At 55.5% G+C, this 56,692-nt stretch carries 53 protein-coding genes and 1 other annotated feature (2 of these 54 running past the window's edge); of the genes, 28 read left to right on the top strand and 25 right to left on the bottom strand.

Annotated elements, in window-relative coordinates; all coding sequences use genetic code 11:
• The 3 genes from tesA to ACR6JA_RS10405 all read left to right on the top strand — a co-directional run.
• On the top strand, positions 1-339 hold the 3' portion of the coding sequence (tesA, locus tag ACR6JA_RS10415; protein WP_494492702.1) for a multifunctional acyl-CoA thioesterase I/protease I/lysophospholipase L1. It extends 285 nt beyond the left edge of the window; the window shows 339 of its 624 coding nt (coding positions 286-624); its start codon lies off the left edge, out of view; it ends in the stop codon at positions 337-339.
• 77 nt (positions 340-416) lie between these two features.
• Positions 417-1,187, top strand: coding sequence for an SDR family oxidoreductase (locus tag ACR6JA_RS10410; protein WP_494492701.1), 771 nt, complete (start codon positions 417-419; stop codon positions 1,185-1,187).
• Between the two features lie 59 nt (positions 1,188-1,246).
• Positions 1,247-2,101, top strand: a complete 855-nt coding sequence (locus tag ACR6JA_RS10405) for a co-chaperone YbbN (protein ID WP_166990630.1) — start codon at positions 1,247-1,249, stop codon at positions 2,099-2,101.
• Positions 2,102-2,142: 41 nt separating this feature from the next.
• Here the strand turns inward: ACR6JA_RS10405 and cfa are convergent, their stop codons facing one another.
• Positions 2,143-3,294 (bottom strand): cyclopropane fatty acyl phospholipid synthase, encoded by a 1,152-nt coding sequence (cfa, locus tag ACR6JA_RS10400; RefSeq protein WP_494492700.1) that lies wholly within the window; start codon positions 3,292-3,294, stop codon positions 2,143-2,145.
• 242 nt (positions 3,295-3,536) lie between these two features.
• Here cfa and ACR6JA_RS10395 point away from each other — a divergent pair, with 242 nt between their 5' ends.
• Positions 3,537-4,451 carry an SPFH domain-containing protein gene (locus tag ACR6JA_RS10395; protein WP_213715624.1) on the top strand — a complete coding sequence of 305 codons (915 nt, stop codon included), beginning with the start codon at positions 3,537-3,539 and terminating at the stop codon, positions 4,449-4,451.
• Entirely contained in the window at positions 4,448-4,894 is a 447-nt protein-coding gene (locus tag ACR6JA_RS10390) for an NfeD family protein (RefSeq protein WP_494492699.1), read from the top strand. Before ACR6JA_RS10395 ends, ACR6JA_RS10390 begins: the two co-directional genes overlap by 4 nt.
• Here ACR6JA_RS10390 and cueR read toward each other — a convergent pair.
• A complete protein-coding gene (cueR, locus tag ACR6JA_RS10385; protein ID WP_038480251.1) occupies positions 4,891-5,301 on the bottom strand; it encodes a Cu(I)-responsive transcriptional regulator in 411 nt (136 codons plus the stop codon). The genes ACR6JA_RS10390 and cueR overlap by 4 nt on opposite strands.
• A 107-nt stretch (positions 5,302-5,408) precedes the next feature.
• Between cueR and copA the strand changes: the two genes are divergently transcribed.
• The 3 genes from copA (at position 5,409) to ybaK (ending at position 9,506) form a co-directional block, all read left to right on the top strand.
• The gene (gene copA / locus ACR6JA_RS10380) at positions 5,409-7,913 is read left to right on the top strand and encodes a copper-exporting P-type ATPase CopA (protein WP_494492698.1); all 2,505 of its coding nucleotides are present in this window, start codon (positions 5,409-5,411) and stop codon (positions 7,911-7,913) included.
• A gap of 104 nt (positions 7,914-8,017) precedes the next feature.
• Complete coding sequence (locus tag ACR6JA_RS10375; protein WP_213715621.1) at positions 8,018-8,818, top strand: TraB/GumN family protein; 801 nt, start codon at positions 8,018-8,020, stop codon at positions 8,816-8,818.
• A 208-nt stretch (positions 8,819-9,026) separates the two neighbouring features.
• On the top strand, positions 9,027-9,506 hold the full coding sequence (ybaK, locus tag ACR6JA_RS10370) for a Cys-tRNA(Pro)/Cys-tRNA(Cys) deacylase YbaK (RefSeq protein WP_494492697.1): 480 nt from the start codon (positions 9,027-9,029) through the stop codon (positions 9,504-9,506).
• A 3-nt stretch (positions 9,507-9,509) separates the two neighbouring features.
• Here ybaK and ushA read toward each other — a convergent pair whose 3' ends face one another.
• Positions 9,510-11,162 (bottom strand): bifunctional UDP-sugar hydrolase/5'-nucleotidase UshA, encoded by a 1,653-nt coding sequence (gene ushA, locus ACR6JA_RS10365; protein ID WP_213715620.1) that lies wholly within the window; start codon positions 11,160-11,162, stop codon positions 9,510-9,512.
• Positions 11,163-11,350: 188 nt separating this feature from the next.
• Here ushA and ACR6JA_RS10360 point away from each other — a divergent pair, with 188 nt between their 5' ends.
• Positions 11,351-12,568, top strand: a complete 1,218-nt coding sequence (locus ACR6JA_RS10360; protein ID WP_494492696.1) for an MFS transporter — start codon at positions 11,351-11,353, stop codon at positions 12,566-12,568.
• A 217-nt stretch (positions 12,569-12,785) separates the two neighbouring features.
• Positions 12,786-14,444, top strand: coding sequence for a YbaL family putative K(+) efflux transporter (gene ybaL, locus ACR6JA_RS10355; RefSeq protein WP_494492695.1), 1,659 nt, complete (start codon positions 12,786-12,788; stop codon positions 14,442-14,444).
• An 89-nt stretch (positions 14,445-14,533) separates the two neighbouring features.
• Here the strand turns inward: ybaL and ACR6JA_RS10350 are convergent, their stop codons facing one another.
• From ACR6JA_RS10350 to adk, 3 genes are all read right to left on the bottom strand, one after another.
• On the bottom strand, positions 14,534-15,838 hold the full coding sequence (locus ACR6JA_RS10350) for an inosine/guanosine kinase (RefSeq protein ID WP_008460248.1): 1,305 nt from the start codon (positions 15,836-15,838) through the stop codon (positions 14,534-14,536).
• Positions 15,839-15,898: 60 nt separating this feature from the next.
• The gene (gene hemH / locus ACR6JA_RS10345; protein WP_494492694.1) at positions 15,899-16,864 is read right to left on the bottom strand and encodes a ferrochelatase; all 966 of its coding nucleotides are present in this window, start codon (positions 16,862-16,864) and stop codon (positions 15,899-15,901) included.
• A 134-nt stretch (positions 16,865-16,998) separates the two neighbouring features.
• The gene (gene adk, locus ACR6JA_RS10340; RefSeq protein ID WP_008460251.1) at positions 16,999-17,643 is read right to left on the bottom strand and encodes an adenylate kinase; all 645 of its coding nucleotides are present in this window, start codon (positions 17,641-17,643) and stop codon (positions 16,999-17,001) included.
• Positions 17,644-18,044: 401 nt separating this feature from the next.
• On the opposite strand from adk, the gene ACR6JA_RS10335 reads away from it, so the two are divergent.
• Positions 18,045-18,395, top strand: coding sequence for a hypothetical protein (locus tag ACR6JA_RS10335; protein ID WP_008460252.1), 351 nt, complete (start codon positions 18,045-18,047; stop codon positions 18,393-18,395).
• 154 nt (positions 18,396-18,549) lie between these two features.
• On the opposite strand, the gene htpG is transcribed toward ACR6JA_RS10335, so the two are convergent.
• The 3 genes from htpG to ACR6JA_RS10320 all read right to left on the bottom strand — a co-directional run bounded on the left by htpG (position 18,550) and on the right by ACR6JA_RS10320 (position 22,112).
• The gene (htpG, locus tag ACR6JA_RS10330) at positions 18,550-20,424 is read right to left on the bottom strand and encodes a molecular chaperone HtpG (RefSeq protein WP_494492693.1); all 1,875 of its coding nucleotides are present in this window, start codon (positions 20,422-20,424) and stop codon (positions 18,550-18,552) included.
• A gap of 110 nt (positions 20,425-20,534) precedes the next feature.
• Positions 20,535-21,140, bottom strand: a complete 606-nt coding sequence (recR, locus tag ACR6JA_RS10325) for a recombination mediator RecR (RefSeq protein ID WP_008460255.1) — start codon at positions 21,138-21,140, stop codon at positions 20,535-20,537.
• Between the two features lie 102 nt (positions 21,141-21,242).
• Positions 21,243-22,112: a pirin family protein gene (locus tag ACR6JA_RS10320; protein ID WP_494492692.1), complete on the bottom strand. Its 870-nt coding sequence runs from the start codon at positions 22,110-22,112 to the stop codon at positions 21,243-21,245.
• Between the two features lie 108 nt (positions 22,113-22,220).
• Between ACR6JA_RS10320 and ACR6JA_RS10315 the strand changes: the two genes are divergently transcribed.
• Complete coding sequence (locus tag ACR6JA_RS10315) at positions 22,221-23,126, top strand: LysR family transcriptional regulator (protein WP_494492691.1); 906 nt, start codon at positions 22,221-22,223, stop codon at positions 23,124-23,126.
• A 40-nt stretch (positions 23,127-23,166) separates the two neighbouring features.
• Here the strand turns inward: ACR6JA_RS10315 and ACR6JA_RS10310 are convergent, their stop codons facing one another.
• The 4 genes from ACR6JA_RS10310 to ACR6JA_RS10295 form a co-directional block, all read right to left on the bottom strand.
• Positions 23,167-23,496 (bottom strand): YbaB/EbfC family nucleoid-associated protein, encoded by a 330-nt coding sequence (locus tag ACR6JA_RS10310; protein WP_008460260.1) that lies wholly within the window; start codon positions 23,494-23,496, stop codon positions 23,167-23,169.
• 87 nt (positions 23,497-23,583) lie between these two features.
• On the bottom strand, positions 23,584-25,512 hold the full coding sequence (gene dnaX / locus ACR6JA_RS10305; RefSeq protein ID WP_213715613.1) for a DNA polymerase III subunit gamma/tau: 1,929 nt from the start codon (positions 25,510-25,512) through the stop codon (positions 23,584-23,586).
• Positions 24,184-24,248, bottom strand: a sequence feature (DnaX frameshifting element). It overlaps the preceding gene by 65 nt.
• A 246-nt stretch (positions 25,513-25,758) precedes the next feature.
• Positions 25,759-26,310, bottom strand: coding sequence for an adenine phosphoribosyltransferase (gene apt, locus ACR6JA_RS10300; protein ID WP_008460281.1), 552 nt, complete (start codon positions 26,308-26,310; stop codon positions 25,759-25,761).
• A 151-nt stretch (positions 26,311-26,461) separates the two neighbouring features.
• Positions 26,462-26,839 carry a DUF454 family protein gene (locus ACR6JA_RS10295; protein ID WP_336819174.1) on the bottom strand — a complete coding sequence of 126 codons (378 nt, stop codon included), beginning with the start codon at positions 26,837-26,839 and terminating at the stop codon, positions 26,462-26,464.
• Between the two features lie 35 nt (positions 26,840-26,874).
• Between ACR6JA_RS10295 and priC the strand changes: the two genes are divergently transcribed.
• Together priC and rsmS are read left to right on the top strand one after the other, a co-directional pair.
• The gene (gene priC, locus ACR6JA_RS10290; protein ID WP_494492690.1) at positions 26,875-27,411 is read left to right on the top strand and encodes a primosomal replication protein PriC; all 537 of its coding nucleotides are present in this window, start codon (positions 26,875-26,877) and stop codon (positions 27,409-27,411) included.
• Positions 27,412-27,431: 20 nt separating this feature from the next.
• Complete coding sequence (gene rsmS / locus ACR6JA_RS10285; protein ID WP_008460289.1) at positions 27,432-27,599, top strand: pleiotropic regulatory protein RsmS; 168 nt, start codon at positions 27,432-27,434, stop codon at positions 27,597-27,599.
• Here the strand turns inward: rsmS and mscK are convergent.
• Both mscK and acrR read right to left on the bottom strand, forming a co-directional pair.
• Positions 27,596-30,976: a mechanosensitive channel MscK gene (gene mscK / locus ACR6JA_RS10280; RefSeq protein ID WP_494492689.1), complete on the bottom strand. Its 3,381-nt coding sequence runs from the start codon at positions 30,974-30,976 to the stop codon at positions 27,596-27,598. The two genes, rsmS and mscK, sit on opposite strands and share 4 nt — an antisense overlap.
• 150 nt (positions 30,977-31,126) lie before the next feature.
• Positions 31,127-31,765, bottom strand: a complete 639-nt coding sequence (gene acrR, locus ACR6JA_RS10275; protein WP_039295995.1) for a multidrug efflux transporter transcriptional repressor AcrR — start codon at positions 31,763-31,765, stop codon at positions 31,127-31,129.
• A 143-nt stretch (positions 31,766-31,908) separates the two neighbouring features.
• Between acrR and ACR6JA_RS10270 the strand changes: the two genes are divergently transcribed.
• From ACR6JA_RS10270 to ACR6JA_RS10245, 6 genes are all read left to right on the top strand, one after another.
• Positions 31,909-33,108: an efflux RND transporter periplasmic adaptor subunit gene (locus ACR6JA_RS10270; RefSeq protein ID WP_039295998.1), complete on the top strand. Its 1,200-nt coding sequence runs from the start codon at positions 31,909-31,911 to the stop codon at positions 33,106-33,108.
• Positions 33,109-33,130: 22 nt separating this feature from the next.
• Positions 33,131-36,280: a multidrug efflux RND transporter permease subunit AcrB gene (acrB, locus tag ACR6JA_RS10265; RefSeq protein WP_494492688.1), complete on the top strand. Its 3,150-nt coding sequence runs from the start codon at positions 33,131-33,133 to the stop codon at positions 36,278-36,280.
• A 564-nt stretch (positions 36,281-36,844) separates the two neighbouring features.
• Positions 36,845-37,219, top strand: coding sequence for an Hha toxicity modulator TomB (gene tomB, locus ACR6JA_RS10260; protein WP_008460297.1), 375 nt, complete (start codon positions 36,845-36,847; stop codon positions 37,217-37,219).
• Between the two features lie 27 nt (positions 37,220-37,246).
• A complete protein-coding gene (gene hha, locus ACR6JA_RS10255) occupies positions 37,247-37,462 on the top strand; it encodes a hemolysin expression-modulating protein Hha (RefSeq protein ID WP_008460299.1) in 216 nt (71 codons plus the stop codon).
• A gap of 250 nt (positions 37,463-37,712) precedes the next feature.
• Positions 37,713-38,264, top strand: a complete 552-nt coding sequence (maa, locus tag ACR6JA_RS10250; protein WP_008460300.1) for a maltose O-acetyltransferase — start codon at positions 37,713-37,715, stop codon at positions 38,262-38,264.
• 125 nt (positions 38,265-38,389) lie between these two features.
• Entirely contained in the window at positions 38,390-38,866 is a 477-nt protein-coding gene (locus tag ACR6JA_RS10245; protein ID WP_494492687.1) for a YlaC family protein, read from the top strand.
• Positions 38,867-38,869: 3 nt separating this feature from the next.
• On the opposite strand, the gene ykgO is transcribed toward ACR6JA_RS10245, so the two are convergent.
• The 3 genes from ykgO to ACR6JA_RS10230 all read right to left on the bottom strand — a co-directional run bounded on the left by ykgO (position 38,870) and on the right by ACR6JA_RS10230 (position 41,303).
• On the bottom strand, positions 38,870-39,010 hold the full coding sequence (gene ykgO, locus ACR6JA_RS10240; RefSeq protein WP_003859006.1) for a type B 50S ribosomal protein L36: 141 nt from the start codon (positions 39,008-39,010) through the stop codon (positions 38,870-38,872).
• 3 nt (positions 39,011-39,013) lie between these two features.
• On the bottom strand, positions 39,014-39,274 hold the full coding sequence (locus ACR6JA_RS10235; RefSeq protein WP_008460319.1) for a type B 50S ribosomal protein L31: 261 nt from the start codon (positions 39,272-39,274) through the stop codon (positions 39,014-39,016).
• A 124-nt stretch (positions 39,275-39,398) separates the two neighbouring features.
• Positions 39,399-41,303: a methyl-accepting chemotaxis protein gene (locus tag ACR6JA_RS10230; RefSeq protein WP_494492686.1), complete on the bottom strand. Its 1,905-nt coding sequence runs from the start codon at positions 41,301-41,303 to the stop codon at positions 39,399-39,401.
• Between the two features lie 379 nt (positions 41,304-41,682).
• On the opposite strand from ACR6JA_RS10230, the gene ACR6JA_RS10225 reads away from it, so the two are divergent.
• The 6 genes from ACR6JA_RS10225 (at position 41,683) to ACR6JA_RS10200 (ending at position 47,900) form a co-directional block, all read left to right on the top strand.
• Entirely contained in the window at positions 41,683-42,720 is a 1,038-nt protein-coding gene (locus ACR6JA_RS10225; protein WP_213715607.1) for an isopenicillin N synthase family dioxygenase, read from the top strand.
• 29 nt (positions 42,721-42,749) lie between these two features.
• Positions 42,750-43,556 carry a MetQ/NlpA family ABC transporter substrate-binding protein gene (locus ACR6JA_RS10220; protein ID WP_213715606.1) on the top strand — a complete coding sequence of 269 codons (807 nt, stop codon included), beginning with the start codon at positions 42,750-42,752 and terminating at the stop codon, positions 43,554-43,556.
• A complete protein-coding gene (locus ACR6JA_RS10215; RefSeq protein WP_494492685.1) occupies positions 43,553-44,344 on the top strand; it encodes a methionine ABC transporter ATP-binding protein in 792 nt (263 codons plus the stop codon). The genes ACR6JA_RS10220 and ACR6JA_RS10215 overlap by 4 nt, the downstream gene beginning before the upstream one ends.
• Positions 44,341-45,000: a methionine ABC transporter permease gene (locus ACR6JA_RS10210; RefSeq protein ID WP_166864839.1), complete on the top strand. Its 660-nt coding sequence runs from the start codon at positions 44,341-44,343 to the stop codon at positions 44,998-45,000. Before ACR6JA_RS10215 ends, ACR6JA_RS10210 begins: the two co-directional genes overlap by 4 nt.
• Before the next feature lie 202 nt (positions 45,001-45,202).
• Positions 45,203-46,453 (top strand): oligosaccharide MFS transporter, encoded by a 1,251-nt coding sequence (locus tag ACR6JA_RS10205; RefSeq protein WP_166990588.1) that lies wholly within the window; start codon positions 45,203-45,205, stop codon positions 46,451-46,453.
• Positions 46,454-46,457: 4 nt separating this feature from the next.
• Positions 46,458-47,900 (top strand): glycoside hydrolase family 32 protein, encoded by a 1,443-nt coding sequence (locus ACR6JA_RS10200; protein WP_494492684.1) that lies wholly within the window; start codon positions 46,458-46,460, stop codon positions 47,898-47,900.
• Here the strand turns inward: ACR6JA_RS10200 and ACR6JA_RS10195 are convergent.
• Positions 47,895-48,890 carry a LacI family DNA-binding transcriptional regulator gene (locus tag ACR6JA_RS10195; protein WP_494492683.1) on the bottom strand — a complete coding sequence of 332 codons (996 nt, stop codon included), beginning with the start codon at positions 48,888-48,890 and terminating at the stop codon, positions 47,895-47,897. The genes ACR6JA_RS10200 and ACR6JA_RS10195 overlap by 6 nt on opposite strands.
• A 43-nt stretch (positions 48,891-48,933) precedes the next feature.
• A complete protein-coding gene (locus tag ACR6JA_RS10190; RefSeq protein ID WP_213715601.1) occupies positions 48,934-50,334 on the bottom strand; it encodes a PTS transporter subunit EIIC in 1,401 nt (466 codons plus the stop codon).
• 279 nt (positions 50,335-50,613) lie between these two features.
• Here ACR6JA_RS10190 and ACR6JA_RS10185 point away from each other — a divergent pair, with 279 nt between their 5' ends.
• Complete coding sequence (locus tag ACR6JA_RS10185) at positions 50,614-51,813, top strand: enolase C-terminal domain-like protein (protein ID WP_494492682.1); 1,200 nt, start codon at positions 50,614-50,616, stop codon at positions 51,811-51,813.
• On the opposite strand, the gene ACR6JA_RS10180 is transcribed toward ACR6JA_RS10185, so the two are convergent.
• The gene (locus ACR6JA_RS10180) at positions 51,810-52,523 is read right to left on the bottom strand and encodes a GntR family transcriptional regulator (RefSeq protein WP_494492681.1); all 714 of its coding nucleotides are present in this window, start codon (positions 52,521-52,523) and stop codon (positions 51,810-51,812) included. The genes ACR6JA_RS10185 and ACR6JA_RS10180 overlap by 4 nt on opposite strands.
• A gap of 107 nt (positions 52,524-52,630) precedes the next feature.
• On the opposite strand from ACR6JA_RS10180, the gene ACR6JA_RS10175 reads away from it, so the two are divergent.
• Complete coding sequence (locus tag ACR6JA_RS10175) at positions 52,631-54,190, top strand: EAL domain-containing protein (RefSeq protein ID WP_494492680.1); 1,560 nt, start codon at positions 52,631-52,633, stop codon at positions 54,188-54,190.
• Here the strand turns inward: ACR6JA_RS10175 and ACR6JA_RS10170 are convergent, their stop codons facing one another.
• The 4 genes from ACR6JA_RS10170 to norR all read right to left on the bottom strand — a co-directional run.
• Positions 54,191-54,661: a 2TM domain-containing protein gene (locus ACR6JA_RS10170; RefSeq protein WP_213715597.1), complete on the bottom strand. Its 471-nt coding sequence runs from the start codon at positions 54,659-54,661 to the stop codon at positions 54,191-54,193.
• Between the two features lie 104 nt (positions 54,662-54,765).
• Positions 54,766-55,524, bottom strand: coding sequence for a molybdate ABC transporter permease subunit (locus ACR6JA_RS10165; protein ID WP_494492679.1), 759 nt, complete (start codon positions 55,522-55,524; stop codon positions 54,766-54,768).
• Entirely contained in the window at positions 55,521-56,453 is a 933-nt protein-coding gene (locus ACR6JA_RS10160) for an extracellular solute-binding protein (RefSeq protein WP_494492678.1), read from the bottom strand. Before ACR6JA_RS10160 ends, ACR6JA_RS10165 begins: the two co-directional genes overlap by 4 nt.
• Before the next feature lie 95 nt (positions 56,454-56,548).
• A protein-coding gene (norR, locus tag ACR6JA_RS10155) for a nitric oxide reductase transcriptional regulator NorR (RefSeq protein ID WP_494492677.1) crosses the window boundary here: on the bottom strand, positions 56,549-56,692 show its 3' end. The gene runs 1,398 nt beyond the window's last position; the window shows 144 of its 1,542 coding nt (coding positions 1,399-1,542); its start codon lies off the right edge, out of view; its stop codon occupies positions 56,549-56,551.

The raw sequence follows: 56,692 nt of genomic DNA, 5'->3' as shown, positions 1-56,692 counted from the left end.
GAACTTGGCGGCAACGACGGCCTGCGTGGGTTCCAGCCTCAGGAGGTAGAAAAAAACCTCAACCAGGTTATCACCGACGTGAAGGCTGCCGGTGCGCAGCCGATGCTGATGCAAATTCGCCTGCCCGCCAACTACGGACGCCGCTATAATGAGGCGTTTAGCGCTATTTATCCGCAGCTTGCCAAAGCGTTTGATATTCCCCTGCTCCCGTTCTTTATGGAGGAGGTGTATCTGAAACCGCAATGGATGCAGGATGACGGCATTCACCCTAATCGGGATGCTCAGCCGTTTATCGCCGACTGGATGGCGACGCGGCTGACTCCGTTACTCTCTAAATAACCGGCGCAGCCGCGTCGGATACAACGAGATAGTTAAACACGACTGATAAATAATCGGGGCGCCCTTCGGGTAAAGTTATGCAAAAATCCGTTTTAATTACAGGCTGCTCCAGCGGGATTGGCTTAGCCAGCGCGCAGGAGTTACAGAAGCTTGGCTATAACATTCTCGCCGCCTGCCGCAAACCGGCCGATGTAGAGCGCATGAATCAGCTTGGGTTTACCGGCATTGAGCTCGATCTTGATGATGCGGAAAGCGTCCAACGCGCCGCCGCCGAGGTGATTACCATCACCGGCAACCGCCTGTACGGGCTGTTTAATAACGGTGGCTACGGCGTGTATGGCCCGCTGAACGCCATTTCCCGTGAACAGCTTGAGCAACAATTTTCCACCAACTTCTTCGGCACGCACCAGCTCACCATGCTGCTGCTGCCGGCCATGCAGCCTCATCAGGAAGGCCGCATCGTGATGACCAGCTCGGTGATGGGGCTGATTTCCACGCCGGGTCGTGGGGCCTACGCCGCCAGTAAATATGCGCTGGAAGCGTGGTCCGACGCGCTGCGCATGGAGCTTCGCCACAGCGGGATTAAAGTCAGCCTGATTGAGCCGGGGCCGATACGCACCCGCTTTACCGATAACGTCAATCAAACCCAAAGCGACAAACCGGTAGAGAATCCGGGGATTGCCGCGCGGTTTACGCTCGGCCCGGAAGCGGTGGTAGCGAAAGTACGCCATGCTTTTGAAAGCCCAAGGCCGAAGCTGCGCTACCCGGTGACCGTGGTAACTCACGTGATTACCGTGCTCCGCCGCCTGCTGCCAGCGTGCGCAATGGACAAAATTTTACGGCGCTGAGTTGAAGTCCCGGCCTCAGTCCCCATGTAAAAAAACAAATGCTTAACAGAGAATCGCCCATGTCCGCAGAAAACATTATCAACATTACCGAAGCGAACCTGCATCAGACGCTGGAACAGTCTATGGCTAAGCCGGTGCTGTTTTATTTCTGGTCTGCCCGCAGCCAGCATTGCGAGCAGTTAACGCCGATCCTGGACAAGCTCGCGGCCCAATACAGCGGCCAGTTTATTCTCGCCAAAGTGGACTGCGACGCCGAACAGATGGTGGCTTCGCAGTTTGGCCTGCGCTCCATTCCTACCGTCTATCTGTTCCAGAATGGTCAGCCGGTGGACGGTTTCCAGGGGCCGCAACCGGAAGAGGCGATTCGCGCCCTGCTCGACAAAGTGCTGCCGCGTGAAGAAGAGCTGAAAGCCCAGCAGGCCGTAGAACTGATGCAGGAAGGCAAACACGCCGAAGCCCTGCCGCTGCTGAAAGATGCGTGGCAGCTGTCTGGCCAGAACAGCGAAATTGGCCTGCTGCTGGCGGAAGTGCAGATTGCCCTGAACCGCAGCGAAGACGCCGAAGCGGTCCTGAAAACCGTGCCTTTGCAGGACCAGGACACCCGCTATCAGGCGCTGGTTTCCCAGATTGAACTGCTGAAACAGGCCGCCGACACGCCGGAAATTCAGCAGCTGCAGCAGCAGGTTCAAAACGAGCCGGACAACGCCCAGCTCGCCAGCCAGCTCGCGCTGCAGCTGCATCAGGTTGGCCGGAACGAAGAAGCGCTGGAGCTGCTTTACACCCACCTGAAAAAAGACCTGGGTGCCGCCGACGGCCAGGCACGCAAAATGATGATGGAGATTCTGGCCGCGCTGGGCACCGGCGACGCGCTTGCGTCCAAATACCGCCGTCAGATTTATGCGTTGATGTATTAATCAGCTGAAAACAGAAAAGGCCGGATATTCCGGCCTTCTGTTTATCTATACACGCGGATCCCGCCGTCCACCCCATTCGGACTTAACAGCACCTGCCAAAGCTGAATATTCCTCGCGCGAAATGCGCCCGCGCAGGCATTCAAATAATAAGTAAACATCCGTTTGAAGCGCTCGTCATAATTACGCGAGATATTAGGCCAGCAGCGGAGGAAATTATCGTACCAGGCCATCAGCGTTCTGTCGTAATCCGCCCCGATATTGTGCCAGTCTTCCATAATGAAATGTTTTTCACTGGCGCTGGCAATGTGGCGCACCGAAGGCAAACAGCCATTAGGGAAGATGTATTTGTTGATCCACGGGTCGACGTTTAAATCCGTTTCATTCGAACCAATGGTGTGCAGCAAGAACAGGCCATCAGGTTTTAAATTGCGGGCAGCAACTTCAAAATAGGTATTGTAGTTTTTTGGCCCGACGTGTTCGAACATGCCCACGGAAACAATGCGATCAAATTTGCTATTGAGGTCGCGATAGTCCTGCAACAGGATCTCAACGTCCAGACCCCGGCAGCGATCCTGCGCCATTTTTTGCTGTTCCGCCGAAATAGTCACGCCGACGACGGAGACGCCATATTCCTGCGCCGCATATTGCGCCAGCCCGCCCCAGCCGCAGCCGATATCCAGCAGCTTCATGCCCGCTTTGAGCTGCAGTTTTTCGCAGATCATATGCAACTTGCTACGCTGAGATTCTTCCAGATTGCCCGCGTCTTTCCAGTAGCCGCAGGAATATTGCATATACGGATCGAGCATCGCCGCAAACAGATCGTTGCCAATATCGTAGTGCTCTTTGCCGACTATCCAGGCACGTTTCCGGGACTGCAAATTAAAAACTCTGGCCCCGGCAATACGCAGCAGGTCGGAGAAATGCTTCGGCATTTTGCTGTCCAGGCCGTGGCGCAAAATCCGGGTAAATAAAATGTCCAGCCGGTCGCAGTCCCACCAGCCGTCCATATAGCTTTCCCCCAGGCCGAGAGAACCTTCCTGTAATATCCGCTTGAAGAAATCTGGATTGTTCACCCGAATATCTGCCGGGCCGTTGCCGTCAATATCAATCGCCATGGGTGAAATTAATTCTTCCACAATTTTCTGCCAGCGGTTGTTATTCGCCTGATGCTGCTCAGCTATTATTGTTCCCATTGCTTCCTCACCGGGATAAGTGTTCTTGCCAAATACCGCCCGCCCGATAGCGCGAGCTGCCGAAGCATTCGATACTACGCCTGCGAACACCATGCGTGAAATGAACTTACTCCATGAAAATCATTCCATTTAGGCATAATAAAAAGGAAAGCAGCAATTAATTCTCATCGGGCTCAGGGATGTTGCTGAATGTTTCAAATTAAGCAGTTAGACTGAATGCAAAACAAACAGGAGGTTTTTTAATGCTTATCGTGATCCCCGTATTAATTCTCGTGGCGCTGGTGATTGTGGCGGCCGGGGTAAAAATCGTGCCCCAGGGCTTCCAATGGACCGTCGAACGCTTTGGCCGCTACACCAAAACCCTGATGCCAGGCCTGAATCTTGTGGTGCCGTTTATGGATCGCATAGGCCGCAAAATCAACATGATGGAACAGGTGCTCGACATCCCTTCTCAGGAAGTCATTTCCAAAGACAACGCCAACGTCGCCATTGACGCCGTGTGCTTCATTCAGGTGGTTGACGCCCCGCGCGCCGCCTATGAAGTCAGCAACCTTGAGCTGGCGATCATCAACCTGACGATGACCAACATCCGTACCGTGCTCGGCTCGATGGAGCTGGATGAAATGCTGTCCCAGCGCGACAACATCAACACCCGCCTGCTGCACATCGTCGACGAAGCCACCAACCCGTGGGGCATTAAAATCACCCGTATCGAAATCCGCGACGTGCGCCCGCCGGCTGAGCTGATTGATGCGATGAACGCCCAGATGAAAGCCGAGCGTACCAAGCGTGCCTACATTCTTGAGGCCGAAGGGATCCGCCAGGCGGAGATCGTCAAAGCCGAAGGTGAAAAGCAGTCGAAGATCCTGAAAGCTGAGGGTGAGCGCCAGTCTGCTTTCCTCGAGGCGGAAGCCCGCGAGCGTAGTGCCGAAGCAGAAGCCCGCGCCACGCAAATGGTGTCCGAAGCTATCGCCAAAGGGGATATTCAGGCGGTGAACTACTTCGTGGCCCAAAAATACACCGACGCGCTGCAGCAAATCGGGTCGGCCAATAACAGCAAAGTGGTGCTGATGCCGCTGGATGCCTCCAGCCTGATGGGCTCCATCGCCGGGATCAGCGAACTTATCGCCCAGAGCGGCACCGAGCGTAAAAAATGATCGACAGTATTCTCGCGCACCCACACGTCTTCTGGCTTGCGCTTGGCGGACTGCTGCTGGCGGCGGAGATGCTCGGCGCCAGCGGCTATCTGCTGTGGAGCGGCGTGGCGGCGGTAATCACCGGCCTGCTGGTCTGGCTGCTGCCGCTTGGCTGGGAAACGCAGGGCGTCTGCTTTGCCCTGCTGACACTGATCGCCGCCTTTCTCTGGTGGCGCTGGCTGTCCAGCCGCAAGCAGCAAATTCCAGGTGAAGTGCTGAATCAGCGCGGGCAGCAGCTGGTTGGCCGCCGCTTCCGTCTTGAAGCGGCGCTGGTCAATGGCCGGGGACATGTACGCGTGGCCGACAGCAGTTGGCCAGTCACCGCCGATGAAGATCTCCCGGCGGGCTGTGAAGTTGTGGTGCTGGCCGTGGAAGGCATAACGCTCAAAATTAAGGCGGTTTAGTTTATCTCGTGGCGATGGCAGCAGCCGGAAAGATTGTCGATGATCGGGCAATCGGCGCTTTCATCACCCGGGCAAGCCTCTGCCAGCGTGAGCAAATGCTGGCGCATATTCTGCAGCTCAATAATGTGCCGCTCGATATCCGCGACTTTCTGCAAAGTGCGGGCTTTTACGTCCGCGCTGTGCCGGGCCGGATCGTTAAACAGGCTCACCAGCTCTTTGCACTCTTCCAGATTAAACCCAACCTGACGGGCCTGACGCAGCAGCGTCAGCTCATCGAGATGCTTTTGCGTATAGCTGCGGTAGCCGTTGTCGGCACGAAACGGCGGCGTGACCAGCCCTTTCTCTTCGTAAAAACGAATCGCCTTGCTGGTTAGCCCGGTTTTTTTCGCCACATCGCTAATATTCATTTTTGCTCCTTGACCTTCCCCTTGATGGAAGGTTTAACCTCTTTCATAGTTAACCGAATCATCCTTTCGGTCAATATTTCACCTCACCATCATACAGGAGTCTCGCGATGTCACACATTGTGGATCTGAATCTGGATGGCCTGACCTGCGGCCATTGTGTTAAACGCGTCAAAGAGAGCCTCGAGCAGCGTGCAGACGTTGAGCAGGCTGAAGTCACCCAAACCCACGCCCGCGTTACCGGCAGTGCCACACCGGAAGCGTTAGTGGAAACTGTCCAACAAGCGGGATACGGCGCAGAAGTCGCCAGCCACCCAAAGGCTGAACCGCTGGCAGAGTCATCAACTCCGTCGGAAGCACTGACAGCGGTCGCCCCTTCGCTTCCGGCAGCCTCTACCGACGATGACAGCCAGCAGTTGCTGATCGGCGGTATGAGCTGCGCCAGCTGCGTCTCCCGGGTGCAAAATGCCTTACAAAATGTACCGGGCGTCAGCCAGGCACGGGTTAACCTTGCGGAGCGCAGTGCGCTGGTGATGGGCACCGCCTCCGCAGAATCGCTGGTCAAAGCCGTGGAAAGTGCCGGCTACGGTGCCGAAGCGATTGAAGACGATCAGAAACGCCGCGAGCGCCAGCAAGAAACGGCGAACGCTGCCATGAAGCGCTTCCGCTGGCAGGCGATTGTTGCCCTCGCCGTCGGGATCCCGGTGATGATCTGGGGCATGATCGGCGACAACATGATGGTCACCGAGAGCAACCGCTCCCTGTGGCTGACCATCGGTATTATTACCCTTGGGGTGATGGTCTTTGCCGGCGGTCATTTTTACCGTAGCGCCTGGCGCAGCCTGATGAACCGCGCGGCCACCATGGACACGCTCGTCGCCCTCGGCACCGGCGCGGCCTGGCTCTATTCGATTACCGTGAATATCTGGCCGCAGCACTTCCCGATGGAAGCCCGCCACCTCTACTACGAGGCCAGCGCGATGATCATCGGCCTGATAAATCTCGGCCATATGCTGGAACAGCGCGCACGTCAGCGCTCTTCTAAAGCGCTTGAACGCCTGCTGGACTTAACGCCGCCGACCGCGCGAGTGGTGACGGAAGAAGGCGAGAAAACCTTACCGCTGGCGGAAGTCACCGCCGGAATGACGCTGCGCCTGACCACCGGCGACCGCGTGCCGGTTGACGGGGAAATCACCCAAGGTGAAGCCTGGTTCGACGAAGCGATGCTGACCGGCGAACCGGTGCCGATGCAAAAATCAAACGGCGATGGGATTCACGCCGGGACTGTAGTGCAGGACGGCAGCGTGCTGTTCACCGCCACCGCCACCGGCAGCCACACCACGCTGTCACGTATTATCCGCATGGTTCGCCAGGCGCAGAGCAGCAAGCCGGAAATCGGCCAGCTTGCCGATAAAATTTCTGCCGTGTTTGTGCCGGTCGTCGTTGCTATCGCGCTGATCAGTGCCGCCATCTGGTACTTCGTCGGCCCTGCACCGCAAATTGTTTACACCCTGGTCATTGCCACCACGGTGCTGATTATCGCCTGCCCTTGCGCCCTGGGCCTTGCCACGCCGATGTCGATTATTTCAGGCGTGGGCCGTGCCGCCGAATTTGGCGTTCTGGTTCGTGATGCCGATGCCCTGCAGCGCGCCAGCACGCTGGATACTGTGGTCTTTGACAAAACGGGCACGCTGACCGAAGGCAAACCGCAGGTGGTCGCCGTGGAAACCCGCGCCGGCGTGGACGAGGTGCAAGCGATACGCCTTGCAGCCGCGCTTGAGCAGGGTTCAAGCCACCCGCTTGCTCGCGCCATTATTGAAAAAGCAGGCAGTTCGACGCTGCCGGAAGTGACGTCGTTCCGTACTTTGCGCGGGCTCGGCGTCAGCGGTGAGGTGGACGGGCATAAACTGCTGCTGGGCAACAAAGCATTGCTCGATGAGCAGGGCGTGGACACTCAGCCACTTGCCGACAGCATTGATACTCAGGCTCGCCTGGGCGCAACCCCGGTGCTGCTGGCGGTAGACGGCCAGCTCATGGCGCTGTTAGCCATCCGCGACCCGCTTCGCAGCGACAGTGTCAGTGCGCTCCAGCGCCTGCACCGTAACGGCTACCGCCTGGTCATGCTCACCGGCGATAACCCGGTGACCGCCAACGCTATCGCCAAAGAAGTCGGCATTGATGAAGTGATTGCGGGCGTGCTGCCGGACGGCAAAGCTGACGCTATCAAGCAGTTGCAGCAGCAGGGCCGCCAGGTGGCGATGGTCGGCGACGGCATTAACGATGCCCCGGCGCTGGCTCAGGCCGAGGTAGGGATTGCGATGGGTGGCGGCAGCGATGTCGCCATTGAAACCGCCGCCATTACGCTGATGCGTCACAGCCTGGTGGGCGTTGCCGATGCGCTGGCCATTTCCAAAGCCACGCTGCGGAACATGAAGCAAAACCTGATGGGGGCGTTCGTTTACAACTCGCTTGGCATTCCGATTGCCGCGGGCGTGCTTTACCCGCTGACCGGCACGCTGCTCAACCCGGTGGTTGCCGGTGCCGCGATGGCGCTGTCTTCCATCACCGTGGTCAGCAACGCCAACCGCCTGCTGCGCTTTAAACCGAAAGACTAACTTCTCAGCGGCCTTCCCTTCTCCTTTTGAGCGGAAGGCCGACTTTTTCCTTTCCCCTTCCAGCCCAGGGCGTTAGCATGGCTTTTTAGCCAGGGAATCGCGATATGGGTTTGTTCCAACGTCTTAGCGCACTGCTTTCCAGCCTGACAGCCTCTACTTATCCCTGGCCTGCCCTTGATATCACGCTCCCCGGCAAGCGCCATTTGCACCTCGTGGGCAGCATTCATATGGGTACCCGGGACATGGCTCCGCTTTCCTCACGCCTGGTGGACAAACTTCGCACGGCAGATGCGCTGATCGTCGAGGCAGATATCCGCTCTGGCGATTCGCCGTTCAGCGAAATAGTGGAGGACATCGAATTGGAGGCTCGTCTGGCTCCAGACGATTACCAGCAGGTGCTGAGCCTGTGCAGCGAGTTAGGTATTTCACTGAGCAGCATTGAGCACCAGCCCGCCTGGCAGGTGGCACTGATTTTACAGGCGCATCAGGCACAGCGGCTTGGCCTTCGCCCGGACTACGGCATCGACTATCAGCTTCTGGAAGCTGCACAGCGCTACGGCGTGCCGGTCACCGAGCTTGAAGGCGCGCAAAGCCAGATAGAATTATTGAAGGGGTTACCTGAAGGTGGGCTGCCGCTGCTGAACGACACGCTGGAGCACTGGCACACCAACGCGCGGCTGCTGCAGATCATGATTGGCTGGTGGCTGGAAACGCCGCCGCAGCAAGGCAATATTGCGCTACCGAACACCTTTGGCGATGCACTGTATGACGTGTTGATGCATCAGCGAAACCGCCAGTGGCAGGCGTTTCTGCAACAGCTGCCCGCCGGGCGCTATGTGGTTGCCGTCGGGGCATTGCACCTTTACGGCGAAGGTAACCTGCCAGAAATGCTGAAAAAAGGATAAAAAAATGGCCAATATTTCTATTGGCCCGTCAAAGAGGAATTTCATTTATTATTCTGTTTATCCCGGCTGCCGAAGCAACCGAAGCTGAATTGTCGCTTAATGTGATGGTTTACGCCATCACTATTGTGTAGCGCTATATTACTCGTCAAGTATATCACTATGATTACTATTTTGTGCGTTTTCAAAACAACGAATAAAGAAGGAAACCATGACTCCCGCGGTAAAACTCCTCGAAAAAAACAAAATCAGCTTTCAAATTCATGCCTATGAGCACGATCCGCTGGAAACCAACTTTGGCGACGAAGTGGTCCGCAAACTGGGGCTGAATGCCGATCAGGTATATAAAACGCTGCTGGTGGCGCTGAATGGCGACATGAAACACCTGGCCGTGGCGGTGGCACCGGTTGCCGGGCAGCTTGACCTGAAAAAGGTCGCTAAGGCGCTGGGCGTGAAGAAGGTTGAAATGGCGGACCCGATGGTCGCGCAGCGAATCACCGGTTATCTGGTGGGCGGCATTAGCCCGCTGGGGCAGAAGAAGCGCCTGCCAACGGTGATTGATGCTCCGGCACAGGAATTTGCCAGCATCTACATTTCCGGCGGCAAGCGCGGGCTGGATATCGAACTCGCGGCAAGCGATCTGGCGAAACTGCTGGATGCCAGCTTCGCCGATATCGCCCGCCACGATTAACGCTTAGTTCCAGCTTACCTCGCCCTTAGGTTGGTAAGCATTTACGTCCAGCGGGGAGTTCTGTTCGATGTACTGCTTCAGGACTTCCGCATCGACAAACCCGGTGTTGACGTAGCCCGGCTTTTTATCAATTTCCGGGTAACCATCGCCGCCGGTGCCGTTGAAGCTTAGCGTGGCCATGCGGTAAGTTTTGGCCGGATCAATCGGCTGGTCTTTGATTTTCAGGTTACTCAGCTTGCCGCCGGTTGAGGTGAAGCTGACGTTAGAGAACTGCGGGTAAGCGCCGGAGTCCGGCGTTTTCTGCGCCACCGCCGTAAGGTATTCCGCAACGTCTTTGCCGTTCATGTCGATATAAACCACGGTGTTGCCGAATGGCTGCACCTTGAGCACATCTTTATAGGTAATGTTCCCGGCTTCGATAGAATCGCGCACGCCGCCGCCGCTCATCACCGCAAAGTCTGCGTTGGTTCGCGCCATTTGTGCCGCCAGCAATACGCGCGCCAGGTTGGTCTGCACAAAGCGTACTTTGCTGCGGTCCCCTTCCAGGTGCCCGTTCACGCTGCCCACTTTCACCTTCAGCGCGGCCTGGCCTTTGTTCTGGAACGGCGTCAGCAGGGAAAGCATCTGCTGGTTTTCGGCGATTTCAGGCGTGTAAAGTACGCGCTCACTTTGCCCGTTATCGTAGGTGATTTTCTTTTTCAGGTTGATGGGGATCAGCTGATAATGCACCAGCTTCATCTCGCCGTTGCGGAACTCAAAATCTGCCCGCCCGACGTATTTTCCCCACTCATGCGCCTGCACAATCCAGGTGCCGTTTTGCCTGTCCGGCGCGCACGGCGTACCCGGTACATAATCTTTCTGCTTCTGGTTTTCCTGCGCCATGCAGACCGGATCCTGTGAGTGACCACCCACAATCATCGTCAGCGCACCTTCCGGCAGGTTTCTTGCCATTTCAACATCGCCCGGCGCATTTGAACCGTGGTTGCCGTTATCGTAGTGGCCCATGTGGGTTGCGGCGATAATCACGTCAGGCTTTTCGGTGCCCTGCAGCTCCTGAATCACCAGTTTGGCTTCCTCCGCAGGCTTGCGGAATTCGATATCGGTGAAGTATTCCGGGTTGCCGATTTTAGCCGTATCGTCGGTGGTCAGGCCGATAACCGCCACCTTAATGCCCTGAGGTTTAAAAACCGCGTAGGGCTTAAACAGGCGCTCGCCGGTACTTTTTTGATAAATGTTGGCGGACAGCAGCGGGAACTTCGCCCATTTTTCCTGCTGACGCAGCACGGATAACGGATTGTCGAATTCGTGGTTGCCGACGGCCATGGCGTCATAGCCAATCAGGCTCATACCGCGAAAATCCGGTTCAGCATCCTGCAGGTCTGATTCCGGCACGCCGGTGTTGATATCACCCCCGGACAACAACAGCACGCTGCCGCCTTCTGCCGCGACTTCTTTACGCACGCTGTCTACAAGCGTTTTTTGTGCCGCCAGGCCGTACTCCGAGTACTCATTGCGCCAGAAGTGACCGTGATGATCGTTAGTATGAAGAATGGTAATTTTATAGGTCTTGTCTTTTTCCCAAGCCAGCGCTGAAGCGCTGGTTAAACTCAATGCCACCAGCAGCGCCGTGGTTATTGTTTTCGCAGCAAACCGCATTGCAAATCTCCATGTCAAAATGTAACTGCGCAGAAATAACAGATAGCTACCAGGATAGACAGCTATCTTTTCCGAAATGCGACTTTCTTCAAATCCCCTGCGCGAGTATGTTAGCAGGGTAAGAATTTCTTCCGGACGATTTCCTGCGTCGCCCGCTCTAAAAACAATAACCGTTCGTACAGGTAATTATGGCAAGCTCTCAAACCCTCACGCAGCCGGGCACGCCCCCGGAGCAAAAAAAAGCGCGCACCGCATTTGGGATCCTCGGCGCTATAAGCCTCTCCCACCTGCTTAACGACATGATCCAGTCGCTGATTCTGGCTATCTATCCGCTACTTCAGGCCGAGTTCTCCCTGAGCTTTATGCAAATCGGGATGATCACCCTGACCTTCCAGCTCTCTTCATCGCTGCTACAGCCGCTGGTGGGCTACTACACCGACAAATACCCGATGCCGTGGTCGTTGCCGATCGGTATGTGCTTTACCCTTTGCGGCCTGGTGCTACTGGCGCTGGCGGGCAGCTTCCCGGCCGTTCTGGTGGCTGCTGCTTTGGTGGGTACCGGTTCGTCCGTCTTCCACCCTGAGTCCTCGCGCGTGGCGCGTATGGCGTCCGGTGGCCGCCACGGACTTGCGCAGTCGCTGTTCCAGGTGGGCGGTAACTTCGGCAGCTCTCTGGGGCCATTACTGGCAGCTATTATTATCGCGCCTTACGGTAAAGGTAACGTGGCGTGGTTCGTGCTAGCCGCCCTGCTGGCTATCGTGGTTCTGCTGCAAATTAGCCGCTGGTACGCCGCTCAGCATAAAATCGCCAAAAGCCGCCCTGCCATGCCGGTGATCAACCCGCTGCCGCGCAACAAAGTGATTCTGGCGGTTTCTATTTTGCTGCTGCTGATATTCTCTAAATACTTTTATATGGCGAGCATCAGCAGCTACTTCACTTTCTACCTGATGCAAAAATTCGGATTATCCGTACAAAATGCCCAGATTCACCTGTTCGCTTTCCTGTTTGCCGTCGCGGCAGGCACGGTGATCGGTGGCCCCGTGGGGGATAAGATTGGCAGAAAATACGTGATTTGGGGCTCTATCCTCGGCGTGGCGCCATTTACCCTTGTTTTACCCTACGCATCACTTTACTGGACGGGCGTCCTGACGGTGATCATTGGCTTCATTTTAGCCTCCGCATTCTCCGCCATCCTGGTGTATGCCCAGGAACTGCTTCCTGGCCGTATCGGTATGGTTTCCGGGCTCTTTTTCGGATTTGCCTTTGGCATGGGTGGCCTTGGCGCAGCGGTGCTTGGGTTAATTGCTGACCACACCAGCATCGAGTTGGTCTACAAAATATGTGCCTTCTTGCCATTGCTCGGCATTATTACAATATTCCTGCCCGATAATCGCCACAAGGCGTAGCTTTTAGCGGCCAAAGTATTGCTTTGGCCGCCTCCTGTCGCCATACCCCTCTGGTAGTTTCCCCACATAACTGAGTTAAATGCTACTCAGGGCCTTTTTTTTATCGAAATGCGCTTTTTATTCAAAATTCAACAATTATTCATAAACGCCGATAAAGAAATTGTCATAAACTGTGTAACAGAAAGTTTTGGAACATCGGCCAACCAAAGGAGACGGAATGCATCACGCCACACCGCTTATTACCACCATTGTTGGTGGTCTCGTGCTCGCTTTTTTACTGGGTATGCTGGCTAACAAGCTGCGTATATCTCCGCTGGTGGGCTATTTATTAGCTGGCGTGCTGGCTGGACCTTTTACTCCCGGTTTTGTTGCTGATACTAAACTTGCCCCTGAGCTGGCGGAATTAGGCGTGATTCTGCTGATGTTCGGCGTCGGGCTGCATTTTTCATTGAAGGATTTGATGGCGGTAAAGGCCATCGCCATCCCCGGTGCCATCGCGCAAATAGGCGTCGCGACGCTGCTGGGCATGGTGCTCTCCTGGCTGATGGGCTGGTCATTGATGACCGGCATCGTCTTCGGGCTGTGTTTGTCGACGGCAAGTACCGTGGTGCTGTTGCGTGCGCTTGAAGAGAGGCAGTTGATTGACACCCAGCGAGGGCAGATTGCCATCGGCTGGCTGATTGTTGAAGACCTGGTGATGGTGTTGACGCTGGTGCTGTTACCCGCCGTCGCCGGGATGCTGGAAAAAGGCGACGTTGGCCTGGCTTCCCTGAGCCTGGATATGGCGATCACCATCGGGAAGGTCGCTGCCTTTATTGCCCTGATGATGCTGGTAGGCCGCCGCCTTGTGCCTTGGATTCTGGCTCGCAGCGCAGCGACAGGCTCCCGCGAGCTGTTTACCCTTTCCGTGCTGGCGCTGGCGCTGGGCATCGCATTCGGCGCGGTTGAATTGTTTGATGTCTCCTTTGCGCTGGGTGCCTTCTTTGCCGGTATGGTGCTGAATGAATCCGAGCTAAGCCACCGCGCGGCACACGACACCCTGCCGCTGCGCGATGCGTTTGCGGTGCTGTTCTTTGTTTCCGTCGGCATGCTGTTTGATCCGCTGATTCTGATTCAGGAACCGCTGGCGGTACTGGGCACGCTGGCCATCATCATCTTCGGTAAATCCCTGGCGGCGTTCCTGCTGGTGCGCATGTTTGGTCACTCCCAGCGGACCGCGCTGACCATCGCCACCAGCCTCGCGCAGATCGGTGAGTTCGCCTTTATTCTGGCCGGCCTCGGCATGGCGCTGAACCTGTTGCCACAAACGGGGCAGAATTTGGTGCTGGCTGGCGCAATTCTGTCGATTATGCTGAACCCAATTCTGTTTGCCGTGCTTGAGCGCTACCTCGAGAAAACCGAAACGCTGGACGAGCAAACCCTGGAAGAAGCCATCGAGGAAGAAAAACAAATCCCTGTGGATATCTGCAACCATGCGCTGCTGGTCGGCTATGGCCGCGTCGGTAGCCTGCTTGGCGAGAAGCTTATTGCCGAAGGCGTACCACTGGTGGTGATTGAAACCTCCCGCAGCCGCGTGGATGAGCTGCGCGAGCGTGGCATCCGCGCCGTGCTGGGCAATGCCGCTAACGAAGAGATCATGAACTTGGCGCATCTGGACTGCGCACGCTGGCTGCTGCTGACCATTCCTAACGGCTACGAAGCCGGTGAAATCGTCGCGACGGCCAGAGCAAAATGCCCGGATATCGAAATCATCGCTCGCGCACATTACGACGACGAAGTGGATTACATCACCGAGCGTGGCGCTAATCAGGTTGTGATGGGAGAAAGAGAGATTGCCAATACCATGCTTGGGCTGCTGGTACCGCCGGTCACATAGGAAGCGGTGACGGGTTAATTCTGTTTTAGGGCAGGTCTAACACCTGCCCACGCCCAAAAAAGCTGAGCTTTCAGGCTCAGCTTTTCAGCTTAACGTTCCCAGTAAGACTCTTCGAGGCTGTCTTCCCGCTCAGGCAGGCCGCGCGTCAGGCGCGGAGAATGCTGGTTCAGAACCTGATAGCTCACGCGGTTGGCGTATTTGCATACCTGGGCCAGCGAGGAATAAGTCAGCCAGGTCAGCTTATGTTTGCTGGAATTCGGCACGTTACTGCGGTGGTAATTGTTCGCGGTGATATCGTGCAACAGCGCCGCAAGCGCCCCGTCCCCCGCGCCGTTGGTGTTCATGATCTTCTCCGGGCCGCCCATATATGGCGCGATGTGGGAGTAGATTCGCAGCGGCTCAGCGCAGTCTTTCAGGCGCATCGCGCGGCTAAATTCGAACTGGTTAAATTCGGCAATCGCACCAGGCAGAAGTGGGTGCTGGGTTTTACGCTTCGCGGTCTCTTCGGTATAACCCGCCATATAAAGGCCTACCGGCCCGGCGGTGCAAAGCACCAGGTCAACCCAGTCCAGCGCCTTGTCGGCGGCCAGCAGCGGATCGCTTTCACCGGTTAGCGCTTCACCCTCTTCTTCGTTCATCGCCAGGATCGAAACGTGCTCGCTCAGGAAGGCCTGCCACCAGGTCGGGTTTTCGGCAATCACGTATTTGGTGCCCAGAGTCAGTACCACCGGCACGTTGTGTTTCTTCGCCCAGGCAATCGCCTGCATGGTGGCCTCCGGCATCGGCTCGCCCGGCTTGCAGCGCACCAGATAAGAGGTCAGCACCAGCGCGGATGCCCCGGCAATCACTTCTTCCGGAATGCTATCCGCACGTAGCTGGTTCATGTGGCCCGGGCTGATGGCAAAGGTACGCTCGCCCTGGTCGCCAATCAGCGTAAAGCAGCGGCCAATCGGGCCGTCAACGCCTTGCAAATAGTTAAGGTCGGTCCGGCTGGAGGTATTGCAGAGGTAGCGGTAGGCGTAGCTGCCAATCTCGACATTACGGCACATCACACCGAGCAGCACCGAGCGGTCATCGGCCAGCACCGAGTAATTGTGCATGGTATTGCCGATGGTGCCTCCGGCGAACTGGTGGGTAATCAGGTTGTTGTCGACCAGCTCTTTGTAGAGCGCGTCGGCCACGTCATCCTCAATCACCAGAGAATGGCCAAAACTCAGCCCGTAACGCTGTACAAATTCATCGTCCACTTTGGCTTCAATATCGACCAGCGTTTGGTCGATACCGACCACCCAGGAAGAGCCGCTTTCGGCCTCAGGCTGAGTTTGCTGTAAGAGCGGGTCGCGGGCGCTGACGGGGAAGTAGTGTTTGGATTTGCGTTTACCGGGAAATTTCATGGTGTCGTTACGGGGCTGGATAATAAGGCGGAGAATAGTAGCATTCCCCGCCTCAGGTTTCTATTTGCGATACCGCTCCACCAGATTCATCATCATCGCGATATGGGCCGGATCGTCATTCAGCGCCGGAATGTACTCGTATTTCGTCCCGCCCGCCTCGATAAACACTTCCCGGTTCTGGACCGCCATCTCTTCCAGCGTTTCCAGGCAGTCAGCGGAGAAGCCCGGGCACATCACCTGAATATGCTTCACGCCCTTTTCGGCCAGCATTTTCAACGTTTCGTCGGTGTACGGCATCAGCCAGGGTTCGCGGCCAAAGCGGGACTGGTAGGTCATCATCACTTTTTCCGGCGGCAGCTCAAGGGCGCTCAGCAGTTCGCGGGTGGTGTCGCGGCAGCGCTGCGGGTAATCATCGCCTTCATTCGCGTAGCGCTGCGGAATACCGTGATAGGAAAGCAGCAGCACGTCCGGTTCACCGTGTTCGGCAAAAGAGCGTTTGACCGAGGCCGCCAGCGCGTTGATGTAAGCCGGCTCTGTCGCGTAGTCGCGAATCAGGGAAATAGAAGGCAGGCTGCGGTAATCGGCGAAGATCCGCCCCAGCTCGTCCCATACCGCCGCCACGGTTGAGCAGGAAAACTGCGGATAAAGCGGCAGCACCACAATGTGCGTCACGTTCTGCGCTAGGAGGTCGTCCACGGCGCTTTTGAGCGACGGTTCGCCGTAGCTCATCCCCAGCGCAACCGGCGTGTCCGGCAGCTGCTGCGCCAGCGCTTTTTCCTGCCGACGGCTGTATACCATCAAGGGCGAGCCCTCTTCCATCCAGATGGACTGATAGAGTTTGGCGACACGCGGTGAACGGATCGGCAGAATGATGCCGCGCAGCAGCGGCCACCAAAGCAGGCGGGGCGTATCTACCACGCGCTTATCGCTCAGGAACTGACGAAGATAGCGGTTGACCGCCGCCGGTGTCGGGGCGCTCGGCGTACCAAGGTTAGCCAGTAAGATGCCAATTTTTTCCTGATTCATTCCCACCCCTTATCTGTAAATTGCCGTCAATTGTAACGTAAAAGAGCGAAACGAGAACCGATTACAGTGAAAGGGGAAATTATGGGCAAAAAAATACCAGGGCATGCCCTGGTATTTTTTGCTGCAGCGGGAAATTATCCGAGGATTTTTTCCAGTTCAGCGCGAACGTCAGCCACGGCCTGAGTGCCGTCAACTTTAGCGTATTGCGTGTTGCCCGCCTGCGCTTCTTTAGAGTAGTAGCCGATCAGCGGCGCGGTCATCTGATGGTATTCCACCAGGCGTTTACGCACAGTTTCTTCCTGGTCGTCTTTACGGGTGGTCAGCTCTTCGCCGGTCACGTCGTCTTTACCTTCAACCTTAGGCGGGTTGAATTTAATGTGGTAAACGCGGCCAGAAGCAGCGTGCACGCGGCGACCCACGATGCGGTCAACGATCAGCTCGTCAGGTACGTCGAACTCCAGCACGAAATCGACCTTGATGCCCGCTTCTTTCATGGCGTCTGCCTGCGGGATAGTGCGTGGGAAACCGTCCAGCAGGAAACCGTTACGGCAGTCTTCCTGCGCAATGCGCTCTTTAACCAGGGCGATAACCAGCTCATCGGTCACCAGTTTGCCAGCATCCATGATGTCTTTGGCCTGTTTACCCAGTTCTGAACCAGATTTAACCGCAGCACGCAGCATATCACCGGTGGAGATTTGCGGAATACCGTATTTCTCCATGATGAACTGAGCCTGAGTCCCTTTACCTGCGCCCGGTGCGCCGAGCAGAATGATACGCATTGCGTAATTCCCCATACATTTAATTATTCAATCGAATTTGAGGCGAAAACCATACCACTAAAGGCGGTATCATCACAAGGAAGGGAGGCGCTCAGGCTGAAGCCCCGGGCCTCGGTTTCGCCTGAATCCCGACCACTTAGCGGACCTGAATGAAGCCAGAATCGGTTCAGCCAAACAGCATTTTTATTTTACAGCAGCGGACTTATCCCTTATCTCATCGGGGGAATAATAAGGTCTTCGCCTGGTAATTTATGAACCGTCAGGCTTGCTGAAAAAGACCTGCTATATAGATTAGGTTTATGTACAGCAATTATAATGACGGCCAACACAGCCTGCCGACGCTGTTTGTCGTCAGGCTGTTAACCAGGAGATCTATTTTGCTAAGAGGAAGAGCGCCCGCCATGAATAAGCCCTTAATTGCCATTATCTGTTGTTTGCTGCTAAGCGGGTGCACATCTCAGTGGGTAAAAACCCGCAGTAACGCGCAGGAGTACACCAGCGCACGAGGAGACTGTGAAACCCAGTCCCAGCAGGCTTTTCCGGTAAGGAATGAGGTTGCACAACGTACTAAGTACACCACTTACTACGAAGCCTGTACTAAAAAAGATGAGTGTGATGGCGAGAAAACCCGGGCGGTAAAAAAACCAGAAATTGAAAGCTATGTGATGGACGTGAATAGCGAAAGCCGGGACCGGTTATTTAATCAGTGCATGGAACTGAAAGGTTGGGAAAGCAAAATAAAGTGGCTGTAATATCTGAAATTCAACATCCATAGCCCGTATTCCGACAGAAAAATAACCTTACTTTTTAAAGCATGAAATTTTCTGCAGTTACTGTGCCTGAATATTTAAGTGAAAAAAAACCACCTGTCTATACAGGTGGTTTTTGTCAGATAATCAATCGGACTTAAGAAACCAGCAGCTGGTTCATGCGGCGGATGAACTGGTTAGGATCTTCCAGCTGGCCGCGCTCAGCTAACAGCGCCTGGTCAAGCAGCAGCTCAACCCACTCGCTAAACTGCGCGTCATCCTGCGTATCCGCAGCGCGTTTCACCAGCGCATGCTCCGGGTTAAGCTCGAAGATGTACTTCACTTCCGGCACTTCCTGGCCCGCAGCGGCAAACAGTTTCGCCATCTGGGTGCTCATGTCGTTGCTGTCAGTGGTGACGATCGCCGGGGTATCGGTCAGACGATGCGTCAGACGCACTTCCTTCACACGCTCGCCCAGCAGGGTTTTCACGCGGTCCACGAACGGCTCCAGCGCCTTCTCAGCTTCTTTCGCTTCTTCGGTTTCTTCGTCCGTCAACTTATCCAGTGATTCATCGGTCTTGCTGACTGACTGGAACGCTTTACCGTCGAACTCGGTCAGGTAGCTCATCATCCACTCGTCGATGCGATCGGAAAGCAGCAGGACTTCGATGCCTTTCTTACGCAGCAGTTCCAGGTGCGGGCTGCTCTTCGCCGCCGCGTAGCTGTCCGCGGTGATGTAGTAGATCTTCTCCTGGCCTTCTTTCATGCGGGAGACATACTCTTCCAACGACACGGTCTGCGCGGAGGAGTCGCTGTGCGTGGTCGCGAAGCGCAGCAGTTTAGCGATAGCTTCCTGGTTCGCGTTATCTTCCGCCGGGCCTTCTTTCAACACCAGGCCAAAGTTTTTCCAGAAGGTCTGGTATTTCTCAGCATCGTCTTTCGCCAGCTTGTCCAGCATCTGCAGCACACGCTTGGTCAGCGCGCTGCGCAGGTTCTGGGTCACGCGGCTGTCCTGCAGGATTTCACGGGAAACGTTCAGCGGCAGATCGTTAGAATCTATCAGGCCACGCACGAAGCGCAGGTAGTTCGGCATGAACTGCTCGGCATCGTCCATGATAAACACGCGCTGCACGTAGAGTTTCAGCCCGTGTTTGTGGTCACGGTTCCACATATCCCACGGCGCCTGCGCAGGGATGTACAACAGGCTGGTGTACTCCTGCTTCCCTTCTACGCGGTTGTGGCTCCAGGCCAGCGGGTCGGTAAAGTCGTGTGCGATGTGCTTGTAGAACTCTTTGTATTCGTCATCGCTAACTTCGGATTTGCTGCGGGTCCACAGCGCCTGAGCTTTGTTGATTTTTTCCCAGCTAACGATGGTTTCACCGTCTTTCTCTTCCTGCTGTTCAATCTCAACCGGCAGAGCGATGTGGTCAGAATATTTGCTGATAATGGAGCGAACGCGCCAGTCGTCGAGGAACTCATCTTCGCCTTCACGCAGGTGCAGCGTGATTTCGGTACCACGATCGACTTTCTCAATGTCGGCCACGGTGTATTCACCCGCGCCTTCAGACTCCCAGAACACGCCCTGCTCCGCGCTGGCACCGGCGGCACGAGTGCGAACGGTAACTTTGTCCGCCACGATAAATGCAGAGTAGAAGCCCACGCCGAACTGGCCGATAAGCTGGCTGTCTTTCGCCTGGTCAGAACCCATGGACTCGAGGAAAGCCTTGGTGCCGGATTTAGCAATGGTGCCCAGATGATCGATAACTTCATCACGGGTCATGCCGATGCCGTTATCGGCAATAGTCAGGGTACGGTTGTCTTTGTTAAAAGAGACACGAACGCGCAGTTCACCGTCACCTTCGTAAAGGCTGGCGTTAGACAGGGCGCGGAAGCGCAGCTTGTCTGCCGCATCGGAGGCGTTGGAGATCAGCTCACGCAGGAAGATTTCTTTGTTTGAATAGAGAGAATGGATCATCAGGTGCAGAAGCTGTTTTACCTCTGACTGAAAACCGCGGGTCTCTTGTCCTTTCATGGTCATTGATACCTCAACAAAATCATACGGGATGAAGAAAACGTTGAGGGGGATATGGTAGCGATTTGTGCCTTTTCAAGCTGGAGGAGGCAAAAACCTCCCCCAACCGATTAAAAATTAATCTTATGCCGACCAAGCAGCGAGTGTGAAAGCGTGGTGCCATCCACCATTTCCAGCTCGCCGCCCACCGGCACCCCGTGGGCGATACGGCTGGCTTCAACGCCGTACTGCGCGCACAGCTCGGCAATGTAGTTTGCCGTGGCTTCGCCTTCTACCGTCGGATTAGTGGCAAGAATAACTTCTTTCATCGGCTCGCTGGCAAGGCGCTGCTCAAGACGATCCAGTCCAATATCGTTCGGGCCAATGCCGTCCAGCGGCGAGAGGTGCCCCATTAAGACAAAGTAGCGGCCAGAGAACTGACCGGTTTGCTCGATGGCGTGAATATCCGCCGGGCTCTCCACCACGCAAATCTGGCCGTTTTCCTGGCGACGTGGATTGGAGCAAATGGAGCAAACTTCCTGCTCGGTAAAGGTACGGCAATCAGCACAGTGGCCAATCTCGGACATGGCGCGGGTCAGCGCCTGAGCCAGACGCATGCCGCCGCTGCGGTCCCGCTGCAGCAGGGCAAACGCCATACGCTGGGCGGATTTCGGGCCAACGCCGGGCAGGCAGCGCAGGGATTCCATAAGGGCTGAGAGTAAAGGACTGGTTTGCATCGCTCGGGCTTGTGAGAAAAAGTGGGCTATAGCCTAACATTAGCCCCGCGGATGGGTATAGGAAAAGATATCCCCCGCACGAAGGCTCGCCGGGGGAAAAGTTTACGCGATGTCTTTGCCGAAACGGCCCTGATTAAAATCATCGATGGCCTGATGAATCTCCTCTTTGGTGTTCATCACGAACGGGCCATAACCCACCACAGGCTCATTCAGAGGCTCACCACTGAGCAGCAGAACCACCGCGTCATTATTGGCTTCAAGGGTCACGCTTTCGCCTTTGGCATCCAGTACTACCAGCTGTGCTTCACGCGCCACCTCTTCACCGTTGACCAGCACCGTGCCTTTCAACACCACCAGCGCCGTGTTCCAGCCGTCTTTCACCGCCAACTGCGTAACGCCTTGCGGGTTCAGGCGCAAATCCCAAATGCTGATTGGTGAGAAGGTCCTGGCCGGGCCTTTGGTTCCGTCAAACCCACCGGCAATCACGCGAACCTTACCGGCATTGTCCGGCAAATCGACCACCGGAATATCGCCGTCGGTAATCGGCTGATAGCCAGGCGCGGTCATTTTGTCTTTTGCAGGCAGGTTAACCCACAGCTGCACCATTTCCAGGCTGCCGCCCGCTTCGCTGAATGCCGGAGAATGGTATTCCTCGTGAAGGATCCCGCTCCCGGCGGTCATCCATTGCACGTCCCCCGGGCCAATCACACCGCCGTTGCCCGCGTTATCACGGTGCGCCACTTCGCCTTTGTAGACGATGGTCACGGTTTCAAAACCGCGATGCGGATGCTGATCCACGCCACGCTGGCCTTTATTGCTCGGCTTAAATTCCGCCGGGCCCGCGTAGTCCAGCAGCAGGAACGGGCTAAGCTGCTCGGCAAATTTTGAGTAAGAAAACAGCGAACGAACCGGGAAACCATCCCCCACCCAGTGGGAAGCCGGTGCGGTATAGACGCCAAGAATTGATTTCATGATTCTCTCCACAAGGGTTGTTTCTGATGGGATAAAGCTTACCCGTCAGACGTTCAGCCCGGTAGAGTGCTAAAATGGACTCAGTGTTCCATAATCAGGACAATAGAAATGCAGGATCTAAACGATCTGTGGTACTTCGTGCAGGTGGTAGACAACGGCGGTTTTTCCCCCGCCAGCCGGGTTATCGACATTCCAAAGTCCCGTCTGAGCCGCCGCATTGCGCTGCTGGAAGAGCGGCTTGAAACCCGCCTGCTGCAGCGCTCGACGCGGAGCTTCACGGTCACCGAAGCCGGGCATATTTTCTACCGCCACTGCAAGGCAATGATGATTGAAGCAGAAGCGGCGCAGGAAGCCATCGACACGCTCAAGTCAGAGCCGCGAGGGCTGATCCGCCTCACCTGCCCGATAGCGCTGCTGCATGTCCACGTCGGCGATATGCTGGCGCGCTTTATGCAGCTTTATCCGCAGATTGTGATTCAGCTTGAGGAAACCAACCGCCGCGTGGACGTGCTGAACGAAAACGTTGATTTAGCTATTCGCGTGCGCCCTTTGCCGCTGGAAGACAGCGACCTGGTGATGCGCAAGCTGGCCACCCGCAGCATGTGCCTGGTCGCCAGCCCTGATCTGGTCGCCCGCCAGGGTATGCCTGCGGCACCTACAGATCTCGCCCACTGGCCAAGCCTGGCGCTGGACAGGCCGCAGCAAACTTATCGCTGGTGCCTGTTTGGCCCGGAACAGCAGGAGGTGATTGTTCACCACAAGCCGCGCTATGTAACGACGGACATGATCGCGCTACGTACCGCGGCGCTGAACGGGATTGGCGTCGTGCAGCTCCCGAAGCTGATGCTTAACGACGCGCTGGCGCAAGGCAAGCTGGTTCACGTGTTGCCAGAATGGCGCGCAAGAATGGAGATCGTGCATGCGGTCTTCCCTTCACGAAGAGGGCAGTTACCTGCGGTGCGGGCGTTGATTGATTTTCTGGCGGAGAGCTACCAGGCGCTGGACGAGGAGTAAGAAAACGGCCTTCTCCCGGGCGGGAGAAGGCGGAAAAGCATCAGAATGGCATTTTGAAGCCCGGTGGCAACTGCATGCCGTTGGAAACCCCAGCCATTTTTTCTTTCTGCGCTTCGCCGATACGGCGAGCGGCATCGTTGAAGGCTGCGGCAACCAGATCTTCAACCATCTCTTTGTCATCTTCCATCAGGCTTGGGTCGATTTCGACACGGCGGCAGTTGTGCGCCCCGTTGATGGTCACTTTCACCAGGCCCGCGCCGGACTCGCCGGTGACTTCCATGTTGGCGATTTCTTCCTGAGCCTGGGCCATTTTTTCCTGCATCTGCTGGGCCTGCTTCATCAGGTTACCCAGACCGCCTTTTCCAAACATAATCTTCTCTCTTTCATCGGGCCAGCCCTCACAGAATGCGAGAGTGGCTATCAGGGTTTCACACTATGCCGCGCCAGGCGAGGCATATCAAACAGGGCGAATACTATCTTCATCCAGCTCAGCATCAAAGAACCTTTGCAGAGTCTGAATATTGCTGTCGTTGCTCATCGCCTCGCGCGCCTGCGCAAGCTTCTCTTCGTAGATAGCCTGACGCCACTCCAGCGGCGTGCGGCGAGCCAGATTATCATCTTCAATAATAGTCAGTTCTATCGCTTCACCATGGTGCGAACTCAGGGCATCTGACAGCGTTTTTTGCGCCGATGGCGAATTCAGGTGACGCTGGCCAGGACGCAAATGCAGGCAAACCCGGTTCCCGTCCACCTCTTTCCAGGCGTTAAGCGCCAGCTGTTGCACCAGCTTTGGCAGCACCAGCTGATTGATTTCCGCCGCCCATTCATCGCGCTCGATAGCCTCTTCGGCCAGCTTCTGCGCCAGCTCCGGCGTTTTTTCATGCTCAAGCGCTTTTTTCAGCGCCTTGGGTGTAGCGACCGGTTCAGGAGCGACTTCCGTCGGATTTTGTGCCTTCCAGCGATAGGCTTCAGGCTTCGCTGGTTTTTCCAGCGCCGTCGGCGCGGGGCGCGCCTGAACGCGTTCGGTCACCGAGGCCAAACGTTCCAGCGCGGAGCTTTTTGCCGGCCGCGCTAGTCGTTGCGCTGCCGGCTCATTCTTTTTTGCTTTATCAGCCTCCTGCTGGCGCATCAGTTGGCTGCGCGCCTGGAGGATCTGGCTGGTGGCATCCGGCAGCGGAGGGGCTTCCCGGTCCGGCGGCGGTGCCGCCTGCTGCTGCCTTACCGCTGGCGGGTGTGAGACCGGGTTAATCACCGGAATGCTTGCCGCCTGGCGAGGTGCTTCCGGCTCAGGCAGCGGCTTGCGCGGATGGAAAGCCAGCGCGCGCAGCAGCGTCATTTCTACGCCCATGCGGCGATCCGGCGCCCACGGCAGCTCTTTGCGGCCAATCAGCAATGTCTGGTAATAAAGCTGCACGTCGGCCGGTGGAACAACGCGGGCAAGCTCTCGCATGCGCTGTTCGATGGCTGCCATATCGCTGCCAAGGGCAGACGGAGAAAGCTGAACCATCGCCACGCGGTGCAGCAGCGCGGACATTTCTACCAGCAGAGCTTCCCACTCCACGCCGCGCGCGGCTGCGTCGTTCAGCAATGCCATTACTCGCTGGCCGTCAGCCTGGACGACAGCTTCAATCAGCGACAGCGCCTGGTCATCATCCAGCGTGCCGAGCATAGCGCTGACGGCGGCGGTGGTGACCTGCCCGTCGCCGCTGGCAATCGCCTGGTCGGTGAGGCTCAGCGCATCGCGCAGGCTGCCGTCCGCCGCGCGGGCTAACAGCTGCAGCGCGCGGGGCTCGCTCACGACCTTCTCTTCACCAAGAATGTGCTCCAACTGATGGCGGATCTGTTCGACATCCAGCGCTTTCAGGTGGAATTGCAGGCAGCGAGAAAGAATGGTCACCGGCAGCTTTTGCGGATCGGTGGTGGCCAGCAGGAATTTTACGTGTGGAGGCGGCTCTTCCAGCGTCTTAAGCAGCGCGTTAAAGCTGTGGCGCGAGAGCATGTGCACTTCGTCAATAAGGTAGACTTTAAAGCGGCCACGCGCGGGGGCGTACTGCACGTTGTCCAGCAGATCGCGAGTGTCTTCTACTTTGGTACGCGAGGCGGCGTCTATCTCAATCAGGTCGACAAAGCGACCCTGTTCTATTTCACGGCAGTTATCGCAGACGCCACAAGGGGTCGCGGTAATACCGGTTTCGCAATTCAGCCCTTTCGCCAGCAGACGAGCGATTGAGGTTTTCCCCACCCCACGAGTGCCGGAAAAAAGATACGCATGATGGATGCGGCCCAGCGACAAACCATTAGCCAGCGCGGTCAGTACGTGTTGCTGGCCGACAACATCAGCAAAAGTTTGGGGGCGCCATTTGCGGGCTAAGACCTGGTAGCTCATCTGGAGTTAGGCTCTGGTTCGCGGGAAAGGTGAATCGAGGGGGTAATGCTAACATAAGCCCCGCCCGCTGGGCGAGGCTTGTGATATCTGACTGGATATTGACGCTTTAAAAGCATTCTCTTCGCCTCAAAAAAGCAAAGGATCTGAACTTTTGGCTTGCCCAAACGCCTAAAAACCACGTTTTTTGGGCGTTTGTCTCTAAACTAAAGCCCCACCCGCTGGGCGAGGCCTGTAGGTCGAAGAAGCTTAGTGGCCCGGGAAAGGCACCAGGCAGAAGCTTTTCACGCCCATGTTTTCCAGACGCTGCTCGCCGCCGAGGTCAAACAGGTTGATAACGAAAGCGGCATCAGTCACTTCCCCACCGAGGCGGCGAATCAGTTTCACCGTCGCTTCAATGGTCCCGCCTGTAGCCAGCAGATCGTCCACGACCAGCACTTTATCACCCGGTTTGATGGCATCTACGTGGATTTCAAGGCTGTCGGTGCCGTATTCCAGCTCGTAGCTTTCGGCGATGGTTTCGCGCGGCAGCTTACGAGGTTTGCGCACGGGAATGAACCCCACGCCCAGCTCCAGCGCAACCGGAGCACCAAACAGGAAACCACGGGCCTCGGTGCCCACCACTTTGGTGATACCGGCGTCTTTGAAACGAGAAACTAACAGCGCAATGCTGGTGGCATATGCTTTCGGATCTTCCAGCAAGCTGGTCACGTCACGGAACAGAATTCCTGGTTTTGGGTAATCAGGAACGCTTTTAATGCTGTTTTTGAGATATTCAAGCTGCTGCGCAGTCGCGGTCATCGGTTTATGCCTGCTAAAAACATGATACTAAACAGAGTACCTGTGGGTTCAAATGTGAACCACTGGTTAACGGTTAACCAGCTGTACCCGTGCTCGAAAACGCTCGAATTTACTGGCTGGACGCGACAATTGCAACAGCTTCTGCTGCGGTTTATCGCTTTTGTTGCGCTTCATCAACCACCGGAATGCGCCACATAAAGATCAACAGCGCACAAAGTATCACCAGCAGCAAAATTCTAACCCACACTATCTTCACCAGCCATAGCGAAAGCGCGAAGGTGGCAAGAATAAACAGGATAGCTTTTGGCTTTGCGCCCCGGGGCATCGCGCGGTGCGTTTGCCAGTGCCGCAGATAGCTGCCAAACCATGAACGGTACAGCAGCCAGTGGTGAAAACGCGGCGACGAGCGGGCAAAACACCACGCGGCCAGCAGCAAAAATGGCGTGGTCGGCAACAGCGGTAATATCACGCCCAGCGTCGCAAGCACTACCGCCAGCCAGCCGATGATGAGTAGAATAAGACGCTTCATGCTGTAACCTCTGACAATCCCTGGAGAGCCATTCTGTGAAAACCGCTTCGCTGTTACAAGCCCTGGAAACCCGGATCGCCGAGCTGGCCGCCGCCGTTGAGCCGGTCGCCCTGCTTCGGGCAAGCCAGGCGCGCTTCGACCGCAAGCTTTTCCATACCCACAGCACGCAGCTGAAAGACTATCTCCAGGAAGCTCAGGCTAATCTCGCCCAGCTTCAGCTTAGCGTCAGCCACGGTAAAACGGACCAGGTGGCATTTATCGCCGAAAAGCTGGTGGCGCAAATTGCCGCGCTACAGCGGGAATTGGCCACCGCGCATTTACGCCAAAGCGAGCCTCAGCAAAAGGCACAGGAAAATCTGTACGAAAAACTGGCCACCCATCAGGATTACGAACGCAGGCTGCTGGCAATGGTGAGCGATCGTGAAAGTCAGCTTTCCCTGCAAACCACGCTTGCTGGCCAGCAAAAGCTTCAGCGAGAACTGGCCGCGCTGGAAGGCCGCCTGCAGCGCTGCCGTCAGGCGTTGACCCGCATAGAAAAAGCCATTGAAAGACGTGAGCGCGGGCTGAGTTAACCCCCAACTAAGGAGCAAGAATGTCGCTGGATAACGCCCCGGACGAGGTCAAACTGGCCGTCGATTTAATCATGCTGCTGGAGCAGCACCAGATCCCAACGGACACCGCCCTCGCGGCGCTGGACATTGTCCGTCAGGATTTTCTGCGTAAACAGCGGGAAGCACAAACGCCCCCCGCCGGCGATTAAGGCTGGCTGGTCGGCGGCAGCATACCGCCGTTTTTGCCTAAATCACGCTTCACTTCCGTCAGTTCATCGCCTTTTTCATTGTGCAGATGCACTTCAAGCTGGTTGAAGGCGATGTTGATATTGTTTTCACGACACAGTCTGTCAATGGCGCGGTTCAGCTCATCCACGGTAATGCTGCGGTCGCGAAGTTCACGGACATACAGACGCAGTTCATGGTCAAGCGTGCTGGCGCCAAACGTGGTGAAGTACACCGCCGGTTCCGGGTCGTGCATCACCCTCGGATGTTCCATCGCCGCCTTCAGCAAGATCGCTTTCACTTTATCGAGATCGGATCCATACGCCACGCCGAGCTTGATCACTACGCGGGTGATCGTATCCGTCAGCGACCAGTTGATCAGTCGTTCGGTCACAAACGCTTTGTTCGGAATGATCACTTCTTTACGGTCAAAGTCGGTGATTGTCGTCGCACGGATGCGGATCTTACTGACGCTACCGGAGAATGTCCCGATGGTAACGGTATCGCCGATGCGGACCGGGCGTTCAAACAGGATGATAAGGCCGGAAACGAAGTTACCGAAGATTTCTTGCAAACCAAAGCCCAAGCCCACCGACAGTGCCGCCGCCAGCCACTGCAGTTTGTCCCACGACACGCCCAGCGAGCCAAACACCGTCATCGCTCCAATCACGATAATGGCGTAGTTGAGGATGGTCGTAATGGCGTAAGAGGCGCCCTGGCGCATTTTCAGCCGCGACAGAACCAGCACTTCCAGCAGGCCCGGTAAGTTTCGAATCAGCGCCCAGGCGACCATCGTCGCCACTATCGCGAACAAGATGCTGCCCATCGTAACGTTTTTCATCACCGCGGCGCCGGCTTCGCTGCCGGTGTAATGCCACAGCACGATGCTGTCGAGATAGGCAAAGACGGTAATTAAATCCGACCAGATGGCGTAGAACACCACGCCGAACAGGGCGAACATCAGCAGCATGGTCAAACGCATGGTTTGCTGGTTGATCTGATCCAGCGCCAGCGGCGGCTCTTCTACCGGCTCTGCGCCCTCCGCCCCCTCTTTAACCATATTCTGGCGGCGAGCCAGCGCGCGGCGGTAGGCAATACGGCGTGCCGCAACGCTCAGACCACGGATCACCGTCTGATGAATCAGGTTCCAGATAATGACCAGATAAACTGTGTCTATCCAGCGATTAGCCAGGCGCAGCGTGGTATAGAAATAGCCGGTTGCGGTCAGCACCAGCAGCGCGACCGGCACAATGGAGAGCACGGTAATGGTCAGCAGCCGCATCGGATGGGACTCTTTGTCCCGCCAGTTGTCGCGGCACATCGGGATAACCAGAGCGGTGATCAGCAGCAGGTTAAGGAAGATCATAAACTGCCCGAGCACATCGTCCATCAGGTTCAGCGGCGACATCTCGCCGACGACAGACCAGAATAGCAGCGGCAGCAAAGCAAAGCTGATGCGCACGATTTGACGACGATAATGACGGGTCAGATGCTCCGGCATGTTAAACCAGATCACGGCCAGACCACGGCTGCTCAGAATGCGCCAGGCCATGCCAAACACCAGCCAGAACAGCGCCAGCTCTTTGGCAAACGCCCACAGCAGTTCACTGATATTGAGCTGCATAAACAGCAATACCAGCCCCACCGAGAGAATGGCCATCGTCAGCGGCAGCACTTTCAGGAAGTTAAGCAAAATCGCCTTAGGCGTGTTGAGCTGGGTATCCGTGCGCAGCTGCCCGACCTCCGAGGCAAGCTTAGCCAGCTGCCTGTCGATCCACTTGTAGCGCCAGCGCAGCAGCCCGGCCAGCAGCATTAACGGCAGCGCGGTGAACAGCGACATAAACAGCCCGTCCAGCACTTTGTGCCAGCTGATATCCAGCTTCATGCCTTTGATTTGGTCGTGCAGCGCGCCCGGGAAGGATTTGATCCATTCCCAGTTCATCGGTTTGTTACTGTTCACCCAAAAGATTTGCTGGGTCAGCATTTTCTTCAAGCTGCTGCTGACGCTCATCAGCTGCTGTTGGTTAATCTGCAGGTTAATCGCCATCATCAGCTGGTTGCCCAACTGCTTGTTGAGCTGGTCCAGCAGCTCACGACGCATGTCCACCACCTGCATCAGCGCGTCATGAACTTCGTCGTTAACCTCGTTTTTATGCCCTTCGACAATCTTGTCGACGTAGCTGTCACTTTGGAACAGCGCATCACGCTGCTGGTTAATGTCGAACTGCTCCAGGCGCAGGTCGGCGATGCGGTTGGTGAGGTCTTCCAGGTCGTCGGCTGACGGCAGCGTTTGCTGCTGCTGATAAAGAATGCGCGACAACAAAAGGCTGCCCTTCAGCACCGAGATTTGTTCTTTCAGATTACGCTCGGACTGCAGCGCACGATCGAGCCAGTTTTTAACGCGGATATTCCGCTGAACCAGCTCATTCCCGCTTTGGGTGGCGTTAATCAGCCGCTGGCTAAGCTGGTGGTTAACATCCAGCTCCTGACGCACCAGCGGGTTATTCTGCACCGCGCTGGCATCAGCGTCGTCCGGCGTGACGGCTTCCTGCGCCGTTTTTTCCGTCAGCGTTAAGCGTTTACTGTTAACCGCTTCCTGCAGCAGCTGAAGCGTATGCTCAAGCTGCCCGATATTAGCGTTGGTGTAGTCACGCTGTTTTTGCAGCGCATCCTGCAAAACGGTGTTGCCTTCCAGGCTTTTCCGCTGTTGCTCAATTTGGGTATTCAACAGCGCCTGCTGCACCAGCAGCAAGTTTTGCTGGCTTGGACGGAGAGTGGCTTCCCCCGGCGTGGTGCCGTTCAGCCTGTTACGCACCTGCAGAAGCTGCTGAGAGGCGCTGTACATGGCATTCTGCACGCGCTCAGGCTGGGTTTGCAGCGACACCAGCTGGCTGTTCAGCGTGGATAAATCGTTGTTGGCCGACTGGAGCTGATCCAGCACGCTGGTCAGCCGGGCTTCCAGCTGGCGAAGGGAAAGCGAACCCAGCGTTTTGCGCGTCGCTTCGTCATCGGCTGGCGTGCTCAGCGAATTCAGCGCGTCGGTCGCCTGCTTCAGCTTGTCCGGTGCCTGGGCAACCGTGGTTTTGAGCTGTGCCGTTTCCTGCTTCACGCGGTCGAGCTTGTCCAGCATCTCAAGCGTTTCGGTGAGATCTTTCTGGGTAAGCTTATCGTCAGGGGTGAGCGTTTTTTGCTTGTTTAGCGTGTCCAGCTGCGACTGCACCTCCGCTCTGGCTGGCAGATCGCCATTACTTTGCGCCGCCTGAGCCATGGACAAAGGCAGCAGGATGGAAACAAACAAAAACAGGAAAAGAATGAATGCGGAACGAGAAGTCCGCGACAGAGCGTTGTGCTGCGTAGTCATGGTTGAGTCATTACGGTGCTGCGCATGTGAGTGCCAGCTAAAAGTAAAAGGCCACGGAAGACGCGCAGAATAACACGGCTTCAGGGCGCAGAATAGCAATCGCCCTCGGAGGAATCTCAAATGATTTATCGGGTGAATGGCAGCCGAAAGTTACGCCGGTTTGTTCAGCGTTGGGCTAAGCTGGAACATCTCCAGCAGGACGGCAATAAAGTCTGGCGCTTTAGCATGGAGATCAAAGGTTTCCGGGGCAACCAGCCAGTTCTCAATCAGCCCGGTAATATAGCTGCGCATCAACGTGACGGCGAGGGAAAGGCGCAGGCCTGCAGGTAACTTCCCCGCGTCGATGCAGCGCTGCAAAGCGGCCTCAATGCGTTCGTTGCCTTCCATGTAAAGCGTGCGTCGGGCCTGCTGCAAAACTTCGAGTTCGCCGACAAACTCGCACTTGTGGAAAATGATTTCCGTCATTAAGCGTCGGCGCTCTTCAGTCACCGTTGCCTGTAGGATATAAATGAGTAATTCTCTTATCACAGACAGTGGATCGTCTGGATATTTTGCCCGATACTCAATCTCTAAGTCACCAATACTGGATTCGGTTAGCTCCCAGATCTCACTAAACAACTCCGACTTATTTTTGAAATGCCAGTAAATCGCACCACGTGTTACCCCGGCAGCCTGCGCGATATCCGCGAGCGAAGTCGCAGAGACGCCCTGCTGTGAAAACAGGCGAATCGCAACGTCGAGGATGTGCTGGCGGGTTTCAAGCGCCTGAGCTTTGGTTTTTCGTGCCATAAGTGGGTGAATTTACTTTAGTCAGATTTACATACATTTGTGAACGTATGTACCATAGCACGACGATAATATAAACGCAGCAATGGGTTTGTGGACATTTGATCCATTGAACAACTTTGAAATCGGACACTCGAGGTTTACATATGAACAAAAACAGAGGGTTTACGCCTCTGGCGGCCGTTCTGATGCTCTCAGGCAGCTTAGCGCTTACAGGATGTAACGAGAAAGAGACCCAGCAGAGTGCGCCGCACGCCCCGGAAGTGGGTGTAGTGACTCTGAAAAGCGCGCCATTACAGATTACTACTGAGCTTCCAGGACGCACCAACGCCTTCCGCATTGCAGAAGTTCGCCCTCAGGTTAGCGGCATTATTCTGAAGCGTAACTTTACCGAAGGGAGCGACATTCAGGCTGGTGTTTCGCTGTATCAGATCGATCCTGCCACCTATCAGGCTGCGTACGACAGCGCAAAGGGCGACCTGGCGAAAGCCCAGTCCAGCGCAAATCTTGCACAGCTGACCGTCAAACGTTATCAGAAACTGCTGGGTACCAAGTACATCAGCCAGTCTGACTACGACACGGCCGCAGCAACCGCGCAGCAGGCAAACGCTGACGTCGTCGCAGCAAAAGCCGCGGTTGAAACTGCACGTATCAACCTGGCGTACACCAAAGTGACCTCGCCTATCAGCGGCCGCATCGGGAAATCCGCGGTCACCGAAGGTGCGCTGGTTACCAGCGGGCAAACCACCGCCCTCGCCACCGTCCAGCAGCTTGACCCTATTTATGTGGATGTGACCCAGTCCAGCGATGACTTCCTGCGTCTGAAGCAGGAGCTGGCCGACGGCAAACTGAAACAGGAAAACGGCAAAGCGAAAGTCCAACTGATGATGAACAACGGCGTCGCCTACCCTCAGGAAGGCTCGCTGGAATTCTCTGAAGTGACCGTTGACCAGACCACCGGGTCTATCACCCTGCGCGCTATCTTCCCTAACCCGGATAAAACCCTGCTGCCAGGGATGTTTGTTCGCGCCAAGCTGGAAGAAGGCGTTAACCCGAATGCTATCCTGGTTCCGCAGCAGGGGGTTACTCGTACTCCACGCGGCGATGCCTCCGCGATGGTCGTTGGGAAGGATGACAAAGTTGAAGTTCGCCAGCTGCAAACCAGCCAGGCGATCGGCGACAAATGGCTGGTTACCGATGGGTTACAAACAGGCGATCGCGTGATTGTTACCGGCCTACAGAAAGTAAAACCGGGTGTTCAGGTAAAAGCGCAGGAAGTTGCGGAAGACAATAAAGGCCAACAGCAACCCGCCGCAGGCGCGCAGTCAGAACAACCGAAGTCTTAACTCAAACAGGAGCCGTTAAGACATGTCTAAGTTTTTTATCGATCGCCCCATCTTTGCCTGGGTAATCGCCATCATTATTATGTTGGCGGGTGCGCTTGCGATCATGAAATTGCCTATCGCGCAGTATCCTACGATCGCGCCACCGGCCATTCAGATCTCGGCTAACTACCCGGGTGCAGATGCGAAAACGGTACAGGATTCAGTAACCCAGGTTATCGAACAGAATATGAACGGTATCGATGGCCTGTTATACATGTCCTCTACCAGTGATTCCTCTGGTACCGTTCAAATCACCATCACCTTCGATTCCGGCACCGATGCCGATATCGCACAGGTTCAGGTGCAGAACAAACTGCAATTGGCTATGCCGCTGCTGCCGCAGGAAGTACAGCAGCAAGGGGTTAGCGTTGAGAAGTCCTCAAGCAGCTTCCTGATGGTACTGGGTATGATCAGCACCGACGGTTCTATGAACCAGCAGGATATTGCGGACTACGTTGGCGCAACCATTAAAGATCCGGTCAGCCGTACCCACGGTGTCGGTGACGTTCAGCTGTTTGGTGCTCAGTACGCGATGCGTATCTGGATGGATCCGAACAAACTGAACAACTACCAGCTGACGCCGGTGGATGTGATCAACGCTATCAAGGCACAAAACGCCCAGGTAGCGGCGGGCCAGCTCGGTGGGACTCCGCCGGTCAAAGGTCAGCAGTTGAACGCCTCCATCATTGCGCAAACCCGTCTGAAATCAGCAGAAGAGTTCAGCAAAATCCTGATGAAAGTGAATCAGGATGGATCTCGCGTACTGCTGAAAGACGTGGCAAAAGTTGAGTTGGGCGGCGAAAGCTATGACGTTATCGCTCGCTATAACGGCCAGCCTGCTGCCGGTCTGGGTGTAAAACTGGCTACCGGTGCTAACGCCCTGGATACCGCCGAAGCGGTACGCGCCACGGTAGAAAAACTTCAGCCTTACTTCCCGGCGGGACTGAAAGTTGTATACCCGTACGACACCACGCCGTTCGTTAAAATCTCCATTAACGAAGTGGTGAAAACGCTGGTCGAAGCTATCGTGCTGGTGTTCCTGGTTATGTATCTGTTCCTGCAGAACTTCCGGGCAACGCTGATTCCAACCATTGCGGTACCGGTGGTACTGCTGGGCACATTCGCTATCCTTGCCGCCTTTGGCTACTCGATAAACACCCTGACGATGTTCGGCATGGTGCTGGCGATAGGCCTGTTGGTGGATGACGCCATCGTTGTGGTTGAGAACGTCGAGCGTGTGATGGTGGAAGATGGACTGCCACCGAAGGAAGCCACACGCAAATCCATGGGTCAGATTCAGGGCGCACTGGTCGGTATCGCGATGGTACTTTCTGCAGTGTTTGTCCCAATGGCCTTCTTCGGCGGCTCTACCGGTGCCATCTATCGTCAGTTCTCGATTACTATCGTTTCGGCGATGGTGCTGTCGGTACTGGTCGCGATGATCCTGACTCCTGCACTCTGTGCAACCATGCTTAAGCCAATCCCGAAAGGTCATCACGATGACAAGAAAGGGTTCTTCGGCTGGTTCAACAGAATGTTCGACAAGAGCACGCACCACTACACCGACAGCGTCGGTAACATTCTGCGTAGCACAGGTCGTTACCTGCTGCTGTATCTGATGATTGTGGTTGGCATGGCAGTGCTGTTTGTTCGTCTGCCGAGCTCGTTCCTGCCGGACGAAGACCAGGGCGTGCTGTTAGCCATGGCGCAGCTGCCAGCGGGGGCAACCCAGGAACGTACGCAGAAAGTGCTGGATGAAGTCACGGATTACTTCCTGACGAAAGAGAAAGCCAACGTTAACTCAGTGTTTACCGTTAACGGCTTCGGCTTCTCAGGTCGTGGTCAGAACACCGGTCTGGCGTTCGTTTCGCTGAAAGACTGGAGTGAGCGCTCTGGAGAAGAGAACAAAGTTCCGGCTATTGCAGGCCGTGCGATGGGCACCTTCTCGCAGATTAAAGATGCAATGGTGTTTGCCTTTAACCTGCCGGCGATTGTCGAGCTGGGTACCGCAACCGGCTTTGACTTCCAGCTGATTGACCAGGCAAACCTTGGCCACGAGCAGCTCACACAGGCTCGTAACCAGCTGTTCGGCATGATTGCCCAGCACCCTGACCTGCTGGTTGGCGTGCGTCCGAACGGTCTGGAAGATACACCGCAGTTCAAAATCGATATCGATCAGGAAAAAGCACAGGCGCTGGGGGTATCCATTAGCGATATCAATACCACTCTGGGCGCAGCCTGGGGCGGCAGCTACGTCAATGACTTCATCGACCGTGGCCGCGTGAAGAAAGTGTACGTCATGGCCGAAGCGCCATACCGTATGCTGCCAAGCGACATCGGTAACTGGTACGTGCGTGGCTCTTCCGGCCAGATGGTACCGTTCTCCGCGTTCTCTACCTCACGCTGGGAATACGGTTCACCGCGTCTGGAACGTTACAATGGCTTACCGTCCATGGAAATTCTTGGCCAGGCAGCACCGGGTAAAAGTACCGGTGAAGCAATGGACATGATGGAACAGCTTGCGTCGAAATTGCCAACCGGCATTGGCTTTGACTGGACGGGCATGTCCTACCAGGAACGCCTGTCCGGCAACCAGGCCCCTGCCCTGTACGCCATCTCGCTGATTGTGGTGTTCCTGTGTCTGGCGGCGCTGTATGAGAGCTGGTCAATTCCGTTCTCGGTCATGCTGGTTGTTCCGCTTGGCGTATTCGGTGCCCTGCTGGCGGCAACGATGCGTGGCCTCACCAACGACGTTTACTTCCAGGTTGGCCTGCTAACAACCATTGGTTTGTCGGCGAAGAACGCGATACTTATCGTTGAATTCGCCAAAGATCTGATGGAGAAAGAAGGCAAAGGTCTGATTGAAGCGACGCTGGAAGCCGTGCGTATGCGTCTGCGTCCGATCCTGATGACTTCTCTGGCGTTTATCCTGGGGGTAATGCCGCTGGTTATCAGTACCGGTGCGGGCAGTGGCGCGCAGAACGCCGTAGGTACCGGTGTAATGGGCGGTATGGTGACTGCGACCGTGCTGGCTATCTTCTTCGTGCCGGTGTTCTTCGTGGTGGTACGCCGCCGCTTTAGCCGCAAGAGTGAAGATATTGAACATGCGCATGTGGTAGAGCATCACCAGTAAGCCGTTCAATCACATAACAAAAGGCCGCATAATGCGGCCTTTTTTATGAATGCAGAAACCGGTTTCAGTATTGTTAATTCAGATTTCTTATTTCCACATTCACTTCTCTCTTCCGCATTATCTTCAACATAAATGCCGCCTCATTTCGGAAAAAATAACGCTTAAATGCTCGTTAATCCATGATTAACGAAACAACAAAAACCGAAGTGTTACATTTATTTGGGAATATTCTTACAAATTAACGCCTGATTTTTAGCCGGATACAGAATCGTCTTATAGATTGATTAACCAGCTGAAAGTTATAAATATTACCGATTATGGGTTAATGACTGCCTGAGAATTTAAGTTAAAATTCATACTAAAGTTTTAATTCACATTTAGTAACGTATTCCCCTTTTTTAACTTAATTGTAATTTTTCGTTAGAGCCGCATGAAATCCAGGCAATATTGATTTATAGTTACAGCACATGTAATAATCGTGGCAACAGTTCTTCACCTCATCAGGTGTGTCCACCCCAACCCGTTGTGTTTATCATTTGGTTTACCGATAAAAGGGGCAGCACTATGGACGAATACTCACCAAAGCGGCATGACATCGCGCAGCTTAAGTTCCTCTGTGAGAGTCTGTATCACGATTGTCTGACCAATCTTGGTGAGAGCAATCATGGGTGGGTTAATGACCCTACGTCGGCCATTAATCTGCAGTTGAATGAATTGATTGAGCACATTGCAGCATCGGCGCTTAATTATAAGATTAAGTATCCAGATGAGAGCAAATTGATTGAACAGATTGATGAATACCTGGACGATACTTTCATGTTATTTAGCAATTACGGCATTAACGCACAGGACTTGCAGCGGTGGCGTAAATCAGGGAATCGCTTGTTCAGATGTTTCATCAGTGAGAGTCGCGCTAATCCAGTAAGCCACTCGTTCTAAAAATATTAAAATACTTAAGGCGAATTTATGACTACCAAGCTCACTAAGACTGATTATTTGATGCGCCTGCGGCGTTGTCAGACAATTGATACGCTGGAACGCGTAATAGAAAAAAATAAATATGAATTATCAGATAATGAACTGGCGGTATTTTATTCAGCAGCCGACCACCGTCTTGCAGAACTGACGATGAATAAACTGTATGATAAAATCCCACCGTCAGTGTGGAAATTTATTCGTTAATAGTTGTCTTATTAAATAATATTTAAAATCACATTTTATCTTCTGTTATTGTCTGGTTTGTCTCAGTCGATGTTACACAGGTTTGGATTAACGCCCGTTAACCAGCCAGCGAAATACCGCCAGCACTCCTCAACGCTAACCTTCCGCGCCGCAGTCTGCGACGTGAGGTCCATCACGCTCAGGGAACGATACCCACTCTTTTCTTCCGAAATTCAGGTAGCCTTGCAGGCCACTGAAGAGGGAACCCGTGATGAGTGAAGAAAAGCGTAAAATGATTGCCGGAGAGCTATACCGGCCTGGAGACGAAACCCTGCAGCTAGAGAGCCACAAAGCACGCCAGCTGCTGCATCGCTACAACCAAAGTTCGCCGGACGAACAGGCGTACCGCGATGAGATTCTCGCCGAGCTGCTTGGCCAGAGCGAAGGGGCTTACATCGAACCCACTTTCCGCTGCGACTATGGCTACAACATCTACCTGGGTAAAAACTTCTACGCCAACTTCGAATGCGTCATGCTGGACCCTTGTCCTATCCGCATTGGTGACAACTGTATGCTGGCACCTGGCGTTCATATTTATACCGCGACCCATCCCCTGGATGCAGAAACACGAAATAGCGGAGTCGAACTTGGCAAGCCGGTGACAATTGGCAATAACGTCTGGATTGGCGGACGCGCGGTTATTAATCCGGGCGTCACCATTGGCGATAATGTGGTGGTGGGTTCAGGCTCGGTAGTGACCAGAGATATCCCAGCCAACTGCGTTGTTGTGGGTAACCCGGCCCGTATCATTAAGACGCTTTAAGTCGGTCAGGCTTGTTAACTGTTATGGTTATTTTTGGCTTATCTGTTACTTTTTTGCCTGGTCCCTGGTTCTTAAAATAGTCTGGCCACGCGTACAACCGAAACAGAGAACTTAGAAGGCACACCATGTCAGAAATTCAGCGCCTGCTTACCAATACCATCGAACATCTGAATGAAACTGAAAAGCGCGATAACCGCCCGCGCTTCAGTATCAGTTTTATCCGCAAGCATCCCGGATTATTTATTGGCATGTATATCGGCTGGTTTGCCACAATGTGGGTAATGCTGGAATCAGAAACCCTGGCGGGCTCAGTATGGCTGCTGGTCGTGCTGTTCGCGCTGATGAACGCGTTTTTCTTCTTTGACGTCAACCCTCGCTACCGCTACAGCGATATTGACGTTCTCGACCTGCGCGTTTGCTATAACGGCGAATGGTACAACACCCGCAACGTGCCCACGGCGCTGATCGATGAAATTCTTAACTCCCCAAGCGTGGATGAAGAGCAAAAATCTTTGTTGCACAAAATGCTCAACCGCAAAGGGGAACTGTCGTTTTATGATGTATTCTCACTCACCCGCCAGCAGCCTGCGGGTGAGCGATAACCGCTAGCGACGTTTCTTCCGTCCCTGCACCGCTTTAAAACGCGGATTAGATTTGCAAATCACATACAGCCGCCCCTTACGCTTCACAATCTGGCAATCGGGGTGGCGCTGTTTTGCACTGCGAAGTGAATTCAATACCTGCATTTCTTAAGACTCCTTCCCGCCAAAGAACTTGCCAAAACGCTGCTGGAAGCGCGCCGGGCCGCCTTCATTGACGAAGACTTTCTGTTTGCCGGTGTAATGAGGATGTGAAGCAGAAGAGACTTCGATCGTCACGTAGGGGTAAGTCACCCCGTCCAGCTCAATCTCGCGGTCGGTTTTGATCGTCGAGCCCACTTTAAAATATTCATTTACGCTGGTGTCGTGAAACACCACGGTCCGGTAAAACGGATGGATATCGCGCTGCATAAAAATCATTCCGATATGTTATAACGTAACAATAAAATAAAAGATGATTGGGCAAATTGCAAGCGGGGTTTCAACGGGAAGGTAGGGCAAAAAGAAACGGGCACCGCCTGGGTGCCCGCTGTGATTAGAGTTTAAATCCGGCGACTACACGCTCAAGCTGAGTGGATTGTTCCGCCATCGAATGCGAGGCGGAAGAGACTTCCTGGACCAGTGCGGCGTTCTGCTGGGTGGTGCTATCCAGCTGATTAATCGCCAGATTCACCTGCTCAATGCCGGTGCTCTGCTCGCGGCTGGAAGACATAATTTCGGCCATCAACGTCGTCACGTTACGCACACCCTGAGTCAGCTCTTCCATGGTGCTGCCAGCCTGATTAACCAGCTCAGTCCCCAGATTCACATTGCTCACCGAATTTTCAATCAGCGCTTTGATTTCCCGTGCCGATTGCGCAGAACGCTGAGCCAGGCTGCGAACCTCAGAAGCCACAACCGCAAAACCTCTGCCCTGCTCACCGGCTCGGGCGGCTTCAACAGCGGCGTTGAGCGCCAGGATATTGGTCTGGAAAGCGATGCTGTCAATCACGCTGATAATATCCACCACTTTGCCGGAAGAAGTCTGAATAGCATTCATCGTGCTGACGACCTGCTTCACCACTTCTCCCCCTTTCACCGCCACGCTGGACGCTTCGCGCGCCAGCTCGTTGGCGTGGGCGGCGTTGTCGGCATTCTGGCGAACGGTGCTGGTCAGCTCCTCCATCGAGGCCGCTGTTTGCTCAATCGAACTGGCCTGATCTTCGGTTCGGGCGGACAGATCCTGGTTGCCCGTCGCAATCTGATGAGAGGCCGAAGAAATGGCCCGGGCGCTATCCCCAACCTGCCGCAGCATGGTTTGCAGGTAACTAATCACGCCGTTAAAACTGTCGATAATGGCATTAAATTCCGGGCTGCTGGTGGGCTCAAGGCGCTGCGTCAGGTCAGCACCACCGGCAGACAGACGGCTGATGTTGTGGTTAAGATCGCCCAGGCGGCGCATCATATTGCGAACAAACAGCACCAGGATCCCGAGCAAAACGATCGCCATCGGGATCTGCACCATGCCAAGGCGCAGCAGAATCGCGTCCGTTTGTTTGGCCAGCAGCGCAGTTGGCAGGTCAACCGCCAGAATCCACGGGCTGCCTTTTACCGTCTGTAAAATAACGGTGTGCGAAGTGCCGTCGTTATCGTATTCAATCTCACTGCTCTGGCTGGCATTGAAACCGGGCAACATTCCCTGAACCGCTTTCGCCATTGGCAGCGAGCCGCTTAGCTCAGAAAGATTTTTTAAGCCCGCCGTTTTGCCAATCTGATCCGCGTTGCCGACGACTTTCCCGTCGGCTTCGATGATCAGCACCTGGCCTTTCACCGCCTCGCTCATCTGTTTGGCCAGCTGATTAAAGAAGCCCAGCGTCACGTCGATGGTTGCCACGCCCCACGGCTGCCCCTCTTTGGTAATCGCCATGGCGCAGTTAGTTCGCGGCTGCGGGCTGGCGTCATCCTGGTAGGCGTTTGCCCAGGCACATTGCCCTGCCGGAGACGCCAGCCCGGCTTTGTACCACACCTGCTCGTAGTAGTTAGGCGCGGCATCCGAGTTCCAGTAGGTGTTTTCTTCAAGTTTATTGCTGCCGTTGCGGGCAAAGAAAGTGCTGAACTTATTACGCCCCGCCTCGCGTTTTTCCGGCAGAGGCCAGATGCCGCCGCCAAACACGTTCACATCCTGGTACTGATCCACCAGCGTCGGTAATAACTTATTAATATCATCGCTTTGCATCGCAGCCACGGACTGGGTAATGCTGCGCATCTGCGCCTGTACCCGGTTCATCTGCTCGGTAATATTGACCGCCACGTTATCCACTTCGAAGCGAATCAGCTGGGTTTCATTGTGCTTAAGCTGCGGCGTCACAAAAAAGTGAATCACCAGCGAAGTGACCGCAATTAACAACATGAAAAACAAACATAAAGAGGTAATAAATCGGGATTGTGTAGTTTTTAGCATGATGAAGACACCTGGTGGTAGAAAGCGAAACGCTTAGCAACCTCTTCGGCATAAAACCCATAAACTTAACTGCCGCCATAACTTAACAGCTCGTTAACTATTTCTAAATGTAATTAAGCCTCAGTGAAATCCATAAGTTACCCCTATTCATTGAAATATTTTGCAATGATTAGACTTTTCTCGTTTCCGCAAATGCTTAGAACCCCACCGGGTCATACCTTAGAAGATAACAATATTGGGCGAGGTTTTTTGATTGCGGCAAGGTAAGCGCTAACGCTACCCGACCGTATCCAAAAGGACATTGCCATGATGCTGCCCCGCTGTTGTGCCGAACTCAACGTAACCCCTTTATCCAAGACCCTGATTACCGGAGTAAACTATGAGCACAAATCCTGGCCTGGCACTGCCGATTCTTGACCTGTCCCAGCTGAGCGGCAGCGAAACTGACCGTTCAGCCTTCCTCAGCCAGTTGCGCTACGCCGCGCGAGAAATTGGCTTTTTCTACCTGATCAACCACGGTATCAGCCCTGACCTGCAGCAGGCGGTCCAGGACGAAGCCCGCAGCTTCTTTGCCCTCCCCGACGATGAAAAACAGCAGGTGGCGATGATCCATTCGCCGCATTTCCGTGGCTACAACCGCGCCGCCAGCGAACTTACCCGCGGCCAGCCCGACTGGCGCGAACAGTTTGACCTTGGCGCAGAACGCCAGGCATTGCCGCCGGATGAATATGCCCCGGCGTGGCGTCGCCTGCAGGGGCCAAACCTCTGGCCGACTGCCAGACCTGCACTCAAGCCCACGCTTTTACGGTGGCAAAGCGAAATGACCGCGGTAGCGTTAAAACTGCTGCGCACCTTTGCCGAAGCCCTTAGCCTGCCGGCCGATGCCTTTGACGACCTTTACGGCAACCTGCCCAACGAACACATCAAACTGATTCGCTATCCGGGTCAGTCTGCCACGCAGAGCAGCCAGGGCGTGGGCGCTCATAAAGACTCCGGCTTCCTGAGCTTCCTGTTGCAGGACGAGAAAAAAGGCCTGCAGGTCGAAGTCTCACCGGACAACTGGGTCGATGCCCAGCCGCTGCCGGGCAGCTTTGTAGTCAACATTGGCGAACTGCTGGAGCTGGCGACCAACGGCTACCTGCGCGCTACCGTTCACCGGGTGGTGTCTCCACCTCAGGATGAAGAACGTCTGTCGATTGCCTTCTTCCTCGGCGCACAGCTCAACGCTGTGGTGCCGGTTTATCAGCTCCCGGAATCGCTGGCCCGCGAAGCCCAAGGGCCAGAAAGCGACCCGCAAAACCCGCTGCTGCGCGACGTGGGCTGGAACTATCTGAAAGGCCGACTGCGCTCACACCCTGACGTGGCGGAGCGCTATTACCCGGATATCCTTCGTAACAGCAGTGAACTGATCGCTTAATAAAACATTAAAACAAAAGGAAAATAACGATGAAAAAGACCGCTTTTAAATTGGCTGGCGTTGCGCTGTCACTGTCTCTGGCTTTCGCGGCACAGGCCGCAGATGCGCTGCGCGTCGCGGCAGATCCGGTCCCGCATGCGGAAATCCTCGCCTTTGTGCAAAAACTCGACCCTAACCTCAAACTGAAGGTCGTCGAACTGAGCAACGGCGTTAACGCCAACGAACTGCTGGCGAACGGCGACGTCGATGCCAACTACTTCCAGCATGTGCCTTATCTACGTGACCAGGAGAAAGCGCTCGGCAAGAAATTTGTTGTCGCCGCCACGGTACATATCGAACCGCTGGGCATCTACTCGCACAAATACAAAGACCTGAAATCCATCCCGGAAGGCACAACCATCGCGGTGCCGAACAACGTCACCAACCTCAGTCGTGCCCTTTACCTGCTCCAGGACAAAGGCCTGATCACCCTCAAACCGGAATTTAAGGACGCCGCCACCAACCAGGCAACGCCCAAAGACATCGCCAGCAACCCGAAGAATCTGAAAATCCTGGAAGTTGAATCCCCGCAGATTCCCCGTTCGCTGGATGACGTAGGCCTGGGCGTGATCAACGGCAACTATGCGCTGGAAGCCGGACTCAGCCCGGCCAAAGACGCCCTTGGCCTGGAAAGCGCCACCCATAACCCTTACGCCAACATTCTGGTCACCAACCCGAATCTGGAAAACGACCCGCGCATCAAACAGCTGGCGAAAGACCTTGAATCCCCTCAGGTGGCCGAGTTCATTCGCAAGCAGTACAAAGGCTCGGTGATCCCGGTAGAGACTAAGTCATGATCGCCCTTGAGCGGCTGAGCAAAGTGTACGCCGGAGAAGACCGACCGGCGCTGGATGACATTAACCTTGTGGTCCCGGATGGCGCTATTTACGGCATTCTTGGCCGCAGCGGCGCCGGGAAAAGTACGCTTATTCGCTGTCTCAATCTGCTGGAGCGGCCCACCTCGGGCCGCATTATCATGAATGACCGGGACATCACCACTTTTAACCAGCGCGAGCTGCGCCAGCACCGCCAGCGCACCGGCATGGTGTTCCAGCATTTCAACCTGATCCACGCCCGCAGCGTGGAGGACAATGTCGCCGTGCCGCTGGAAATCTCCGGCACACCGCGTGAGGCTCGCCAAAAGCGCGTTGCCGAGCTGCTGAATCTTGTGGGCCTGAGCGACAAAGCCAAAGCCTTTCCGTCCCAGCTTTCCGGCGGGCAAAAACAGCGCGTTGGCATTGCCCGGGCGCTGGCCGCCCACCCGGAAATCCTGCTCTGCGATGAGGCCACTAGCGCGCTGGATCCTGACACGACCGCGTCAATTCTGGCCCTGCTGGCGGACATCAACCGCCAGCTTGGGCTGACTATCGTACTGATCACCCATCAACTGGAAGTCGTCAAAGCCATCTGCGATCACGCGGCGCTGCTGGAGCACGGCAAATTAATCGAAAGCGGCCCGCTGTCTGAACGATTAGTAGACCCGTTCTCCAGATTACGTACTTCGCTGCTGCACGACGCAGAGGCCGAACGCGAGTTCTTACGCCGCCACGGCGTGGAAGGGAGAGTTTTATGCGAAGTAGCATGAGTTGGGAAGATCTTTGGCCACTGCTGCTGGACGGCACCCTCGACACGCTTTACATGGTGGGCCTGGCCGGGCTGTTTACCGTACTGATTGGGCTGCCGCTCGGCGTCCTGCTGTTCCTGACTCGCCGGGATGCGGTATTGCCCGCCCCCCGCTTGAATCAGGTACTCGGCAGCATCATTAACGTGGGGCGCTCTTTGCCGTTTATTGTCCTGCTTATCGCGCTGATCCCGCTGACCCGCATTATCGTCGGCACCACGCTCGGCAGCACTGCGGCTGTGGTGCCCATCACCATCGGCGCCTTCCCCTTCTTCGCCCGCGTGGTCGAAAGCGCGCTGGATGAGGTAGACAAAGGCCGGATTGAAGCCATTCTGTCGATGGGCGGCAACGCCTGGCATGTGGTGAGTAAAGTGCTGCTGCCCGAGGCGCTCCCTGCCATTCTGGCGGGCATCACGCTGACAATAGTGATGCTGATCGGCTTCTCTTCAATGGCCGGTGTTATCGGCGGCGGTGGCCTGGGCGACCTGGCGATTCGCTACGGCTACCAGCGCTTTAACAACCAGGTCATGGTCGGGACCGTCATCATCCTGATTGTAATGGTGCATCTGGTGCAAAGCCTCGGCGACCATTTAGTTCGCCGCCTGGCCCATCGCCGCTGATCCGCCCTGATGAACGCCCGATGCCCTGCATCGGGCCTCCCTCTAATTTCCCTCTTTCGCTGATGATCCAATCTGGATCACAAAACCACATTGTTAACGTTAACTATTGCGATTAACATCACATTTATGAAGCTTACGCTCTTCTCCCACTTAAAAGTTAACGTTAACAATACAGCCATTCAAGCATTCAGAGACTGCACACATGGCACTGACCAAACGCAATAAACACCACTATCTGATCCTGAGCGGGCTGCTGTTTACCTTTTTCTGGACCTGGTCATCGGCGTTTTCACTGATCGCCCTCTGGCTGAACCAGAAAATCGGCCTGAAAGGAGCAGAAACCGGGCTGATCTTCTCAATCATCGCCTTTACCGCCCTGTGTGCTCAGCCGCTGTACGGCTTTGTTCAGGACAAACTGGGGCTTCGTAAATCGCTGCTGTGGGTGATAGGCGTCCTGCTTCTGATAAGCGGGCCCTGGTTTATCTTCGTCTGCACGCCCTTGCTCCAGATAAATATTGTCGCAGGTGCTATCAGCGTAGGGCTTTATGTCGGGGCAACCTTCTTCGCCGGGATTGGTGCGCTGGAGTCCTATACCGAACGCGTCAGCCGCATCGTCGGCTTTGAATACGGCAAGTCACGCATGTGGGGCTCTTTAGGCTGGGCTGGCGCTACATTTTTTGCCGGGCTGCTCTTTAATCTCGATCCACAGCTGAATTTTTGGATGGGTAGCGCCTCTGCCTGCCTGTTTCTGCTGTTGCTGTGGCGCATGCGCGATATGCAACCCAACGCCCTCAGCGAACTAGAATACGGCAAAGCCAGCGCCCTTACGCTGACCGATGCCTTCGGGCTGCTGAAGCTCTCTCGCTTCTGGGCGCTGGTCCTTTTCGTTTGCGGCGTCAGCGTCTACAACGTATACGATCAGCAGTTCCCTGTTTATTTCGCCTCGCTGTTTAACGACGTACAGCGCGGCAACGAAATGTTTGGTTTTCTCAACTCTTTCCAGGTTTTTCTGGAAGCGGGCGGAATGTTTCTCGCCCCAATGCTGGTCAACCGCATAGGGGCCAAACGCGGGTTGCTGCTCAGCGGCCTGATCATGGCCATGCGTATTTTTGGCTCCGGTATGGCAAGCGATCCGCTGACCATCTCCTGCATGAAGCTATTGCACGCCGTTGAGCTTCCTATCCTGCTTATTTCAATGTTTAAGTACATCACCACGCAGTTCGATCAGCGACTCTCCGCCACGCTGTATCTGGTGGGCTTCCAGTTTATAACGTCAATCTGTGCCACCGTACTTTCTCCACTGGTAGGGCGCGGCTACGACCAGCTAGGCTTCGCAGACACCTACATGATTCTGGCCGGACTGGTTCTGGCACTCACGCTGATATCCGCTTTTCTGCTCAAAGACTCAACCCCCGGGAACGAACATCCTTCTTTAAATCTGACCACCAGGTAATGCTATGAATACCCCACTGAACAAGGCGCAATCCGCCTTAGAAACTCTGCAAACAGCGCGCGGCAACGCCTTTTATCCGCTCTATCATCTGGCCCCACCCGCGGGCTGGATGAACGATCCTAACGGCCTGATTTATCACAATGGGCTTTACCACGCCTTCTATCAACACCATCCGTTCGATCAAAACTGGGGGCCAATGCATTGGGGGCATGCCACCAGCCGGGATATGGTTCGCTGGGAACATCAGCCCATTGCGCTGGCGCCGGGGGACGAATGGGATCGCGATGGCTGCTTCTCCGGCAGCGCGGTGGACGATAACGGCGTGCTCTCGCTGATTTACACCGGGCATATCTGGCTGGAAGGTGCGGGCAATGACAGCGCTATACGCCAGGTGCAATGTCTCGCCACCAGCGAAGACGGGGTTCACTTTAAGAAACAAGGCGTCATTCTCACCCCACCGCCCGGCATCATGCATTTCCGCGATCCGAAGGTATGGCAACAGGAGGGCACCTGGTGGATGGTCATTGGTGCCCGGGACGAGCACGATCGAGGCAAAGTATTACTTTATCGAGGCAATTCACTTCGTGACTGGCAGTTAGATCGCATTCTCGCAGAAGCCAACGCGGATATGGGTTATATGTGGGAATGCCCGGATTTCTTCCCGCTCGGAAACAGCCAGATCCTGATGTTTTCCCCGCAGGGCATCAAGGCTAAAGGCCTGGCTTATCAGAACCTGTTCCAGAGCGGCTATTTGCGTGGGCGATGGCAACCGGGGAAAGGCTTCACCGTTTATCAGCCGTTTGAAGAGATGGATCACGGCCACGATTTTTACGCCCCGCAGTCCTTTGTCGCCGAAGATGGCCGCCGCATCGTGCTGGGATGGATGGACATGTGGGAATCTCCCATGCCTTCTAAACGCGAAGGCTGGGCGGGTTGCCTTACCGTGCCGCGCGAGCTGTGCATGATGCCAAACGGCAAACTCTACCAAAATCCGGTTCACGAACTGGCAACGCTCCGCACCGGGGAGCAATTAGTGCTGCCCTGCGTGCTGGAAACGCAAGAGCTGATGCTGCACCCGAATGCAGAAGCCGTGGAGTTAGAGATAGCCTGGGAAGCCGGGCAAAGCACGGCTGAACGCTACGGTATTCGCCTTGGACAGGGTTGTGAGCTGTTTGTCGATGCGTTGACGCAGCGTCTGGTGCTGTCACGCGGCTATCAGGACGCGCAGTTGGACGGCAATCGCAGCGTGCCGTTATCGGAAAACGGCGACCTGCATCTGCGGATTTTTATCGATCGCTCTTCCATCGAAGTCTTTGTTAACCATGGCGAATATTGTCTCAGCAGCCGCCTCTACCCGCAGCCTGGGGAACGTCAACTGGAACTGTTTGCCAGCCACGGGAAAGCCTTATGCCGGGGCGGCACGCTGTGGCAATTGAACGCGCTATAGCGAAACGCGCTTGACCAGCGGGCAAGGCAGCCGCTGGATGCCGCTGCGGGTCAACCCGTCAATTAAATGCAATGCCGCCTGGCGACCAATCGCGTCATGCGGCAACTGAACCGTCGTCAGCGGCGGAAGGAACAAATCACCGATCCCTATCTGATTATCGAATCCAAGCACAGCCACCTGCTCAGGAATTGCCACCCCCTGCGCCAACAGCGTCTGCCAGGCCACAAAAGCGATGCGGTCATTACCGCACACCAGCACATCGAAATCCGCTTTTCCCTGCAGGCAATGTGCCAGAACAAGCCCAGCCAATTCAGGATAATGGCTGTCGCCCCACTGCATGTGATACTGCATCACAGTCTCAACGTCGAGCCCGGCTTCGCGCCAGGCCTGCTCGAATCCATCCTGACGAGAACGGCTGGCAAGCGCTTCTTCGGGCAGCCACAGGCAAAGCGGACGGCGGTATCCCCGCTCAATCAGATGGCGAGTGGCCTGGTACTGCCCGTTAAAATCATCCGGAATGTAACTCGGTAAATCAGCATCATCACTAATACAGTTGGCCAGCACCACCCGGTGGTTTTTTAGTACCGCAGGGAGCTCAACGTGCCGCAGCCCCATCGAGGTAAAAATGATGCCGTCCGGCCGCTGGGCCAGGAGTTGATTCACTGCCCGCTCGGCGTCGCCAGCAGAAAGGATATTAATGAGAAAACTGTTCCAGCCTCGCTCACGTGCAGTCTGCTCAATGGCCAACAGTATTTCTACAGAATAGGGCGTGGTGGCGGTGTCCAGCGCCAGAATACCGATTGTCGATGCTTTAACGCCTTTGCTTCGAATCTTCCTGGCGGAATAGTCCGGCACATAATTCAGCTCATCAATGGCCCGCTGTACCCGCTCCCGGGTCGCCGGGCTAACGTGTTCAGCCTGATTAATGACCCTGGAAACGGTCATCAGCGACACGCCCGCCAGGGTTGCAACATCTTTCAGAGAAGCCATATCCAATCATTCAGCACGAGAGAAAAACCGATAGTAGCGGTTTTTACACGCTTTTTCTCGACGAGAATGCGTTTGTCTCTTTCTCACGCACCAGCACGGTGGTCAGCGCAAAAGAAAGTCCCAGCGCCAGCGCCACGCCCAGCAGGGCAAAGATAAAGTACGGCCCAATATAAGCGGGCAGACTAAAAATGCTCGACAGAATATAGCCGTACAGCCGCACGCCGAAGAACGCGATGAAGGCCGACGCAATCGAACTGGCAACCGTGGCGGCAATAAACGCTTTCTTGTAGCGGGTTAACACGCCAAACAGCGCCGGTTCGGTAATCCCCAGCAGCGCGGAGATCCCGGCAGAGAGCACCACCGAACGATCCGCCTTCGACTTGCTTTGCCGCCAGATGGCAAACGTCGCCCCGGCGATAGCCATGTTGGCCATAAACATCATCGGCATCAGCATGTCATAGCCGCGATCGGTAAAGTTCTGCAGCGCAATCGGCGTCATGGCGTGGTGCATTCCGGTCAGAATCGCTATCGGGCGAATTGCGCCCACCACCAGCCCAGCGAAGCTCGCGGAAATCCCGAACAGCCCTTCAATAAACCAGGCCAGCCCTTTCCCCAGATAAATCCCCAGCGGGCCGATCACCACCAGCGCTACCAGCGCGGAGATGAATAACGTCAGTGTCGGGGTGAACACCGTTTTCAGCACGTCAGGCATAATGCTGTCCACCCAGCGGTGGATGTAGCTCAGCGCCAGCACCGAGAAAATAACCGGGATCACGCTGGAGGCGTAGTTAAACACCGAAACCGGGATCGCATTCAGAAAATAGAAAGCATCCACCGCGCCCGCCTGATGCCCGGCCAGCGCTTTCGCCGCCTCAATCAGCGACGGATACATGAAGCAGGCCGCCACCGCCGCCGCGAGGTATTCGTTAGTTTTAAACATTCTTGCCGCGGAGATCGCGAGGAAAAACGGCAGGAAATAAAACACGCCGCTGGCGATGAGATCGATAACGATCACCGTATCGCTTTTGGCCGAAATCAGCTTGAGCGCCACCAGCCCGGCCAGCAGGCCTTTGATCATCCCCGCCCCGGCTATTGCCGGGACAATCGGGCCAAAAACGCCGGAAACCGTGTCCATAAACAGCGACACCAGGCTCTTACGCTCTTTCTTGCCAGTAGAAGCGGCAGGTGCCTCTTTTGCGCCGCCAAGCAGCGCAGTCAGTTGCTCATACCAGCTGTTCACCTGCGGGCCGATGATTATCTGAAACTGATCGCTTTGTGTCTGCGCGCCCAGCACGCCGGGCAGCTTTTTGATCTCTGCCTGGTTCACTTTATTATCATCAATTAAATCGAAACGCAGACGCGTCATGCAGTGCCAGACTTTATTAATATTATCCGTCCCGCCGACCAGACGAATAATAGAAGCAATGACGTCACGACTCCCCATGAATAACTCCCCGGTGTTGGTTTATTGTTATGTGTTGCTGCGCCGATGGTAGAGAATCGAAAAATCAAAAACAAACCAATGAAACATGACAACCGTCACAAATAGCCAAAACAAAAGAACAACAACAGTAATTGGTACGGTTTTATGGCCTTTAAAAGTGAAATAACTGACCAATAAAAAAGAGTCAAAAAAGCGTTTACCCGAGGAGAAAAATAGGGTGATAGTAATAGCAGAACTTAATTCACTGTGTTTATCTCAGCCTGACGGTGGAGCTTTCTCGTGCTACCCACAATTATCGAAAATATTGAATGTTTTATTACTAAACCGGACCGGCACAACCTGGTCACGGTCCGCGTCACCACTCACAAAGGCGTCACCGGCCTCGGCTGCGCCACCTTCCAGCAGCGGCCGCTGGCGGTAAAAACCCTGGTCGATGAATACCTCAAGCCGCTGTTAATTGGCCGCGACGCCAACCACATTGAAGACCTGTGGCAGATGATGACCGTCAACGCCTACTGGCGAAACGGACCGGTCATGAACAACGCCATCGCCGGCGTGGATATGGCGCTGTGGGACATCAAAGGCCAGCTGGCGAATATGCCGCTTTACCAGCTTTTAGGCGGCAAATCGAAGGATGCCATCGCCGTTTACAGCCACGCCGCCAGTGAAACGCTTGCAGGGCTCTATCAGGAAGTGGATAAGCTGCTGGCGCAAGGATACCGCTACATTCGCTGCCAGCTGGGGTTCTATGGCGGCACACCTCAGAGTATGCACCAGACCAAAGATCCCACGCCCGGCGCGTATTACGACCAGGACGAATACATGGCTAACACGGTGGAAATGTTCCGCGCATTGCGTGAGAAATACGGCCACCGCTTCCATATCCTGCATGACGTTCACGAGCGGTTATTCCCCCAGCAGGCCATTCAACTGGCGAAAGCGCTGGAGCCTTACCAGCCGTGGTTTATCGAAGATATTCTGCCGCCGCAGCAAAGCGCGTGGCTGGAACAGGTGCGCCAGCACTCCTCCGTGCCGCTGGCGATGGGCGAACTGTTCAACAACCCGGCGGAATGGCATGACCTGATCGTGAACCGCCGCATCGATTTTATTCGCTGCCACGTTTCGCAGATCGGCGGGATCACCCCGGCGCTAAAACTGGCGGTGCTCTGCCAGGCCTTTGGCGTGCGCCTCGCCTGGCACGGGCCACCGGACATGACGCCGATTGCGGTTGCGGTGAATACGCACCTGAACATTCACCTGCATAACGCGGCGATTCAGGAGTTTATTCCCGTCAAAGAGAACACCGCCGCCGTCTTCCCCGGCTCCCCGGCTGCGGAAAAAGGCTATATGTATCCGCTGGAAAAACCGGGCATTGGCGTGGGGTTTGACCAGCAGCAGGCGGAACGCTTCCCGGTGGAATATCGCCCGCACGAATGGACGCAAAGCCGCCTGCCCAACGGCGCGATCCACACGCCTTAAGACGTTTTACGCCGGGCGAGATTAGCGTGGTTGAAGGGGATGACATAGGTGCAGGAATAGTTGATATCGACGATATCGCTGATCTCAAACACCCGTCCCCCTTCCAGAATGCCACGGTTGCTGATTTGCATCGCGGGCTGGCCCTTCTTGCATTCGAGCAGTTGGGCCTGCTCTTTATTGACCACCACGGCCTGATAGCGGGTCAGCAAATGCGAAATACGAAACCCCTTGCTCAGAACATACTGCTGCAAAGAGCTTTCAATCACCTTCTGATTGAGATCCGGGAAATCTTTAGCCGGCATGCGCGACGTTTCAATCTGCACTTTTTGCTTATCCACCAGCCGCAGGCGGCAAAACTGCCAGATAAACGCCTCGGGGCCGAGGCCAAAAACCTGCTGCTCGTCGCGGTCGGGCAGCTTTTTATGCAGGCTAACCAGCCGAAACGTAATGCGATCGAAAGACTTTTCGGTAATCGAGTTATACACCAGCGGGCTGTTGCGGGCCTGCTCGTTAATCCAGATCCCGGAACCCTGAATAATGGAGACCACGCCAATGCTGACCAGTTTTTCCAGCGCCTGTCGAATGGTAAAGCGTGAAACCCCATATTCTTCGGCCAGCTGCCGCTCAGGCGGCAATTTGCGCGGGCCGGGCTCGCTGTGCTGATAAATTTTGCTCAGTAAATCCTGGGTCACAAAGTCTTTTTTTTTCATCGCGGGCTCCTAACCTTTGCGCTGAAACATAACATTCCTGTGCCCGGTGAACTATGCTGGCAGGTAAATTACCCCAAATGTTGACTCCCTTACGCCGGAACCCATTTATGACAAGCCAAAAAAGGGTCAGTCTCGTCAATGGCGTGCTGATCCTGGCCGTGCTGCTACCGGTCTTGCTTAGCATCTATCTGGCGCATAACGAGGCTGAAAAAACCTTCCACAGCGAGCTGGAAAATTACGCCGACCGCGCGCTGCTGCGCAGCGACAGAGTAATTAACCAGGCCACCGCGGCGCTCAGGCAAATCAACGCTTTTCGCGGCCAGCACTGCTCTGCCAGCCACCTGAATGCCATGCGCCGTGTCGCTTTTGATTATCTCTACATCCAGGAAGTCGTCTATCTCGTCGGCGACCAGGCCGTATGCTCTTCCCTTGAAGCAGCACACCATGGCATTAAGCTTGGCCCACCCGATACGCAAAGCACACGGGGCTTCTTCGCCTGGTACACCGACGTCACCGATCTGGGTTTCCAGCGCCCAATGATATACATCGGTAACCAGGATCATGTGGTGGTTATCGATCCGCAGGCCTTCATTGACGTCATTCCTCTTGGCAATACGCCGGTCAACGTTGCCCTGGTTGGCCTGGCGCGTAATCGACTGATTGCCAGTAACGCCGGGTTGCCCAACAACAGCTGGGCAAGTCAGGTAGCAAAGGGCGTGACAACTTACTCCGACGGGAAAAACGACTATGTCATTCTCCGCTCTCCGGCGTCCGGGCTGGCCCTGATAACCTGGGCATCCAGTGCCCCGCTGCAAACGGCCTGGTATAAGCAACTGGTCATCTGGCTGCCAATAGGTATTCTCGTTAGCCTTAGCGCAGGCTGGTTCATCACTCGCCTGCTGCGCCGCCTTGAATCCCCACAGGCGCGTATTCAGGACGCCATCAGAGGCCGGGAATTTAGCCTCGAATATCAGCCCATCGTTGATTTAAAAACCGGTGAAGGCGTAGGTGCAGAAGCGCTGCTTCGCTGGCGCTTACCGGACGGAAGTTTCATCAGTCCGGACATCTTCATTCCCATTGCCGAGCAAACCGGGCTTATTTCGCAGATCACCGAGCTGGTGATTAAAAAGACTTTCGCCGATCTCGGTGACTGGCTGCACGCCCACCCTCAGCACCATATTTCAATCAATCTCTCCCCGAGCGACGTGCTTAACGACAGGGTGCTGCTGGCCATCAGGCCGCTGCTGCTGAAGCATCAGGTCAAAGCGGAACAAATAGCGCTGGAGATTACCGAGCGAGGCTTTGCCAACCCTAAGGTGAGCGCCCCGATTGTGGCGAAATACCGCGAAGCGGGTCATCCTATCTATCTGGATGACTTTGGCACCGGCTATTCCAGCCTAAGCTACCTGCAGGATCTCGACGTCGATATCCTGAAAATAGACAAATCGTTCGTTGACGCGCTGGAGTACAAAAACGTCACGCCATACATCATTGAAATGGCAAAAACGCTTCATCTGGCGACGCTCGCCGAAGGGATTGAAACGGCGGCGCAGGCGGCGTGGCTGCGGGAACACGGCGTCACCTGGGGGCAGGGCTGGCTTTACAGCAAAGCCCTGCCGAAACAGGCTTTCATCGACTGGATTGCCCGCAACCGCACTCTGAGCTGATCACTTCCGCAACAGCTGCTGGAGGCGCTGCTGCTGGCGTTTCTCCAGCCAGCCCTTCAGCAGGAACAGGCGCAGGCCGCCCATCACCAGCAGCGCGCCCCAAATCAGCGTTGCCCACTGGAACCAATAGTGGCCCGGCGAAGTCAGCCAGTTAATAACGGCCAGTCCGGCGCACACAATCGCCCACACCAGCACGGAACGGTAGAAGCGATACTCGCGAGCCACGCGGCGCTTAGCTTCAAGAATGCGCGTATTGAGCGCATCCTCAGGTTCACCGTCCGGCTCATTGTCGTCGTACAAATCCGTCACCTTGAGATCGAATGCCGCCGCAATCGCGCTCATGGTTTCCAGGCTTGCCTGCCCGCCATTTTCAATACGCTGAATAGTTCTGACGCTCAGGGAAGAGAGTTCGGCCAGCTGCTCCTGGGACCAGGCGCGGGACAAACGCAACGCTTTAATGTTGTTACTCATGGCTGGAGATCCTCAAATGATTTAACCCGCCCTGACTATGGCTCAGCCCTCGCCACTTCAACACGACAGCGACACGACATCAACCCGACAGCAACCTGACAGCCCTAATGTGCCGCTTTTCGTCGGGCAAAAGCAAAGCAGATAATCGGCAGAGGCAAAGTGAACAGCAGCAGCAGCCATACCAAAGTATAAACCGCATCCACGCCGTCGTTTTGCAGATTGGTATACAGCTTGACGGGGATCCCCTGAGGGAAATAGGCAAAAATCATCACGATGCCAAATTCACCAATGGCCCGAACCCAGGCCACCGCAAGCGCCGACGCAAGTCCCGGCGCGGATATCGGCAAAGCAAGGCGCAGGAAGCGCTGCCAGGGCGAGGCCCCGAGCGTGCGCCCGGCTTCAAGGATCTCTTTCGGCACCGCGGCAAACGCGGAACGGGCGGCGGTAATAAAGTAAGGCAGCGCGCCGTAAACCTGAGCCATCACGAAAGCCCCGGGGTTATTCACCAGCGTCAGCCCGAAGCGGGACAGCCACTCCCCCGCCACGCTATACGGCCCCCAGGCGGAAATCAGCAAAATCCCCATCGCCAGCGGCGGCGTAAGCAGGGGAAGCAACACCAGTACCTCAACCAGCAGTCGACGCCGGCCCTTGGCCCAGGCCAGCCACCATGCCACCGGCAGCCCCAGCGCGACAACAATCATCAGCGCCAGGCCGCCCAGCCCAAGGGAAACGGCAATCGCGCCACCGTCTCCCCAGGCCAAATGAAACCCGTGCCACGGCGTGACGCCCAGCAAAGTCGCAAACGGAATCGCCAGCAGAAGCAGTGCCGGGAGCGACAGCCACATTGCCGGGCTACGCATCATTGCGCGTAAATCGCCTGGCCTTTAGGTGCCGCATAGCCATTCGCTTTAAATAGCTTCTGGCCTTCGGCGCTGCGCATAAAGTCGATAAACTTCTGCCCCTGCGTCACGCCGTTCGGGGCGTTTTTCAGCACGGCAGCGTAATAGACCAGCGGCTGGGTATGCAGCACCTGATCTTTCCCGGCGCTGTCCTTGATGGTGAAGCTCACGGTGTCGTACCACTGTTTGGCTTCATCAGGGTTGCTGAGGTTGATCTCATCCGGCAGCGCGATGTACGGCAGTTTGGCGGAAATCACTTCGCTTTCGTACCCGGCGGCGGCGTCAACCTGCCCGCTCTCCAGCCGCGTCAGCAGGCCCCCCTCCAGACTGACCTGGGCAGGGTTTTGTACTTCCCCCATCACCTGCTTCGCCACGCCCGGCTGCTGGTAATATTTTTCCGCCAGCAGCAGCGTAAAGACAATATTCTGCCCTTTAGGATCGTTATACGGATCGGTACGGCCAAACTTCAGCCCCGGCGTCGCCAGCACTTTCAGCCAGCTGGCGTCTTTCCCGCTCGCGGCGGCAAACTGCGGCGCGTATTTTCCTTTCGGGCTATAGGCGATAACCATGCTGGTGCTGGCCACCGGCACGGCATCGTCAATCAGCCCGGCATCTTTCAGAATTTGCATAGGGCCAGGGGTGATGGAGACAAACACATCGGCGGTAATTTTCTTGCTGGCGAGCAGCCGCGCCATTCCGTAAGCGCCTTGCCCCTGCCCCTGGTAATCACCGTGGTTTTCTTTCGCGAAGGCCGGGCCGAGGGACTGGTCCATGACCTTACCCATCGAACCTGCATAGGTGACGCGAATATCGGCAGAAGCCAGCGCCGAGGCGCTGAAAATAAGTGAGCAAAGCGCCAGGGCGCCCGCGCTGCGTGCTGAAGTCAAAGCCATAGCATCCTCGTTATATATAAAAATACACAGCGATTATCCGCGCCGCTTCGCCGCTAAACAACGAGTTTGTATGATGAATTTATCTGCGGTTGAAGTTAAGAGGTACTCCCTTGGGGTGATTTCACTCCCAGCCGCTTCGCCAGCCGGTGGAGGTTGGCCACATCGACGCCGAGCTGCCGGGCGCTGGCCGCCCAGTTATTGCCGTTACGGGCAAGCGCTTCCATAACCTGGCCGCGCTG

Source organism: Cedecea sp. B1(4), assembly GCF_059414925.1.
The sequence above is the reverse complement of the archived record's forward strand: the minus strand, read 5'-3'. Positions and strand labels throughout refer to the sequence as shown.

Bases quoted from the DNA above. Each gene is read 5' to 3' on its own strand.
- ACR6JA_RS10205 (WP_166990588.1), top strand. From the start codon at position 45,203: ATGGCACTGACCAAACGCAATAAACACCACTATCTGATCCTGAGCGGG.
- ACR6JA_RS10390 (WP_494492699.1), top strand. From the start codon at position 4,448: ATGATCGACAGTATTCTCGCGCACCCACACGTCTTCTGGCTTGCGCTT.
- ACR6JA_RS10225 (WP_213715607.1), top strand. From the start codon at position 41,683: ATGAGCACAAATCCTGGCCTGGCACTGCCGATTCTTGACCTGTCCCAG.
- ACR6JA_RS10180 (WP_494492681.1), bottom strand. From the start codon at position 52,523: ATGAAAAAAAAAGACTTTGTGACCCAGGATTTACTGAGCAAAATTTAT.
- ACR6JA_RS10190 (WP_213715601.1), bottom strand. From the start codon at position 50,334: ATGGGGAGTCGTGACGTCATTGCTTCTATTATTCGTCTGGTCGGCGGG.
- adk (WP_008460251.1), bottom strand. From the start codon at position 17,643: ATGCGTATCATTCTGCTCGGCGCACCGGGCGCAGGTAAAGGGACTCAG.
- ushA (WP_213715620.1), bottom strand. From the start codon at position 11,162: ATGCGGTTTGCTGCGAAAACAATAACCACGGCGCTGCTGGTGGCATTG.
- ACR6JA_RS10375 (WP_213715621.1), top strand. From the start codon at position 8,018: ATGGGTTTGTTCCAACGTCTTAGCGCACTGCTTTCCAGCCTGACAGCC.
- ACR6JA_RS10230 (WP_494492686.1), bottom strand. From the start codon at position 41,303: ATGCTAAAAACTACACAATCCCGATTTATTACCTCTTTATGTTTGTTT.
- hha (WP_008460299.1), top strand. From the start codon at position 37,247: ATGACTACCAAGCTCACTAAGACTGATTATTTGATGCGCCTGCGGCGT.
- tomB (WP_008460297.1), top strand. From the start codon at position 36,845: ATGGACGAATACTCACCAAAGCGGCATGACATCGCGCAGCTTAAGTTC.
- ybaK (WP_494492697.1), top strand. From the start codon at position 9,027: ATGACTCCCGCGGTAAAACTCCTCGAAAAAAACAAAATCAGCTTTCAA.
- recR (WP_008460255.1), bottom strand. From the start codon at position 21,140: ATGCAAACCAGTCCTTTACTCTCAGCCCTTATGGAATCCCTGCGCTGC.
- ACR6JA_RS10270 (WP_039295998.1), top strand. From the start codon at position 31,909: ATGAACAAAAACAGAGGGTTTACGCCTCTGGCGGCCGTTCTGATGCTC.
- ACR6JA_RS10320 (WP_494492692.1), bottom strand. From the start codon at position 22,112: ATGAAATCAATTCTTGGCGTCTATACCGCACCGGCTTCCCACTGGGTG.
- ACR6JA_RS10310 (WP_008460260.1), bottom strand. From the start codon at position 23,496: ATGTTTGGAAAAGGCGGTCTGGGTAACCTGATGAAGCAGGCCCAGCAG.
- ACR6JA_RS10335 (WP_008460252.1), top strand. From the start codon at position 18,045: ATGAATAAGCCCTTAATTGCCATTATCTGTTGTTTGCTGCTAAGCGGG.
- ACR6JA_RS10215 (WP_494492685.1), top strand. From the start codon at position 43,553: ATGATCGCCCTTGAGCGGCTGAGCAAAGTGTACGCCGGAGAAGACCGA.
- ACR6JA_RS10315 (WP_494492691.1), top strand. From the start codon at position 22,221: ATGCAGGATCTAAACGATCTGTGGTACTTCGTGCAGGTGGTAGACAAC.
- ACR6JA_RS10350 (WP_008460248.1), bottom strand. From the start codon at position 15,838: ATGAAATTTCCCGGTAAACGCAAATCCAAACACTACTTCCCCGTCAGC.
- ybaL (WP_494492695.1), top strand. From the start codon at position 12,786: ATGCATCACGCCACACCGCTTATTACCACCATTGTTGGTGGTCTCGTG.
- ACR6JA_RS10170 (WP_213715597.1), bottom strand. From the start codon at position 54,661: ATGAGTAACAACATTAAAGCGTTGCGTTTGTCCCGCGCCTGGTCCCAG.
- ACR6JA_RS10245 (WP_494492687.1), top strand. From the start codon at position 38,390: ATGTCAGAAATTCAGCGCCTGCTTACCAATACCATCGAACATCTGAAT.
- ACR6JA_RS10295 (WP_336819174.1), bottom strand. From the start codon at position 26,839: ATGAAGCGTCTTATTCTACTCATCATCGGCTGGCTGGCGGTAGTGCTT.
- mscK (WP_494492689.1), bottom strand. From the start codon at position 30,976: ATGACTACGCAGCACAACGCTCTGTCGCGGACTTCTCGTTCCGCATTC.
- ACR6JA_RS10360 (WP_494492696.1), top strand. From the start codon at position 11,351: ATGGCAAGCTCTCAAACCCTCACGCAGCCGGGCACGCCCCCGGAGCAA.
- ACR6JA_RS10405 (WP_166990630.1), top strand. From the start codon at position 1,247: ATGTCCGCAGAAAACATTATCAACATTACCGAAGCGAACCTGCATCAG.
- rsmS (WP_008460289.1), top strand. From the start codon at position 27,432: ATGTCGCTGGATAACGCCCCGGACGAGGTCAAACTGGCCGTCGATTTA.
- ACR6JA_RS10200 (WP_494492684.1), top strand. From the start codon at position 46,458: ATGAATACCCCACTGAACAAGGCGCAATCCGCCTTAGAAACTCTGCAA.
- maa (WP_008460300.1), top strand. From the start codon at position 37,713: ATGAGTGAAGAAAAGCGTAAAATGATTGCCGGAGAGCTATACCGGCCT.
- ykgO (WP_003859006.1), bottom strand. From the start codon at position 39,010: ATGCAGGTATTGAATTCACTTCGCAGTGCAAAACAGCGCCACCCCGAT.
- ACR6JA_RS10175 (WP_494492680.1), top strand. From the start codon at position 52,631: ATGACAAGCCAAAAAAGGGTCAGTCTCGTCAATGGCGTGCTGATCCTG.
- ACR6JA_RS10165 (WP_494492679.1), bottom strand. From the start codon at position 55,524: ATGATGCGTAGCCCGGCAATGTGGCTGTCGCTCCCGGCACTGCTTCTG.
- ACR6JA_RS10160 (WP_494492678.1), bottom strand. From the start codon at position 56,453: ATGGCTTTGACTTCAGCACGCAGCGCGGGCGCCCTGGCGCTTTGCTCA.
- copA (WP_494492698.1), top strand. From the start codon at position 5,409: ATGTCACACATTGTGGATCTGAATCTGGATGGCCTGACCTGCGGCCAT.
- ACR6JA_RS10235 (WP_008460319.1), bottom strand. From the start codon at position 39,274: ATGCAGCGCGATATCCATCCGTTTTACCGGACCGTGGTGTTTCACGAC.
- cueR (WP_038480251.1), bottom strand. From the start codon at position 5,301: ATGAATATTAGCGATGTGGCGAAAAAAACCGGGCTAACCAGCAAGGCG.
- hemH (WP_494492694.1), bottom strand. From the start codon at position 16,864: ATGAATCAGGAAAAAATTGGCATCTTACTGGCTAACCTTGGTACGCCG.
- ACR6JA_RS10410 (WP_494492701.1), top strand. From the start codon at position 417: ATGCAAAAATCCGTTTTAATTACAGGCTGCTCCAGCGGGATTGGCTTA.
- ACR6JA_RS10210 (WP_166864839.1), top strand. From the start codon at position 44,341: ATGAGTTGGGAAGATCTTTGGCCACTGCTGCTGGACGGCACCCTCGAC.
- acrB (WP_494492688.1), top strand. From the start codon at position 33,131: ATGTCTAAGTTTTTTATCGATCGCCCCATCTTTGCCTGGGTAATCGCC.
- apt (WP_008460281.1), bottom strand. From the start codon at position 26,310: ATGACCGCGACTGCGCAGCAGCTTGAATATCTCAAAAACAGCATTAAA.
- cfa (WP_494492700.1), bottom strand. From the start codon at position 3,294: ATGGGAACAATAATAGCTGAGCAGCATCAGGCGAATAACAACCGCTGG.
- ACR6JA_RS10395 (WP_213715624.1), top strand. From the start codon at position 3,537: ATGCTTATCGTGATCCCCGTATTAATTCTCGTGGCGCTGGTGATTGTG.
- ACR6JA_RS10220 (WP_213715606.1), top strand. From the start codon at position 42,750: ATGAAAAAGACCGCTTTTAAATTGGCTGGCGTTGCGCTGTCACTGTCT.
- ACR6JA_RS10195 (WP_494492683.1), bottom strand. From the start codon at position 48,890: ATGGCTTCTCTGAAAGATGTTGCAACCCTGGCGGGCGTGTCGCTGATG.
- dnaX (WP_213715613.1), bottom strand. From the start codon at position 25,512: ATGAGCTACCAGGTCTTAGCCCGCAAATGGCGCCCCCAAACTTTTGCT.
- acrR (WP_039295995.1), bottom strand. From the start codon at position 31,765: ATGGCACGAAAAACCAAAGCTCAGGCGCTTGAAACCCGCCAGCACATC.
- htpG (WP_494492693.1), bottom strand. From the start codon at position 20,424: ATGAAAGGACAAGAGACCCGCGGTTTTCAGTCAGAGGTAAAACAGCTT.